This window comes from Paraburkholderia sp. RL18-101-BIB-B (assembly GCF_046026985.1).
GTDB lineage: Bacteria > Pseudomonadota > Gammaproteobacteria > Burkholderiales > Burkholderiaceae > Paraburkholderia.
This window is the reverse complement of the sequence record NZ_JARESV010000019.1, coordinates 57,672-115,342: the sequence shown is the minus strand read 5'-3', so window position 1 is coordinate 115,342 and position 57,671 is coordinate 57,672. Positions and strand designations below refer to the sequence as shown.

Below are 57,671 nucleotides of genomic sequence, written 5' to 3'. Positions count from 1 at the left end.
AAAAGCGGCTTGCCGGCGAATCACGGCTCAAAGTCGGACTGACATGGACGGGCAGCCACGGCCATCAACGCAATCCGTTCCGGCGTGTCGGCTGGGAACGCTATGCGGCTTACTTCGGCGGCATGCAGGACATGGCGTTCTATTCATTGCAACCGGGCGCCGGCGCGGACGTGGTGGCAGCGCGCACGGCCGGCTTGCCGATGACCGACTACACCGCCGAATTCGCCACCTTCGACGACACCGCCGCGTTTGTGGGCGCGCTCGATCTTGTCATTACGGTTTGCACCTCTGCGGCGCATCTTAGCGGTGCAATCGGCCAGCGCACCTGGGTGTTGCTCGACGTCAACCCCCACTGGGTCTGGTTGCTCGACCGCGGCGACAGCCCGTGGTATCCAAGCGCCACGCTGTATCGGCAGCCGCAATTCGGTCGGTGGGAGCCGGCGCTGGAAGCCGTCGCGCGTGATTTGAGCGCGCTTGCGGCCCAGCACCGCCGTGCGGCTTGAGCCAGTGACGCTTTCGTGGCTGGTGGCGCTCGTGGCCGGCGCTTTCATGGCCGGTGGGGCGTCCGCGCGGGTCTAAGGCGCTCGCCAAGCCGGCGATGCTCGCGTAGGCCTATGGCGCTACCGTAAGCCGATGCCGCCCGAGTAGGCCGGCGGAGCCATCGTGACGCCTCCGTAAGCCGGCGGAGTCCCCATAAGCCCCTGATACTGCTCTCAAACAGCGCGGCTTCCGTCGGCCGCAACGCCGATCACGCACCGCGCGGCCGCCCCTGAGCCACCCGCGCAATCTCCGCCGCAAGACACTCCGGACACAGACAGCGCCCGCTCGAATCGAGCCGATCCGCCGGCAACGGCGGCATCTCACGGCACCAGCAGTCAAAGGGTTGCCCATGCATGGCGCAATCGAACGCGTTGCCGCAGCGCGGGCAGCGCGCGCTGCTTTCAGAGCGGGAAACGGACGGTTTCATGACGGGCCGGATACCCTCGCCTCAGCCTGGATCAGGAAATGATGCCACGACTGGCGAACCGTCGTGAGTCGTCCGTTCGGCTAGTTCACGGGTGCCTCCAAAGCGCGGTACGCTTCCTCGTCCGGTTGGTGTCCGTGACATGTCATTGCGCGGCGCGCAAACCCGGTAATGCCCGCCGCCCGCGCAACTATCGAAAACCCTGTTGCAGCGCGCCAGTCCTGTACAATTCGCCCTGTTTTAACTGTCCCGTGCCTGAGCCTGCCGCCATGTCCGAGCTTCCCGACCTTTCGCAGATCGCGCCCACCCTGAAGGCTGAAATCCTGGCCGAGGCGCTTCCCTACATTCGTCAGTATCACGGTAAGACCGTGGTGATCAAATACGGCGGCAACGCCATGACCGAAGAGCGGCTCAAGCAAGGCTTCGCGCGCGACGTGATCCTGCTCAAGCTGGTCGGCATCAATCCGGTCATCGTGCACGGCGGCGGTCCGCAAATCGACCAGGCGCTGAAGAAGATCGGCAAACAGGGCACGTTCATCCAGGGCATGCGCGTCACCGATGAAGAGACGATGGAAGTCGTCGAATGGGTGCTCGGCGGCGAAGTGCAGCAGGACATCGTCACGCTGATCAACCATTTCGGCGGCCACGCGGTCGGCCTGACGGGCAAGGACGGCGGCCTGATCCACGCGCGCAAGATGCTGATGCCGGATCGCGACAATCCGGGCCAGTACGTCGATATCGGCCAGGTGGGCGAGGTCGAGGCGATCAACCCGGCGGTCGTGAAAGCGCTGCAAGACGACGCGTTCATTCCGGTGATCTCGCCGATCGGCTTCGGCGAAGACGGCCTGTCGTACAACATCAACGCGGATCTGGTCGCGGGCAAGCTGGCGGTCGTGCTGAACGCCGAAAAGCTCGTGATGATGACCAACATCCCCGGCGTGATGGATAAGGAAGGCAATCTGCTGACCGATCTGTCGGCGCGCGAAATCGACGGCCTGTTCGCCGACGGCACGATCTCCGGCGGCATGCTGCCGAAAATCTCGTCGGCGCTGGACGCGGCCAAGAGCGGCGTGCGTTCGGTGCACATCATCGACGGCCGTATCGAGCACTCGGTGCTGCTGGAAATTCTCACCGAACAGCCGTTCGGCACGATGATCCGTTCGCATTGATTCCTGCCTCAAACCCGGCACACGCGGCACGTCAACTCGGCGCGCCCTGTGTGCCGTGCCTTTGCGTCGGCCAGTCGTACGGCGCGCACAGCGTCTTCGGCGGCTCACAACGCGCAGCCATGGCGCGCCTACCCGCTCTCCCTCTTTTTTCATCAGCCGCACCGTGAACCGTTCGCGTTCGCCGCGTGAGGCAACTGTCCGCGCCTGAACGGCGCCCTCCATCATGCGCACTCCCACTTCCCGACGCCGCCGACCGCACATCGCAGGAGGCCGTCCGGTCTGGCTGTTCGATCTCGATAACACGCTGCATCACGCATCGCACGCGATCTTTCCGGCAATCAATCAAGGGATGACGCAGTACATCATCGACGCGCTGCAAGTGGACATCGACGAAGCCAACCGGCTGCGCACCGGCTACACGCAACGCTATGGCGCAACGCTGCTGGGCCTGACGCGCCACCATCCGCTCGATGCGAACGACTTCCTGAAGGTCGTGCACACCTTCCCGGATCTCGGCTCGATGATCCGCCATGAACGCGGCATCGCACGCCTCGTGGCTGCCCTGCCGGGTCGCAAGATCGTGCTGACCAACGCGCCCGAAGCCTATGCGCGCGCGGTGCTCGCCGAACTGCGGATCGAGCGTCTGTTCGAACAGGTAATCGCCATCGAGCACATGCGCGATCGCCGCCGCTGGCGCGCCAAGCCCGACCACGCGATGCTGCGCAAGGCCATGCGCGACGCGCACGTTTCGCTGAAGGACGCGATCCTCGTCGAAGACACGCGCTCGCATCTGAAGAACTACCGGCGGCTCGGCATCCGCACCGTGTGGATCACCGGCCATCTGCCGCGCAAGCCGCACGCGGAAGGCGTGCCGACGCGCCTGCCGGGCACCGGCCGGCCGCACTATGTCGACCGGAGCATTCGTTCGTTAAAATCGCTACGACTGAGCACCCGCTCGGTTCGATTGAAGAGACAGCAGACGGGACGACAGCCATGCAGCCGATCGACAAGCCTGACGAAGTCTTAACCGAACACGAACCGAACACCACGCTCGCCGCGCCGCGCGCGCAGCGCCTGAAGCCGGGCGAGCGCCGCGTGCACATCCTCCAGACGCTCGCCGCGATGCTGGAGGCGCCCAAGAGCGAAAAGATCACCACTGCGGCGCTTGCCGCGCGGCTGGGCGTATCGGAAGCCGCGCTGTACCGTCATTTCGCCAGCAAGGCGCAAATGTTCGAAGGGCTCATCGAGTTCATCGAGCAGACTATCTTCGGGCTGATCAACCAGATCGCCGACAAGGAAAGCAACGGCGTGCTGCAGGCGCGCTCGATCGCGCTGATGCTGCTCAACTTCCCCGCGAAGCTACATCATCGGCCGCTGGCACCGCTATGTGCGCAGCGGCTTTGCGCGGCCGCCCGCCGAACACGCCGACGCGCAACTGCTCCTGATTCTTCAGTAGTCCGCGTGGCATGCGCCGCGCCATGCTCTGCGCCCGCGACGTTGCCGCATGAAAATTTCCGCTATACTTTGCGCCTGACTGCGGCACCCCGATGCATGCGGGACCGCTGTCCGCAACACCCTGAACACCTGCTTGAAAACCATATACGCGCCGATTTGCTGACTCGATTGCGGGCGCGCGAACTGCCGGGAACATTTCCGACAGTTCACTATAAATGCGGCTAAAGAGGTCGTCAGCCGCGCACACAGTCGTTCCTCCGTGCTTTTGCCGACGCCGTTTAGCCGCCCTGTTTAGATAAATGGCGGAATGAATGGAATCGATCGGTATCGTCGCTCCCCAAAAAATGCATTTCACCGAGCCGCTGCAGTTGCAGAACGGAAGCTCGCTCGCCGGTTACGACCTGATGGTCGAGACTTACGGCACGCTCAACGCGGCGCATAGCAACGCGGTGCTGGTGTGCCACGCGCTCAACGCCTCGCACCATGTGGCAGGCGTGTACGCCGACAATCCCAATGACATCGGCTGGTGGGACAACATGGTCGGGCCGGGCAAACCGCTCGACACCGACAAGTTCTTCGTGATCGGCGTGAACAACCTGGGATCGTGCTTCGGCTCGACCGGGCCGATGAGTATCGACCCGGCCACCGGCCATCCGTACGGTGCGACGTTCCCCGTCGTGACAGTGGAAGACTGGGTCAACGCCCAGGCGCGCGTCGCCGATCAGTTCGGCATCACGCGCTTCGCCGCGGTGATGGGCGGCAGCCTCGGCGGCATGCAGGCGCTCGCGTGGAGCATGATGTATCCGGAGCGCGTCGGTCATTGCATCGTGGTTGCGTCCACGCCCAAGCTGTCGGCGCAGAATATCGCGTTCAACGAGGTCGCGCGCTCGGCGATCCTGTCGGACCCGGATTTTCACGGCGGCAACTACTACGCGCATAACGTGAAGCCGAAGCGCGGCTTGCGCGTCGCGCGCATGATCGGCCACATCACGTATCTGTCGGACGACGACATGGCCGAGAAATTCGGCCGCTCGCTGCGCCGCGCGGAAGGCGCGCTGGACGCGTACAACTTCAACTTCGACGTCGAGTTCGAGGTGGAGTCATACCTGCGTTACCAGGGCGACAAATTCGCTGACTACTTCGATGCGAACACGTACCTGCTGATCACCCGCGCGCTCGATTACTTCGATCCCGCCAAGGCCTTCGAAGGCGATCTGACGGCCGCGGTCGCGCACACGACGGCGAAATACCTGATCGCCAGCTTCTCGACCGACTGGCGTTTCGCGCCGGCCCGCTCGCGCGAACTGGTGAAGGCGCTGCTCGACCACAAGCGCACGGTCACCTACGCGGAAATCGACGCACCGCACGGCCACGACGCCTTCCTGCTCGACGACGCGCGCTATCACAACCTGATGCGCGCCTACTACGAACGTATTGCAAACGAGGTGAACGCATGAACCAGCGAGCACTCGATTACCTGGCGCTGCGCCCGGACTTCCGCGCGATCGCCCGCTGGGTCGAACCGCGCGCCACGGTGCTGGATCTGGGCTGCGGCGACGGCTCGCTGCTCTCGCTCCTGACCGAGGAACTGGACGTGCAGGGCTACGGCATCGAAATCAACGACGCCGGCGTGCTGGCGTCGACGCAAAACGGCGTCAACGTAATCCAGCAGAATCTGGAAGACGGCCTGCGCCTGTTCGAAGACGCCAGCTTCGATTTCGCGATTCTGTCGCAGACGCTGCAAACCATTCATCAGACGGCCGCGATCCTGCGCGAGACCGTGCGGGTCGGCAAGGAATGCATTGTGTCGTTCCCGAACTTCGGCTACTGGGCGCATCGGCTCTCGGTGCTGCAGGGCCACATGCCGGTGTCGAAGTCGCTGCCTTATCAGTGGCACAACACGCCGAACGTGCGGGTGCTCACGATCGAGGATTTCGAGGCGCTGGCGCCGGAAGTCGGCATCGAGATTCTCGACCGCGTGGTGCTGCACGACGGGCAGGTGGTGCGGTGGGGCGTGAACTGGCGTGGTAGTCTTGCGGTCTATCGCGTCAAGAAAAGCTAACGCAAGTTATCCACATGTCGAACCCGCCGCACGAGGCGCCTGCACTTACCGCTCACGAAGAACATCCCGGCTGGCGCGCGTTCCTGAATACGCGCATGCTGATCTGCGTCTTTCTCGGCTTTACGTCGGGATTGCCGCTGTTCACGCTCGTCTATCTGGTGCAGGCGTGGTTACGCTCCGAAGGCGTCAATCTGAAGGAAATCGGCCTCTTTGCGCTGATCCAGTTCCCGTACACCTGGAAATTCATCTGGGCGCCGCTGATGGACCGCTACGTCCCGCGTTTTCCGGGCTGGCGTCCGGGCAGGCGACGCGGCTGGATGCTGGTCACGCAGATTCTGGTGGCCGGCGCCATCGCCACCTTGGGATTCGTGTCACCTAAAGATTCGATCTGGACGGTGGCGGCATTGACGGCGCTGGTCGCGTTTTTTGGCGCAAGTCAGGACATCGTGATCGACGCCTACCGGCGCGAGCTGCTGAGCGACACGCAGCAAGGGCTCGGCAACGCGGTGCATGTGAACGCGTACAAGATCGCGGCATTGGTGCCGGGCTCGCTCGCGTTGATTCTGTCCGATCATTTGCCGTGGACCACCGTTTTCATCGTGACGGCCGCGTTCATGTTGCCCGGCATGGTGATGACACTGGTGGTGCGCGAACCCGCGGTCCACGGCACGCCGCCCAAGAACCTACGCGATGCGATCGTGCAGCCGTTCAAGGAATTCATTCAGCGCGACGGCTGGCGCGGCGCGCTGTTCGTGCTCGGTTTTATCTTTCTGTACAAGCTCGGCGACACGATGGCGACCACGCTGTCCACCTCGTTCTTTCTCGACATCGGCTTTTCGCGCACGCAGATCGGCGTGATCGCGAAGACCACCGCGTTCGGCGCGAGTCTGGCGGGCGGGATCGTCGGTGGGATCTGGCTGATGAAAATCGGCATCGGCCGCGGGCTGTGGATCTTCGGCGTCCTGCAGATGGTGTCGACGCTCGGCTTCGCGTGGCTCGCGCATCTCGGACCGGCTTCGCCCGGTCTCGTGGCGATCTACGACATCGCCGTCTGGCTGAGCGAGGGCACGACGAAGCTGCTCGCACTGGTGGGCGTCGACTGGGCCGTGCAGCTCGAGCCGCGTTCAGTCGCGCTGGCGCTCGTCTACGGCTTGGAAACCTTTGCCACCGGTCTGACGATGGCGGCGTTCACCGCCTATATCGCGAGCACCACCGATCCGCGCTATACGGCCACTCAGTTCGCACTCTTCACGAGCCTCGCTTCGGTGCCGCGCACGCTGGCTTCGGCGGCGAGCGGCTACGTGGTCGCGCAGATCGGCTGGTTCGATTACTTCATCGTCTGCACCGCGCTGGGGTTGCCCGGCATGTTGCTTCTGCTGCGCATCGCGCCGTGGAGGACGCGGTCGTGAAGGCGCTTCTTTCGAAGGGCGCGCTGCGCTCGACTACATCCCGGCGTCCTGCGCTCAAAGCCAGCCGCGTGGTACCGCACGCAGTATGGGCGCTCGGCTGTGTGGGCCTGGCGTTGGCCACGCCATCGAGCGCCTACGCAGCAGCCGCGCCGGCAGCCGCTACCAGCGCACCCGCAGCGGCTCCGGCGGCCGCGCCGGCCACGACGACCGCGCCGGCCACGCCGGCCACGACGACCGCGCCGACGGCGAAGTCCGCAGCGACTGCCGCGAGCCCGGAAAGCGCGACGTCGGCGGCACAAGGCGCGAATAGCGCCACCAGCGCGCCGGGTGCCGGCAGCGCGCCCGCTGCTGCGACGCCGCCCTCGCCGCCGGCATCGCCCTCGTCACCTCAATCGACGCAGCCGCCGCCGGCCCCGGTCACGGCCAGAACGCCCGCTGCGACATCTTCGCCGCCCGCGGCCGCCAAGGCGCCTGCCCTCCCGTCGATGCCCGCGCCGGCGTCCGCATCGTACAGCCCGAACACGCAGCTACGTTACGGCGGCTACCTGGTGTTCCGCAATCTGATCCCATCGCCGATGCTCGAGGCGCAAGCCGCCGAAGAGTTCGAACAGATCGCCTACGGCGCCGAACACGCGAACCGTCTGTACGGCGACACCGACGCGCACGTCACGCGCGTGCGGTCGACCGTCGACAAGATGATTCCGTACTCGCTGAAATGGAACGAGCGGGCCAAGAACTGGAAGTGGGATGTGGCAGTGGTGCGCTCGCCCGATATCCGCATGTACTGTCTGCCGGGCGGCAAGATCGTCGTCTACGGCGGCCTGCTGGATCGCGCGCGTCTGAACGACAACGAGCTCGGCATGCTGATCGGCCATGAGATCGCGCACGCGCTGCGGGAGCATGCGCGCGAGCGGCTCGGCCAACTGCAGGCGAGCCAGCTCGACTCGTCCGGCACGATCCCGCAGCTGTTCGGGCTCGCCGATCTGGGCGCGGCCCCGCTCGGCATCGGTTCGCGCCTGCTGGAAATGAAGTACGAGAATACCGACGAGACCGAAGCCGACGTGATCGGCAGCGATATTGCGTCGCGCGCCGGCTTCGATCCTCGCGCGGCGGTCACGCTCTGGGACAAGCTGGCGCAGGCCACGCGCAGCAACCGCGATCAGGGCTTCATCTACGTGCATCCCTACACGCCGGCGCGCCGTCAGGACATCATTAAGCGCTTGCCCGACATGCTGCCGCTGTACGCCAAAGCGATTGGCAAAACGGTGGACGCGCTGCCGGACTACGCCGGCATGGGCCTTCCGCGCCGCAAACTGGTCCGCGATTGAATTGCGCGGGCCGAATGCGCCCGCGGCTCTTCTCTGACGAGACAAATTCGGCGTTGATTTCAGCATCGCCTGCCACGCCGCGAGTTGTGCTTATTTCTTGACCTTGTGGTCGTAATCCACCGTCAGCGGCGCGTGGTCGCTGAACTTGATATCGCGGAACACGTCGGTGCGTTTCGCCTTGCTCGCGATACCCGGCGTCGCGATCTGATAATCGATCCGCCACCCGACGTTCTTCGCATACGCCTGACCGCGATTGCTCCACCACGTGTACTGTTCGGGCCGCTGGTCGAGTGTGCGGAACACGTCGACGTAACCCACTTCATCGAACAGTTTGGTGAGCCATGCGCGCTCTTCCGGCAGGCAACCTGAGTTCTTCTGGTTGCTCTTCCAGTTCTTGATGTCGATTTCCTTGTGGACGATGTTGACGTCGCCGCACACGATCACTTCACGCTCCTGAGACAGTTCCGCGAGATGCGGCATGAACTCGTCCATGAAACGGTATTTGGCCTGCTGGCGTTCGTCGCCGCTCGAACCCGACGGCACATACACCGAAATCACCGACAGCTTGCCGAAACGCAGTTCGACATAGCGTCCTTCCGGGTCGAACTCCTCGCTGCCGAAACCGATCACCACTTCGTCCGGCTCGTGACGCGTGTACACGCCCGCGCCGCTATAACCCTTCTTCACGGCGTGCTGGAAATAGCCGGTGAAATTGTGCGGGGCCATGAATTCCGGCGTCATGTCGTCCTGCGAGCATTTGATTTCCTGCACGCACAGCACGTCGGCCTTCTGTTCGCCGAACCAGTCGAAAAAGCCTTTCTTCGCCGCTGAGCGGATGCCGTTCAGGTTCGCGGTAATCACACGCAACATGTCGTTCCTTTTATGTTCGATTCGTTGATGAAGCGAAAGGGCACGGTCACTCGACCTTGATGCCCTTCAGCGATTCTTTGGCAGGCGGATATTCGAGCTTGAGCGCTTCGAACGTGCGCAACAGCAACTCCGCGACCATCACATTGCGATGCGTCTTCGAGTCGGCCGGGATCACATACCACGGCGCGTACTCCGTCGAAGTCGCGGCCAGCGCGTCCTGATATACCGCCTGATATTTGTCCCACTGCTTGCGCGCTTCGAGATCGGCGACGTCGAATTTCCAGTGTTTGCTCGGATCGTCGATGCGCGCCTGCAGCCGCGTACGCTGCTCGTCTTTCGAAATGTGCAGCATGCATTTGACGATGGCCGTGCCGCTATACGCCAGCAACTCTTCGAACTGGCGGATGTGGCAGCAGCGTTGCACGAACGCTTGCGCGTCCAGAGTGCCGAGCACGGTGGGCACCAGCAGATCTTCGTAGTGACTGCGGTTGAAGATCGTCAGTTCGCCGGCGGCCGGCGCTTGCGAATGCACGCGCCAAAGAAAGTCGTGCGCGAGTTCAACGGGCGTCGGCGCCTTGAACGGCACGATGCGCAAGCCGAGCGGATCGACTTCGTGAAACACCGCGCGGATCGTGCCGTCCTTGCCGCTCGTGTCCATACCCTGCAGCACCAGCAATACGCGGCGCGTCTGCTGCGCGTGCAAGCATTCCTGCAAGGTGTCGAGCTTCGCGCCGATCTCCGACAGACGTGCCCTGTCGATGTCTTTCGAACCGCTCGAAAATGGCTTGGCGGCCGGGTCGAAGTCGCTCAGCGAGAATTTGCTTTTTTTCTTGCCGTCGTCGAAATACGGCACGCGGAAATCGTCGAGTTCGGGTTGCTTGGCCATCCACACACTCCGTGATCTGCGTTTAAAAAGACCCGCAAATGAAACGGGCCGTTGCCCCACTTTCGTTTCCGGCAACAGCCCGCGGTGGCTGAAGCGTGACGCCTCAGCCGTGCTTCTCTAGTTCAGCTTCAACTCAGGACAGCTTCTTCTTCAGCAGTTCGTTCACCTGCGCCGGATTGGCCTTGCCCTTGGTCGCTTTCATTGCCTGGCCGATCAGCGCGTTGAACGCCTTTTCCTTGCCGGCGCGGAATTCTTCGACCGACTTCTGGTTCGCGGCAAGCACTTCGTCGATGATCGCTTCGAGCGCGCCGGTATCCGAAATCTGCTTCAGCCCCTTCGCTTCGATGATGCGATCAGCGGCGGCTGCGTCGGTGGCCTTTTCTTCCCAGATCGCGAGGAAAATTTCCTTGGCGATCTTGTTGGAGATCGTGCCGTCAGCGATACGCTGCAGCAGCAACGCGAGTTGCGCGGACGACACCGGGCTCTCAGCGAAGTCGAGACCTTCGCGATTAAGTTGCGACGACACTTCGCCCATCAGCCAGTTAGCCGCGGCCTTGGCGTTGGCCGGCCCGACTTTGCTCACTACCGCTTCGTAGTACGCGGCCATAGCTTTGCTCGATGTCAGCACGTTGGCGTCGTACGGCGTCAAACCGTATTGCGCCACGAAGCGCTGTTGAATCGCCACCGGCAGTTCCGGCATCTCGCTCTTCACGCGCTCGACCCACGCCGCGTCGATCACGAGCGGCATCAGATCGGGATCGGGGAAATAGCGGTAATCGTGCGCGTCTTCCTTGCTGCGCATGGAACGCGTTTCGCGCTTGTCCGGATCGTAAAGACGCGTTTCCTGCACCACCGTGCCGCCATCTTCGATCAGTTCGATCTGACGGCGCACTTCGTACTGGATCGCTTCTTCGAGGAAGCGGAACGAGTTCAGGTTCTTGATCTCGGCGCGCGTGCCGAATTCGGCCTGACCGACCGGACGCACCGACACGTTGGCGTCGCAACGGAACGAGCCTTCTTGCATGTTGCCGTCGCAGATGCCGAGCCACGTCACGAGCGTGTGCAGCGTCTTGGCGTAGGCGACCGCTTCCGCCGCGCTGCGCATTTCCGGCTCGGTGACGATTTCGAGCAACGGCGTGCCGGCGCGATTCAGATCGATGCCGGTCATGCCCGCGAAGTCTTCGTGCAGCGACTTGCCCGCATCTTCTTCGAGGTGAGCGCGCGTGAGGTTGACGACCTTCTCGTACGCTTCCTTGCCCGCCTTTTCATTGGCCGGAACCTGAATCGTCACCTGGCCGCCCTGCACGACGGGAATTTCGTACTGGCTGATCTGATAGCCCTTCGGCAGATCGGGGTAGAAATAATTCTTGCGCGCGAAGATGCTGCGCGGCGCCACCGTCGCACCGATCGCGAGACCGAACTGGATCGCGCGCTCCACAGCGCCGCGGTTCATCACCGGCAAGGTGCCCGGCAAGGCCAGATCGACCGGGCTGGCTTGCGTGTTCGGCGCGGCGCCGAATTGCGTCGCGGTACCGGAAAAAATCTTCGATTGCGTCGACAGTTGCGTGTGGGTCTCCAGACCGATCACGACTTCCCATTGCTTGGCCATGGTGCTCACACTCCTGCCGGTGCTTTGCGGTGCCAGTCGGTCGCACGCTGGAACGCGTCGGCCACCTGCAGCATCCGGGCTTCATTGAAATAGTTGCCGATGATCTGCAAACCCACCGGACGCTGCGCATTCGCGCCCGCGCCGAAACCGCACGGCACGCTCATGCCCGGCAAACCGGCGAGGCTCACCGACAACGTGTAGATGTCGGCCAGATACATCTGCACCGGATCGTCGCCCTTCGCGCCGAGGTCCCACGCAACCGTTGGCGCGACCGGGCCCATGATCACGTCGCACTGCTTGAACGCTTCCTGGAAGTCCTGCGCGATGATGCGGCGGATCTTCTGCGCCTGCAGGTAGTACGCGTCGTAATAGCCGTGCGACAGCACGTACGCGCCGACCAGAATGCGGCGCTTCACTTCCGGACCGAAACCTTCGGCGCGCGACTTCTTGTACATGTCGAGCAGATCGCGATACTCCGCCGCGCGATGACCGAAGCGCACGCCATCGAAACGCGACAGGTTCGACGAAGCCTCAGCCGGCGCAATCACGTAGTACACCGGAATCGACAACTCCGTTTTCGGCAGCGAGACTTCGACCAGCGTGGCGCCGAGCGCTTCGCATTGCTTCAACGCGGCGTCGATCGAGGCGCGCACGTCGTCGGCAAGACCGGCGCCGAAATACTCTTTCGGCAGCCCGATGCGCAAGCCGGCGAGCGGCTTGCCGGCGCTGTCTTCTTTCCACGGCTTGCCGAGGTAGCGCGTGTAGTCTTCGTCGTCGCGCACGAGGCTGGTCGAATCGCGTTCGTCGAAACCGGCCATGGCGTTGAGCAGCGTCGCGCAATCGGCGGCGCTTTGCGCCATCGGACCGCCCTGATCCAGCGACGAGGCGAACGCGATCATGCCGTAACGCGACACGCGGCCGTACGTCGGCTTGATGCCGGTGATGCCGGAGAACGACGCCGGCTGCCGGATCGAGCCGCCGGTATCCGTGCCGGTAGCGGCAGGCGCGAGGCGCGCGGCCACGGCCGCCGCCGACCCGCCCGACGAACCACCCGGCACAGCCTTAACATCCCACGGATTCTGCACGGGACCAAAGTACGAATTCTCGTTGGACGAGCCCATCGCGAACTCGTCCATATTCGTCTTGCCCACGCACACCATGCCCGCCTTCTGCAGACGCGCGACCACGGTCGCGTCGAACGGGCTCTCGTAGTTCGACAGCATTTTCGAGCCGGCGGTGGAGCGCCAGCCCTTGGTGACGAACACGTCCTTATGCGCGATCGGCAGGCCGACCAGCGGGCCGGCGTGGCCGGTATGCAGCAGCGCGTCCGCGGCTTTCGCCTGCGCGAGCGTCAGTTCGGGATCGACCTGGATGAATGCATTCAGGCTGTTGGCCGCGTCGATCCGCTTCAGATAGAGCTGCGCCAGTTCGACTGCGGAGCATTCCTTGGCCGTCAATGCGGCGCGCAGTTCGGTCAGACTTTTTTCATGCATTGCGTTTTATCCTGAAGAGCGCGGCAGCGTAGTCACGCTGCCGTGGAGGCGTTCGGCTGCCCGCCGGCAAGCCGAGCCGAGGAAGCCGGAGACAACGGTCATGCAAGCGCCGGAGCCACGAGGCGAGATGCCGCTGGTGGCACATCGCCGGAAGGCCGGCTCGCGCGCCGCGCCCGGCTCGATGCGCGGGTTTTACTCGATCACCTTCGGCACGAGGTACAAGCCTTCCTGCACAGCCGGCGCCGGGCGCTGGAAAGCTTCGCGTTCGACCGTTTCGGTCACCGCGTCGTCACGTAGACGCAGCGCGACGTCTTCGATCTGCTCGATCGGATGGGCAAGCGGGGCGATGCCGGTGGTATCGACCGCCTGCATCTGCTCGACGAGGCCGAAAAAATCGTTGAGCTGGACAAGCGTGTGCTCAGCGTCGGCGTCGGCCAGTTCGAGCCGCGCAAGATGCGCGATGCGTTTTACATCGGTCAGGGTCAGAGCCATGCAGTCACCGGAAAATGTGGTGGACTGCCGCAGCACGGAAAAACAACGCTGCGACAGCGGGTTACGACGCTGGAGGAAGACCTCGAAAAAGGGGCCAGCGGAGGCAAAAAGTGCCGTCCGTTTCCTTCAAAACATCCAAAATTATAAGGTATCATTACGCGTTCGACCCAAACCCGGACCGACTTACCAAGGCCTTTCTGAACAATTCCCAAAGATAGTTCGGATTTTTCTGACCTGGCTTTGCACCGGCCTCCGGTAGACTCCCTCGCAGCTTCAAGTTCCTGTGGCGCCGCTTCCGCCCGGTTGAAGCTGTTATTTTTTCCGCTGCCGCCCTGCGCAACCATTGCGAGGCCCGGCTTCCAGCGAGACAGGATTTTGAATGTTCGGTTTTTTGCGCAGCTACTTCTCCAACGATCTGGCCATTGACCTCGGTACGGCCAACACGCTCATTTACATGCGTGGCAAGGGCATCGTACTTGATGAACCGTCGGTGGTCTCGATCCGCCAGGAAGGCGGTCCCAACGGTAAGAAAACCATCCAGGCAGTCGGCAAGGAAGCCAAGCAGATGCTCGGCAAGGTGCCGGGCAACATCGAGGCGATCCGCCCCATGAAAGACGGCGTGATCGCCGACTTCACCGTCACCGAGCAGATGATCAAGCAGTTCATCAAAACTGCTCACGAATCGCGCATGTTCTCGCCGTCGCCGCGCATCATCATTTGCGTGCCGTGCGGTTCGACCCAGGTCGAACGCCGCGCCATCAAGGAAGCCGCGCACGGTGCGGGCGCTTCGCAGGTGTACCTCATTGAAGAACCCATGGCCGCTGCGATCGGCGCCGGCCTGCCGGTGTCGGAAGCCACCGGCTCGATGGTCGTCGACATCGGCGGCGGCACGACCGAAGTCGGCGTGATCTCGCTCGGCGGCATCGTGTACAAGGGCTCCGTGCGCGTGGGCGGTGACAAGTTCGACGAAGCCATCGTCAACTACATCCGCCGCAACTACGGCATGCTGATCGGCGAGCAAACCGCCGAAGCCATCAAGAAAGAAATCGGTTCCGCCTTCCCGGGTTCCGAAGTCAAGGAAATGGAAGTGAAGGGCCGCAATCTGTCGGAAGGCATACCGCGCAGCTTCACCATCTCCAGCAACGAAATTCTCGAAGCCCTCACCGATCCGCTGAACCAGATCGTGTCGTCGGTGAAGATCGCGCTTGAACAGACTCCGCCGGAACTGGGTGCGGACATCGCCGAGCGCGGCATGATGCTCACAGGCGGTGGCGCACTGCTGCGCGATCTGGACCGCCTGCTCGCCGAAGAAACCGGCCTGCCGGTGCTCGTCGCCGAAGACCCGCTGACCTGCGTTGTGCGCGGCTCGGGCATGGCGCTCGAACGCATGGACAAGCTGGGCAGCATCTTCTCGTACGAGTAAGCGAGCCCGTCTCCATGTCAGTAGCGCGGATCAGGCAAACGGCCCCTTGCGGGCCGGTTTGCCGTTGGCTGGGCCTACCAGCCTCCGCGTGCTGAACGCGCGTCCCTCGCGCGCCGCCGTCTCACCCAACCGCTCACGCCCCCGGCGCCGACCATGGAATACAGTCCGCCGCCCCTGTTCAAGCAAGGACCGTCCGCCCTCGCACGACTCGTGTTTTTCGTCGTGCTGGCGCTCGCCCTGCTGATCTCCGACGCACGCTTCAAAACGCTCGAAATCGTGCGTGGCGTGCTCGGCGCGGGTCTTTATCCGTTGCAACGCGCGGCGCTCGTGCCGCGCGACATGTTCGTGGGCGCCGCCGACCTGGCCGTGACCAGCGCCACCCTGCGCAGCGAAAACGACAAACTGCGCACCAAAGATCTGCAGCTTTCGCAGCAAGCCAATACGGCCGCCGAACTGGCTGCCGAGAACGCTCATCTGCGTGCGTTGCTGCAGTTGTCGCAACGCTCCACCACGGAATCGCTGCCCGCCGAGATCCAGTACGACACGCGCGATCCGTTTACGCAGAAGGTCGTGATCGGCCGCGGTGCGCAGCAAGGCATCCAGAACGGTTCGCCGGTCGTCAATGAAGACGGCGTGATCGGGCAAGTGACGCGCGTGTTCCCGCTGCAAGCCGAGGTGACGCTGCTCACGGACAAGGATCAGGCGGTGCCTGTACAGATCGTGCGCACCGGCTTGCGCAGCGTGATTTACGGCACGCCGAAGGGCGACACGCTCGATCTGCGCTTCGTGCCGATCAGCGCCGACATTCAAACCGGCGACGAACTCGTCACCAGCGGACTCGACGGCGTGTATCCGCCGGGTCTGCCGGTCGCCAAGGTGGTGCGAGTCGACAAACAAGCCGACACGGCGTTCGCGCGCGTGATCTGCCTGCCGATCGCGCCGGTGCGCGGCGCACGCCAGTTGCTGGTGCTGCATTACGTGAACAATGTGCCGCCGCGTCCGGCCGAAGAGCCCGACGCAGCCACGGCCGCGAAAGACGCCAAAGCGAAAAAGGGCGGCAAACCGGCAGACGGCAAAGCTGCGGCGGACAAGTCTCCGGCAAAAGCAGGTGAAAAACCCGCCGCCGCCGAGAAACCTGCAGCCGCCAAGCCCGTCGAAAAAGCGCCGGCCAAACCGGCCGCCGCGGAGAAAAAGCCCGCCCCCGAAAAGAAACCGGCCGCTGAGAAGAACGCGAAGCCGCCAGCCAAGCCAGGGGCCCAGCCATGAACCGTCCGCAATACATTCTGCAGCCGGTCAATCCCTACTTCATCTCGTTCAGCCTCGCCGCGGCGTTCCTGCTGAACCTGATGCCGTGGGGACGCCTCCTCGGCGTGCCGGACTTCGTCGCGCTCGTGCTGCTGTTCTGGAACGTGCACCAGCCGCGCAAAGTCGGCATGGGCATCGCGTTTTCGCTCGGTTTGCTGATGGACGTGCATAACGCCAGCCTGCTCGGAGAACACGCGCTGGCGTACACGTTGTTGTCGTACGGCGCGATCACGATCCACCGCCGCGTGCTGTGGATGTCGCTCGGCGTGCAGACCTTCGCGGTCATGCCGCTGCTAGTCGTCGCGCAACTGGTGCCGTTCGTGATCCGTCTGTTGACGGGCGCGGCGTTTCCGGGTTGGGGTTATCTGATCGACGGCTTCGTCGAAGCCGCGCTGTGGCCGGTCACCAGCGTGCTGCTGCTGATGCCGCAGCGCCGCCCGGCCGATCCGGACGATACCCGGCCAATTTGATCCCGCATCGAGCCCGCCGGCCGTTCTGATGGAACCCACTTTGCCGGCCCGCTCGACGCGCATCGCTGTTCATGCCTTCCGGTTCCGGCCGGAAAAGGCGCACACTCATGATGGCCGTCACCCGGCCTTTTGCAGAATCGCATGACCGAATTCAAGGACACTCAGCAACAGCTCTCGAAGTTCCGCCTGCGCGTCGCGGCGGCGGGCCTGTTCGTGTTCGTCTGCTTCGGGCTGATCGGCTTCCGCTTCCTGTTCCTGCAGGTCTGGCACTACAGCAAATACTCGCTGCAAGCCGATGAAAACCGCATCTCCGTCGCGCCGATCGTGCCGAACCGCGGCATCATCACCGATCGTAACGGCGTCGTGCTGGCCAAGAACTACTCGGCCTACACGCTTGAACTGACGCCCTCGAAACTGAACGACTCGCTCGAAAACGTAATCGACAACCTGGCCACGGTCGTCTCGATCGACGCGCGCGACCGCCGCCGCTTCAAGAAACTCCAGGAAGACTCGAAGAACTTCGAGAGCCTGCCGATCCGCACCCGCCTGACCGACGACGAAGTCGCGCGTTTCACCGCGCAGCGCTTCCGTTTTCCCGGCGTGGAAGTGCGCGCGCGCCTGTTCCGCCAATATCCGCTCGGCCCGACCGCGGCGCACGTGATCGGCTACATCGGCCGGATTTCGCAGCGCGACCAGGATCGTATCGACGACGCCAGCGACCAGAACGACAGCGATCCGGACCACTACGATCCGCGTCTGGACGCGAACAACTACAAGGGCACCGATTACATCGGCAAGATCGGCGTCGAGCAGAGCTATGAGACCGAGTTGCACGGCCAGACCGGTTTCGAGGAAGTGGAAGTGACCGCCGGCGGCCGTCCGGTTCGCACGTTGTCGCGCACCCAGGCAACGCCTGGCAACAACCTCGTCCTGTCATTGGATATCGGGCTGCAGCAGGTTGCCGAGCAGGCCTTCGCGGGCCGCCGCGGCGCGCTGGTTGCGATCGAACCATCCACGGGCGACGTGCTCGCGTTCGTGTCCGCGCCGAGCTTCGATCCGAATTCGTTCGTCGACGGCATCGACCAGCAGACCTGGGACGATCTCAACAACTCGCCCGATCACCCGCTGCTCAACCGGCCGCTGCACGGCACCTATCCGCCGGGCTCGACCTACAAACCGTTCATGGCGCTCGCCGCGCTCACGCTGCATAAGCGCACGCCGGGCTGGGGCTTTCAGGATCCGGGTTCGTACACCTTCGGCGGCCACACGTTCCGCAACGACGTGCGCTCGGGCCAGGGCTGGGTCGACATGAACCGCGCGATCGTGGTGTCGAACGACACGTATTTCTACATGCTCGCGCACGATCTCGGCGTCAACAATATCGCCAACTTCATGAAGCCGTGGGGCTTCGGCCAGATCACCGGCATCGACATTTCGGGCGAGGCGCGCGGCATCCTGCCTTCCACGGAATGGAAGCGCAAGGCGTACCACAAGCCCGAACAGCAGCGCTGGTATGAAGGCGAAACGATCAGTCTGGGCATCGGCCAGGGCTACAACTCGTTCACCATTCTCCAGCTCGCTCACGCAACGGCCACGCTCGCGAACAACGGCGTCGTGATGAAGCCGCACCTCGTGCGCGACATCGAAAATCCGATTACGAAAGACACCCGGCCGGTCGTGCGCGACCCGAGCGACAAGATCGCTGTGAAGCAATCGGACATCGACATCATCAAGCGCGCGATGGAAGGCGTCGTGACCAACGGCACGGCGTCGAAGCTGTTCATTGGCGCGCAATACCAGGCCGCCGGCAAGACGGGGACGGCGCAGGTCTACTCGCTGCAGGGCGCGAACTACAAAGGCCACGCCATCGCTGAGCATTTGCGCGACCACGCGCTCTTCATCGCGTTCGCACCGGCCGAGCAACCGAAAATCGCGCTCGCGCTGATCGTCGAAAACGGCGGCTGGGGTGCGGAATCGGCGGGCCCGATCGCGCGCAAGGTGCTCGATTACTATCTCGTCGGCAAGAACAAGCCGGGCGCTCAGGCGGCGGCCATCGAGGCAGCGGCGTCGGCGACCGAAGATGCGTCCGCGCCCGAAGTCGGCGGCGCACCGTTGCCGCCGCAAGACGGAGTTCAGCCGGTCAAGGTCGCGGCGGGCTTCACGGCCCTGCCGATTCCCGGCGCGGCTTCGGCGGCAGCAGCGGCCTCCGCTGCGGCGGCCGCGAAAGCTGCATCCGCGGCAGCGCTTGCCTCCGCGCCGGCTGCTGCGTCGGCGCCCGTGGCCGCATCGACGTCCACCGCCGCAAAGAATCCAGCGTCGCGTAAATCCGGCGTCCCGCACAAACCCCGTCCGGCCAGCGCGCCGGCGCCGACTGCCGCCGCTCCGTCGCGCGATGACGGCATTCAGGCCACGTCGCCACGCCAGCCGGTTTCCGGCGGCATCGACGAGTAAGGAGAAAGGCATGCAATTCGACAAGCGCGCCTGGCTCGACCGCATCAAGCGGATGTTCGCGGGCTTCGACCGTCCGCTCGCACTGATCGTGTTCCTGCTGTTGTGCGTCGGCATCGTCACGCTATACAGCGCGAGTCTCGACGTTCCCGGCCGCGTGGAAGACCAGTTGCGCAACATCATGCTGACGTTCGTGCTGATGTGGGCGCTCGCCAATGTGCCACCCACCACGCTGATGCGCTTCGCGGTTCCACTCTATACATTCGGGATCGCGCTGCTGGTCGCGGTGGCGCTATTCGGCCTCACGCGCAAGGGCGCGAAGCGTTGGATCAATGTCGGCGTGGTGATCCAGCCGTCGGAAATCCTGAAGATCGCCACTCCGCTGATGCTCGCGTGGTACTACCAGCGGCGCGAAGGCGTGATGCGCTGGTACGACTTCCTGGTCGGTCTGTTGATCCTCGCCGTGCCGGTCGGCCTGATCGCCAAGCAGCCCGACCTCGGTACCGCCGTGCTGGTGTTCGCGGCCGGCCTCTTCGTGATTTACTTCGCGGGCCTGAGTTTCAAGTTGATCGTGCCGGTGCTGATTGCAGGCGTGATCGCGGTGGCTTCGATCGCGGCGTTTCAGGACAAGATCTGTCAGCCGCAAGTGCAATGGCCGTTGATGCACGACTACCAGAAGCACCGCATCTGCACGCTGCTCGATCCGACCTCCGATCCGCTCGGCAAAGGCTTCCACACGATCCAGGCGGTTATCGCGATCGGCTCCGGTGGTCCGCTTGGCAAAGGCTGGCTGAAGGGCACGCAGGCGCATCTGGAGTTCATCCCCGAGAAGCACACCGACTTCATTTTCGCGGTGTTCTCCGAAGAGTTCGGGCTGGCGGGCGGCATCGTATTGCTCACGCTATACATGCTGCTGATCGCGCGCGGGCTGTATATCGCGGCGAATGGCGCAACGCTGTTTGGACGCTTGCTGGCCGGCTCGTTGACGATGGCGTTCTTCACCTACGCGTTCGTGAATATCGGCATGGTGAGCGGCATCTTGCCGGTGGTCGGCGTGCCGTTGCCGTTCATGAGTTACGGCGGTACTGCGCTGACGACGCTTGGTGTCGCCATCGGCCTGATCATGAGCGTCGCGCGACAGAAGCGGTTGATGCAGAGTTAGCGCCGCGAAGCCGCGCGCACGGCACCGACAACACCACAAGCAAAAGGGGCGCTCTTCACACACGGAGCGCCCCTTTTTGTATTCAGCGGCGTAATCAACCGCCTCGGGTTTACTGCGGCTTCACTTCCTTCTGATCCCGCAACTGCGCGCTGAGTTGCTGATACTTGAGCCGCGCCGCCGGATCGCCCTGCGCCGCCGCGGCCGCGTAATAAGCGCGCGCCACGTTGAGATTCTTCTCCACGCCGTCGCCGCCTCGCTCGTAGAACGAACCCGCTACGTATTGCGCGGTCATGTCGCCGCCCTCCGCCGCTTTCTTGTACCAGACGAACGCCTGTTTGTTGTCGCGCTCGGTGCCACGTCCATCGAGGAACTGATTCGCCAGCGCCAACTCCGCCTGCACGTGCCCTTGCTGCGCCGCCTTCAGGAACCAGCGGTGCGCCTCGACCGGATCGCGCCCGACGAACTCGCCATCGTCGTACATCTTGCCGTACACGTATTGCGCATGCGACATGTTGGCGTCGGCGGCCTTACGCAGCCATTTCTTGCCTTCATCGATATTCGCGGGCGCGCCTTCGCCGTTGAGCAGCATCATCGCGTAGTTGAACTCGGCGAGCCGGCTGCCGCGCTCGGCGGCCTTGCGGAACTCGGCAAGCGCCGCGCCCAGATTGCCGGCGTTGTAGTCGGCGACCGCGGTTTGCGTCTCCGGATCGTTCGACTTCGCAACGCGGCTGTCTTGCGCATAGGCCACCACATTCGCCATCAATGCCGCTGTGACTGCCAGACGCACCACGACGCACTGCACCATCCCCTTCATGACCTCACCTCCTGCAGCGCCTGGCGAGTCGCGCGCAACATCCACATGACGTCCGCGGCCAGAGCGATGAAACGAAAACCGGCATCGCGATGCTGCTTGGCACCCGCGACGTCCATGGCAAAAATACCGGCGGCAATGCCCGCCTTGTCCGCGGCGCTGACGATGCGCGCCATCGCGGCCTGCACGTCGGCGTGCTTCGAATCGCCGAGATGACCGAGGCTCGCGGCGAGGTCGGCCGGTCCGACGAACAGGCAATCGACGCCCGGCGTCGCCGCGATCTTTTCCACCTCCTGCAAGCCGCGCGCCGACTCGATCTGCACGATGGTCGCGATCTGCGCGTTGGCCGTCTGCACGTAGTCGCGCCGCATGCCGTACCCCGCGGCGCGCACCGCGCCGGCGACGCCGCGCTCACCATCGAGCGCTCCGGCGGTCGGATATTGCGTGAGACGCACGGCACGTGCCGCCTCGTCCGCGGATTCGATATTCGGGAACATCAGCGTGCGCGCGCCGGCATCCAGCACGCGCTTGACGAGCCACGCCTCGCTGGACGGCACGCGCACCACCGGCTCGCTCGGCAGATGCGCGGCAGCGATCGCGCGCAATTGCGAGGCGACGTCGCCGCTATCGTTCGGCGAGTGCTCCATGTCGATCAGCAGCCAGTCGTAACCGGCGTGCGCGAGCGCTTCGGCGGCGGCGTCGCTGCCGAGCGAGAGCCATAGCCCGAACAGCGGATCGGTTTCTTTAAGGCGTAACTTGAGGGGATTGGTGAAGGTGCTCATCGCCGCGCTCCGTGACGATGAAGCGGCGCTTCGCCTGAACTGCGGGTAAGCATGCTGGCCTCGTGGGCCAGATGAGCGCGCGGGCCGTGGCGGCCCGGCTGCTTGCTGCGACGCAATGCGGTGACCGGCATGTCTCGCTCCGTGTGGTTGTCGGAGCGATCATACCGTGACAATAACGCGGGGGTTGGCGTTCCCCCGCGGAGTCTTCCTTCGGGGGACGAGGCGCCGCCGGGTTTAGTCGCGGACCACGTCGGCCCAGCAATTCGGCGTCTCGTACAGGCGCAGCATGTGCAGACGCAGATTCACGCCGTAGTGCGCGTCGTAGACATTCGCGAGAATGTCGAACGCGACAGCGGCAAGATTTTCGACGGTAGGAATGCGATCGAGCACGACCGTCTTGTGGCCGGCCATCGTTTCCAGGAAACCGCGCACCTGCGTGTCGCCTTCATAGACGAGAAACGCATGGTCCCACTTGTCGACGAGATGCTCGACGGCGAGCGACTTCACGTCGGCGAAGTCCATCACCATGCCGCGATCGGGCGCGCCTTCGGTGTCGACCAGATCGCCTTGCAGCGTGATTTCGAGCACATAGCGATGACCGTGCAGATTACGGCACTGGCTGCGGTGATCAGGAATGCGGTGACCCGCGTCGAATTCGAGTTTTCGTGTAATCGTCAGCACGGCAAATCAGGGAATGTTCAGATACTTGTGGGTCTGCATCGACAGGCGCCATTGCGGATGGCGTTTGCACCAGTCGATCGCGAGCTTGGTGTTGATGTCGCGCGACGGACCGTCCATGGGCTGGACGAGGAAATACTCGAAGTCGAGCTTCGCATACTCGGACAAACGCTGGTTGTCCTGCGGAATCACGACCTTCAATTCGTTGCCCTTGGTCACGACGAGCGGCGCGTCGGCCTTCGGGCTCACGCAGATCCAGTCGATCGTTTCGAGCACCGGCAGCGAGCCGTTGGTTTCGATGGCGATTTCGAAGCCGGCGGCATGCAGCGCGTCGACCAACGGCGGGTCGATCTGCAGCATCGGCTCGCCGCCCGTGCACACCACGAAACGCTCGCCCTCGCCTGCCGGCCATTGCGACGCGATCATCTGCACCAGATCGTCAGCCGTGCGGTACTTGCCGCCGTTCTCGCCGTCGGTGCCGACGAAATCGGTATCGCAGAAGCGGCACACCGCCTCGGCACGATCTTCTTCGCGGCCCGACCACAGGTTGCAGCCGGCGAACCGGCAGAAGACAGCCGGACGCCCGGCATTCGCGCCCTCGCCCTGCAACGTGTAGAAGATTTCCTTGACCGCGTAAGTCATGCTGCTTTCTGCCCTGTGTTCCTGAAAATTATTGCCTGAGTTGCGCTGCTGCGCCGAGCGTCATCAGACCGGCGCCTCGGTGACCTTCTCACCCGAGAGATACGCTTCGTAGCCGCGCTTGCGCAAGCGGCACGCCGGGCACTCGCCACAACCGAAGCCCCATGCATGCAATTCGGCGCGTTCGCCGACATAGCAAGTATGCGTCTCGACGCGCACCAGCTCGACCAGTTCGTCGCCGCCGAGCTCGTGCGCAAGGCGCCACGTGTCGGCTTTGTCGAGCCACATCAACGGTGTCTCGAGCAGGATGCGCGTGTCCATGCCGAGGTTCAACGCTACCTGCAACGCCTTCATCGTGTCGTCGCGGCAATCTGGATAGCCCGAGAAATCCGTCTCGCACATGCCGCCGACCAGCACCTGCAAACCACGCCGATATGCAATTGCCGCCGCGATGGTCATGAACATCAGATTGCGGCCCGGCACGAACGTATTCGGCAAACCGTTGGCCGTGGCTTCGATCTCGATCTCACGCGTCATGGCGGTATCGCTGATCGCGCCGAGCACCGACAGATCGATCATATGGTCGTCGCCGAGGCGGTCGGCCCACGCGGGGAATGCGCGCGCGACGGCGTTGCGAAACCCCTCGCGGCATTCCAGTTCGACGCGGTGCCGCTGACCGTAATCGAAGCCCAGCGTCTCAACCGTTTCATAACGTTCGAGCGCCCAGGCGAGGCACGTGGCGGAATCCTGGCCGCCGGAAAACAGCACCAGAGCGCTACGTTTAGCGTCGTTGCGGATCACCGTGAAACTCCGTGAATGAAGAGTGCCACGTCGCGCTGCGCGAGGTGCGCCATGCAAGCAACGCGGCGCGACGCGTGCCGGCACTGCTGCCGGCCCAAAGCAGTATAGGCCGCGCCTTCCGCATGCAGAGTCGCTGGGCGCTTATACCGTTAATCGTCGGGCGAAGGGTTCGGTGCTGGTGGCGGCGTTGCCGCGCGGCACTCAGGCGACGCACTCACGTGCAAGTCCTTGAACTGGCGCGATTTTATCACGCGACGCCGAATGCCGCCGAGCGCGCCCTGCCGCATGGCGCGCGAAAACCGAAGCAACGGATGCCCGTCACGCCCGTCACAATAGGGGCACAAAAAGGAAAAGCCCCAGGAATCTTGCGATTTCCTGGGGCTGAATCCTGGTGGCCTGGGACGGAATCGAACCATCGACACGCGGATTTTCAATCCGCTGCTCTACCAACTGAGCTACCGGGCCAACGAAGAACGAAATAATATCAAAGGGTCAGCAGCAGGGCAAGCCCCTCGTCGAAAAAATCTGCGGAAGTGACAACCGCGCGCGGAACGCCGGCTTCACTTCCGCCTGGTACTCACCTTCACTCGCCTTTGTTTTTGCCGAGATCGACGCCGAGCTGCTTGAGCTTGCGATACAAGTGCGTGCGCTCCAACCCGGTCTTCTCCGCCACGCGCGTCATGCTGCCGTTCTCACGCGCGAGGTGATATTCGAAGTACGCGCGCTCGAACGCATCGCGTGCGTCGCGCAGCGGAATGTCGAACGAGATCGAGGCCGTTTGCGCAGCCAGCGCGCCGCTGCCCATGCCATCGGTCGAGAGCATCGGCAAGGCCGCCGCCGAAGCCACGGCCGAAGCACTCACCGGCAACACCGGCTTGGCTGCCGCGCCGCCGGGCGCACCCACCGCAGTTCCGCGCGCGAGCCCCTGCTCGACGGCCTTCAGCAGCTTCTGCAGCGCAATCGGCTTCTCGAGGAAATTGAGTGCGCCGATCTTGGTTGCTTCAACCGCCGTGTCGATGGTTGCATGCCCGGACATCATGATTACCGGCATGGTCAGCTGCCCTTGCGCGGCCCATTCCTTGAGCAAGGTCACGCCGTCGGTGTCGGGCATCCAGATGTCGAGCAGCACCAGGTCAGGCGCCTGGCGCAAACGGAACTCGCGCGCTTCCTGCGCGTTTTCCGCGGCCTCCACGACATGCCCTTCGTCGCTCAGGATCTCCGAGAGCAATTCCCGGATGCCCATTTCATCATCTACCACCAGGATGGTTGCCATTTACGCTGCCTTTGTCTGCACTGTTGCTTTTGTCTTTCCCTGCGACGCACCGCCGTGCGCCGGACGCGGCCCTGTTCCGGGTGCCGCGGCATCGTCTGCCAGTTGAAGGAAGAGAATCGAAATCTGCGCGCCCTCGATGACATCGCCCGCTTTCATACGATTGCGGATGTCGATGCGCGCGCCGTGTTCATCGACGATCTTCTTGACCATCGCAAGACCCAGGCCCGTACCTTTGGCCTTGGTCGTCACGTAAGGCTCGAATGCACGTGTGAGGATACGCGCGGGAAAGCCCGCTCCGTTATCCGACACCGTCAGACGTACCGCGACGTGTACTTTGCCTTCCGCGTCGGGGTCTCCGTATTCTACTGTCCTTGTCTCGAGCAACACATGTGGATGCTCGAGGTCCGCAACCGCATCCTGCGCGTTCTGCAGCAGGTTGTGAATCACCTGACGCAATTGCGTCGCGTCGCCACGGATCGCCGGCAACGCAGCGAGCTCCACTTGAATAGCGCCCTTGCCCTCTTCGATACCGTACAGCGTGAGCACTTCGCTGACCAGATCGTTCAGTTGCAAATGCGCGAGCACCGCTGGCGGCGTACGCGCGTAGTCGCGGAAGTTGTCGACCATCTGCTTCATCGCGGCGACCTGGTTCACGATCGTGGTCGCGCCGCGCTTCAACACGTCGGCATCGGATGGCGACAGCTTGTCGGCGAGCTTCATCTGCAAACGTTCGGCCGAGAGCTGGATCGGCGTGAGCGGATTCTTGATCTCGTGTGCGAGCCGCCGCGCGACTTCACCCCACGCGATTGAACGCTGCGCGGAGATCACGTCCGAGATATCGTCGAACACCACGACGTAGCCGGAGGTCTGCATGTCTTCCGCGTCGCGGTCCGTCGCGGAGACGAGCCGTGCGCCGCGCACGAGCAAGGTGAGCGGCTCGGTTTCGCCCGGCACCTGCACCGAGAACTGCTGCTGCCAGTGGCCGCGATCGTCGTGACCATCGCCGCTCGCGGCTTCGCGATCGGCAAACGCTTTACGGACCATACCGCCGAATTCGCTCAGCACGCCGATCTGATCCAGCGCCGAACCCATCACCGCCTGGAACGGCTGACGGAATATCCGCTCGGCACCGCGATTCGCTGTGGTCAGCCTGAACTGGCGGTCGAACACGAACACGCCGGCGGTCAGGTTCGCGAGAATGCTTTCCAGATACGCCTTCGAATGTTCGAGCGCAATGCGATTGTTCTCGACCGCCGCGCGCGCTTCGGACAACTGCCGCGTCATCGCGTTGAACGACTGCGTGAGAAAGCCCAGTTCGTCGCGCGATTTGATTTCGCGCTTCGGCGTGTAATCGCCTTCGGTGATTTCCTTGGTGCCTTGCGCCAGCAGGAACAACGGCCGCGCGAGCTGGTTGCCGAGCGCAAGCGCCAGCATCATTGCGATGAAGGTGGCGAGGAACAGCGCGAGCGTCAGCGTGCCGATATACATCTTGCGCAGACCCGTGCGGCCGAGCGCCTTCTCCTGGTACTCGCGATAGGCGCGCTGCACCGCGTCGGCATTACGCGCGAGCGTGGGCGACACCGGCTGCGTGAGTTGCAGGAAGCGTTCGGTGGGCTGCAGCAGCGAGGCATTCGCATCGGGGATACGTTGCACCACGCGCAGCCGCAACACGCCCTTGCTGCCATGCGCGTGAGGATCGCCGTCCACTTCGCCTTCGATCGCCGCATAGCCGCGGCCGCGCGCCTGATCGATCATCAACGGCGTGGGCAAATCGTTCGGCACAAGCGTCGCGTAGTTGCCCGATGCCTGCGCGACCACGTGCATTTCGGGCGTCGCACCGGACATGCTGCGCGTGGGTTCGACGATCGTCGCATCCTGCACGCCGAACTGATCGCGCAGACGCAGCAGCGTAAGCGTGGTGCCGGCGGCATCCGCGCTCGCCAACTGTTCCGACATCAACCGGCCCTTGGTCTGCAGATCGGACAGTGACGCGTCGAGCATGCCGCGCCCGAGATTCAAACCGGACGTGAGCGCTGTTTCGACGTTCACATCGAACCACGACTCGATACTGCGCGACACGAACTGATACGACACGACGTAGATGATCCCGCCGGGCACCACGCCGACCAGCGCCATGAAGAACGCAAGTTTGGCCAATAGCCGCGTGCCGAACTTACCCTTCCTCAGCCGCGCGATGATGATGATGACGAGCGTCGCCACCACCAGCAAAAAGATCATCGCGACCACGAGGTTGGCCGCGTAGAGCCACTGGTAATAGCGGTCGAAGAATTCGGTGTTCGCGCTGGCCGCGGCCAGCAGCACGAGCAGCAACACGGCCGTGACGGCGACCGTCGACACCAGCACGCGCACGACGATGCTGCTGACACTGGTAGCGGAGCGCACTTTATTTAGCACGTTCGGTCACCGTGAAGGTAAAGCGCTTCCATTCGGACGCGAGGTTCCAGTCGCGGTTGTTCACCGCGTCGATCTGGAACGGCTTGGGCATCAGCGCGATGTCGAGTTGCATACGCACCGACGCGTTATAAGTCTCGCCGACACGCACTTCACTTCGGTCGATCACGTGCCACGACGTGATGTGCTTGATCACTGCGAGCGCATCCTTGAGCGTAGTGAAGCCGAGCTGCAAACCGCCGGACGACACGCTCGACACGCGATATTCGCGCGTGAGCGGCTGGAACGACAGGCGAATGCTTTGCGACACGCTCACCGGCTGCTCGTCGAACCAGTACCAGCGCGGCCGGCTCAGTTCGAAGTCGGTCGTGAAATAAAGCGGAATGCCTTTATTGACCGCGTCTTCGAGGTTGCTGTTCAGATCGAAGTCGAAACGCGCGTCGAGATTCCAGCCGGTGTTGTCGGATTGCAGCGACGCACGCTGGACCGCGATCGAGTCAGCGTGCGCCACGCCCGGCGCCGCCAGCCATACGGCCAGCGCGATCCAGAGCACGGCAGCGAGCCGAAGCGGGAAGAAGCGTTTGATGGTCACCGTTTCTGAAAGCGCGCGTAGAAAAATCCGTCGTGGTCTGAGTTCGCGCCGGCGCTGTCTTCAGCGGGTTGTCCGGCATGAGAACCGGCCGATGTGTCGGCGGGCGCGCGAGCGACTGAAGGCAACAGTTGCCCCGGCGCGTCCAATCGTACCGCATCCTGATACTTGTTTCCAAACCACTGCGCCTGCAACTCGCCTTCTTCCGGAAAGATCGAACACGTAACGTAGAGCAACTCGCCGCCTGGCTTCACGAGCGGCCACAGGGCGTCGAGAATGCGGCGCTGCTCGGCGACCAGCGCGGGAATGTCCGACGCGCGGCGCAGCCAGCGGATATCCGGATGGCGCCGCACGATGCCCGACGCCGAGCACGGCACGTCGGCCAGAATGCGGTCGAACGGCTGGTCGATGTCGTCGTGCCATTTCGCCGGCGCGCCCGCGTCGCCGATCCGCACTTCCGCTTCGAGCTTGAGGCGCTGCAGATTTTCACCGATACGACGCGCGCGCGACGCATCGCTTTCGAGCGCGACGAGCTGGAGTTTGGCGAGTTCGAGCAGATGGCCCGTCTTGCCGCCGGGCGCCGCGCAGGCGTCGAGCACGCGCATGCCGTCGCGCACGCCGAGCAGTTGTGCGGCGAGTTGCGCGCCGGCGTCCTGCACCGAGACGACGCCGTCGTTGAAACCCGGAATGCGGTCGACCGGCATCGGCGTGACGAGCTTGACGGCGTAGTCGCCGGCCTTGCTCGCGGCAATATGATGGTTTTGCAGCATTTGCAGGTAGCCTTCGACTGTCGAGTGACGCGCGTTCACCCGCAGCGTCAGCGGGCCTTGCGTGTTGCCGGCGGCGAGCACCGACTGCCATGCGTCGGGCCATGCGCGTTTGACCGCGTCGATCCACCATGCCGGGTAGTTCCAGCGCGCCACTTCATCGGCCTGTGCGGCGTTCAATAGCGTTTCGCGCTCGCGCAGAAAATTGCGCAGGACGGCGTTGACGAGGCCCTTCGCAAAGGCGAATTCACGACGTGCGCCGATCGCGTTCACCGCCTGATCGACCACCGTGAACGGCGCGTAGGCAGCGTTTGCTTCGTCGTCGACGAGCAGGGCCAGCGAGCAGGCGAGCACATGGCCGACGTGCGGCGGAGGCGCCTTTTTCACCAGCTTCGCGATCAGCCACTCGGCCGTCGCGAGACGCCGCATGGTGCGGTACGCGATGTCCTGCACCGCGCCACGCGCGGCGGCGGCGCTGCCCTCGGGCGCGGACACGAAGACGGATTGCAGCGCGGCCGGCAAGGCTGCGCCGAGACGCACGGCGCCGACCGCCTGGCCCGCGCAGTCGAGCGCGAAACCGAGCGATTCGGGCGCGAGATGCAGCATCGACAAACGTGATTCGCGCGGACGAGCCGATGAGGAAGCAGTACGCGAAGAAGGCTTTGTGGTCATGAAGAAGGCTAAAGCGGGCCGCGCGGGAGCGCGCGACACAATCAGCACACATTGTAGCGTGGCGCGGCGCGCGGGCCGGCGGGCGGTCCGTGAGCGAGCCGACTGCGGATCTGCGACGAACGGGAAAGTGTGGGGCTGGAGGGCGGGTTCAGCGATTTGGTGCGAACTTGGGATGGCGCGACGCACCGGCCCGCGGGCAGTCCATAAGCGTAGCGATTGCAAATCCACGGCGGGCGGGAAGACCGGCATTTGAAGCGCAGGGTCAAAGATCCGGTGCGGACCTTCAGACGCCGGTGAAGAGAATGATGTTCACGTGATCTGCAGCGCCATCACTAGCTCACGCTCCATCGCGCCGGAATAAAAAAGGCGAGTCAGCCGACTCGCCCTTCCTCACACCGCGCAAAGTGCCGCGCGGCGTTATTCGAAGCGCCCCGTACGCGCCATTTCCATCAAGCGCGCGATGCGCTCTTCGGTGGCCGGGTGCGTGGAGAACAGATTCGCGATGCCGCCGCCCGACAGCGGATTCATGATCATCATTTGCGCGGTGGCCGGATGCTGCTCGGCCGTGGGGAACGGAATCCCGCTCGCGTAACGATGGATCTTGTCGAGCGCCGAAGCGAGCGCCTGCGGGTCGCCGGAAATCTGCGCGCCGGCACGATCCGCTTCGAATTCACGTGCCCGCGAAATCGCCATCTGGATCAACGCACCGGCGATCGGCGCCAGGAGCGCTACGGCGATGCCCGCGATCGGGTTCGTGGAACGGCCGTTTTCGTCGCGGCTGCCGAAGAACATCGCGAAGTTCGCCAGCGCGGAAATGGCGCCGGCCATGGTGGCCGAAACGGTCGAGATCAGAATGTCGCGATGCTTCACGTGCGCGAGTTCGTGCGCCATGACCCCGCGCATTTCGCGCTCGGACAGCACGCGCAGAATGCCGGTGGTCGCAGCGACCGCCGCATGCTCCGGATTGCGGCCGGTGGCGAACGCGTTCGGCGCGTCTTCATTGATCAGGTAGACGCGCGGCATGGGCAGTCCGGCGCGCGTGGAGAGCTCGCGCACCATGCGATAGAACTGCGGCGCACTGGTTTCGTCGACTTCCTGCGCGTTGTACATGCGCAGGACCATCTTGTCCGAGAACCAGTACGAAAAGAAATTCATCCCAAGGGCGATCACGAGCGCGATCGTCATGCCGCGCGACCCGCCGATCATCCCGCCGATCACGATGAAAAGGGCCGTGATCGCGGCCATCAACATCGCGGTTTTGACCCAATTGAACATGTCTGCAACTCCTTGCCCTAACGCGGGGTTCAAATCTGCACCGCGTGATCGCGGCGCTCGATTGTAAGCGAAATGTTAGATATGGGCGCGCAGGGAAAATTCAATCATCTTGATGCGGTGGCGAGCTTGAGGCCCAAGCCGACGAAAGCGCTGCCGACACCCCGACCCAGCCACTTCTTCACCGACGGCTGGCCCGAAAAGCGCCGCGTCACACTGCCCGCGATCCACGCGACAAAACTGTTCCAGAGCATGCTCATCACGACGAACACCGCTCCGAGCGTGAGGAAGGCAAGCGCTTTGTGGTCGCTGCCGGTCGTCACGAACTGCGGGAAGAACGACACGAAAAACAGTACCACCTTGGGGTTCAGCACGTTGGTCCAGAAGCCTTGCAGGAAAAGCTGGCGTAGCGATTTGGGCGAGCCGGCCGCGCGCGCTTCGCCCGCAGCCTGGTCGGCGGCTGGCTTCGCGAAGAGCAGGCGCACGCCGAGATACATCAGATAAATAGCGCCGACGAACTTGATGACCGTGAATGCGGTGGCCGATGCGGCCAGTAGCGCGGTCAAGCCGAACGCGCAGGCGAGCGAGTGAACGCAGCAGCCGGCGGAAATGCCAAGCGCCGACATGAGACCCGCGCCACGGCCTTGAGCGACACTGCGCCCGACGATATAAGCCGTATCGGGACCGGGCGTCACGTTCAGGAGAAAGACCGCGACGACGAAAAACTCGAAATGGGTGATGCCAAACATGGAAATCCTCGAAATCCGGGCTATTGCATGGAGGATTCTAACGCGCGGCAGACCTGTCCAGCGGGGTCTTGAACATCGTCCGAATGGACGATGTTCAGGTCATGCGCGACAGTATTACTTTGCTTCGGGAAGTTGAAAGCGCTGCCCCACAGCCAGCGTCGAGCCGGCCAGGAATTCGCGCACCGGCAGGCGTTTGCCGCCGGGTTTCTGCAATTGCGTGAGACGCAGCGCGCCTTCGCCGCAGGCTACGATCACGCCGTCGGGAGAGATGTCGGTGATCGTGCCGGGTGCGCTCCTGGCTTGCACATCGGTGGGAACCGCAGCCCAGAGCTTGATCGACGTGCCGTCTTCAAGCGTGCCGACACCGCCAGGGAACGGGTCGAACGCGCGCACCTGGCGCGCGAGCACCGCCGCCGGGCGGCGCCAATCGAGCGCGGCTTCGTGCTTGCCGATCTTTTCCGCGTAGGTCACGCCGTCCGCGGGCTGCGGGGTCGCCGCCAGTTTGCCTGTGCGCTCGAGTTCGATCAGCGCCTCGACGATCAGCTTCGCGCCGTCTTGCGCGAGACGGTCGTGCAACGTGGCCGTCGTGTCGTCGACGGAAATCGCGGTGCGCGCTTCGGAGATCATCGCGCCGGTGTCGAGGCCGACATCCATCTGCATCAGCGTAATGCCGGTTTCGGCGTCACCCGCTTCGATCGCGCGATGAATCGGCGCTGCGCCGCGCCAGCGCGGCAACAACGATGCGTGAATGTTGATGCAGCCAAGCGGCGCAATATCGAGCACTTCCTGCGGCAGGATCAGGCCGTAAGCGGCCACCACCATCACGTCGTGCGGCGTGGCGCGCAATTGATCGATCGCGGCGGCGGCTTCGGCTGGATATTTGCCGGCGCGGCGCAGCGAAGGCGGCTGGGCGACGGTCAAGCCATGCTCCTGCGCATAGCGCTTGACCGGACTCGCCTGCAATTTCATTCCGCGTCCGGCGGGCCGATCCGGCTGGGTCAGCACGAGCGGCACCGGGAAACCGGCGCTGTGAATCGCGGCCAGCGCGGCCGCGGCGAACTCCGGCGTACCAGCAAAGATAACGCGCAACGAATGACTCATGAACGGGAGTGGTAGGCGAGGTGAACGCGAATTACATTGCGTGGGCGAGCTTCTTCATCTTGCTCTTGATGCGCGTCTGCTTCAGCGACGACAGGTACTCGACGAACACGCGGCCCATCAGGTGATCCATTTCGTGCTGGATGCACACCGCGAGCAGGCCTTCACAGTCCATCTCGAAGGTTTCGCCCTTCTCGTTGAGCGCCCGCACGCGCACTTTCTCGGCGCGCTCGACATTGTCGTAAATGCCCGGCACCGAGAGACAGCCCTCTTCCGACAGCTTCCTTTCGTCGCTCGACCAGATGATTTCGGGGTTGATGAAGGCGAGCAGTTCGTTGTGGTCGTCCGACACGTCGATCACGATCACGCGCTCGTGCACGTCCACCTGGGTCGCGGCCAGCCCGACGCCGGGCGCGCCGTACATGGTTTCGGCCATGTCCTTGACGAGGCGGCGGATGCGGTCGTTGACCTCCGCGACCGGCTTCGCGATCTTGTGCAGCCGTTTGTCCGGGTAGTTGAGGATATTCAGTAAAGCCATGATCTCGAGTGTGATTTTCGGGCGCCGCTGACCGTGGGAAGGCCCGCGTTGGCCTTTCGGCCAGGTTGTGAGCCCGTCGCGTTACGCAGAGGATAGATGGTGTCGAACCGGTTCGATTCAACGCGCCTCGTGCGCCAAACGACGAGCCCGCGCGGGTGGGCGCGGCGCCGCAGTTATTTCGGATGATGAAAATTTTAGCATGGCGCCCGCCTGCCCGCTGGCCCTGCAGGAGGATCGACACGTAATGCACACCTTGCCCGCAACCGAAATTGAACTCGCCGCATGGCTGCGGCTTGCACTCGCGCCGGGGCTAAAACCGGCTGCGCTGCGCCTACTGCTGGGCGCGTTTGGATTGCCGAAAGCGATTTTCGATCAAACGCCCGAGGCGCTCGCCGAGATTGCTGGTGAAGCCGCGGCACGCGCGGCGCTGGCGCCGACGGGCCCCGGATTCGAGGCCCAGCTGGACGCGGTGATCGCGTGGCGCGAGCAACCCGGTAATCAGGTCGTGACGCTCGACGACCCCGCTTACCCGCCGGCGCTGCTGACCATGCCCGATCCGCCACCGCTGCTATATATAAAGGGCCGGTTGAAACTGTTGCATACGCGAGCAGTCGCCCTCGTGGGAAGCCGCAGCGCTACACCGCAAGGCGTCGAAGACGCGGAGCGGTTCGCGCGCGAACTGTCGGTGGCCGGTGTCACCGTCGTCTCGGGGCTCGCGCTCGGCATCGACGGCGCCGCGCATCGGGGCGGGTTAGAGGGCGTCGGCGGCACCGTCGCCGTGATCGGTACCGGCGCGGACCTCGTGTATCCGGCGGCGCATCACGCGCTGGCGCGCCAGATCGCGGTACAGGGCGCGATTCTCTCCGAATGGCCGCTCGGCACGCCCGCGCGCGCCGCCAATTTCCCGCAGCGTAACCGTCTGATCGCCGGGCTCGTCAGCGGCGTGGTGATCGTCGAAGCGGCGATGCGCTCCGGTTCGCTGATCACGGCGCGGCTCGCCAATGAGATGGGACGCGATATCTTCGCGCTGCCCGGCTCGATTCACGCACCGCTCTCGCGCGGGTGTCATCGAATCATCAAGCAGGGCGCGAAGCTGGTGGAAACGCCGGATGAAGTGCTGGAGGAGCTGGGCTTTGCGCGGCGGGCAGCGCCGCGGGTGGCGTCGGGGTCGGCGCATGCCGTTCTTTGGGGCGGTGTCGATTCACCGAATACATCAGCGGTCAGCGGGACGGTAGCAGGCGAGCCCAAGTCGGCTGGAGCACAGACGGCAGAACCATCTCCGACCGAAGCAGCAGCGGCAGGTTCTGCGACGCCGGTCGCCGCGCCGCCTTGCCCACCGGTCGCCCCGGAAGCACAGCGCCTCCTCGCCGCGCTCGGTCATTCGCCCACCACGCTTGAAATTCTCGCCACCCGCACCGAGATGGAGGACGCGGCACTGCAAACCACCTTGCTGCAACTCGAACTCGCCGGCCAGGTGAGCGTGCTGCCCGGCGGCCGCTTCATGCGGACGAGCCACGGCTGACCTCGCATTGATCAGAGTTGACCACCATTCGGGATCGGCCATGCTACATTCGCGCCAAAGCACCTGACAAAAGTACGCAAGGAACCACCATGCCCGCGCTAAACCTCGACACCGACCAAGACCGGATCGCCGAGCGCGTCAACGAATCCGAGACGCTGTTCGTTGCCTGCCTGTGCGCGGAATGGTGCGGAACCTGCCGGGAGTATCGAGACGCTTTCGACAAGCTGGCCGACCGGCACCCGGAAATCTGTTTCGCATGGATCGATATAGAGACCCATGCGGACCGTTTCGAGGATCTGGATGTGGAGAATTTTCCGACCATCCTGATCGAAGACTCGGTAACGACACGATTCTTCGGCACCGTTTTGCCGCAGGCGGCGATTGTGGAACGGATGTTGTCTGATTTGACGGCCGTGCCCGGCGTCAGCGGCGCGCCGAAACTGCGGCCCGCGCTGGCTGTCGCCTGATTCAGGCTCGCCGGTTTGCGAGCCCAGCGGCCCGGGCGTTGCGAGCGGTGCACAAGGTGTTTGTCGCAGCTTGCCTGATGCCTGAGCACGCAATTATGATTTCGCGCTTTTATCGCACTTGACACGCCGGTCTCGCGCCGTGTGCTATAAAGCGGTCGTTAATGGGTCGCAAAGGTCGCAAACGAGGGTCGCGCTAACAGAAGCGCACTCACGGCCATCAACCCTGATCTACCAACCTCACATCGAGTCATGTCCAAAGCACTGATCATCGCCGAAAAGCCTTCCGTCGCGAACGACATCGCGCGCGCTTTGGGCGGCTTTACCAAGCATGACGAATACTACGAGAGCGACGACTACGTCCTTTCCTCGGCAGTCGGCCATCTGCTGGAAATTGCCGCGCCCGAAGACTATGAAGTCAAACGCGGCAAGTGGAGTTTCGCCAATCTGCCCGTCATTCCGCCGCACTTCGATCTCAACCCGATCGCCAAAAGCGAGTCGCGCCTGAAGGTGCTGACCAAGCTGCTCAAGCGCAAAGATGTCGACCGCCTGATCAACGCATGTGACGCGGGGCGCGAGGGCGAACTGATCTTCCGACTGATCGCGCAGCACGCGAAAGCCAAGCAGCCGGTGCAGCGCCTGTGGCTGCAATCCATGACGGCGGGCGCAATCCGCGACGGCTTCGCCCGTCTGCGCAGCGACGAAGAGATGCAGCCGCTCGCGGATGCGGCGCGCTGCCGCTCGGAAGCGGACTGGCTGGTCGGCATCAACGGCACGCGCGCAATGACCGCGTTCAACAGCAAGGGCGGCGGCTTTTTCCTGACTACGGTCGGGCGGGTGCAAACGCCGACGCTGTCGATCGTGGTCGAGCGCGAAGAGAAGATTCGCCGCTTCGTGCCGCGCGATTATTGGGAAGTGAAAGCGGAGTTCGTCTGCTCGGCCGGCTTCTACGAAGGCCGCTGGTTCGATCCGAAATTCAAGCGCGACGAGTTCGATCCGGAAAAACGCGATTCGCGTCTGTGGGCGCTGCCCGCGGCTGAGACGATCGTCGCCGCCTGCCGTGGCCAGATCGGCACGGTGACCGAGGAATCGAAGCCGTCCACGCAGCTCTCGCCGGCCCTGTTCGACCTGACCAGCTTGCAGCGCGAGGCCAACGGCCGCTTCGGCTTCTCGGCGAAGAACACTTTGGGCCTCGCCCAGGCGCTGTACGAAAAGCACAAGGTGCTGACCTATCCCCGTACCGACGCGCGCGCGCTGCCGGAAGACTATATGGATACGGTCAAAGAGACGCTCGGCATGCTCAAGGAGAGCAACAACTATCTGCCGTTCGCCAAGCAGGTGCTCGACAAGGGCTGGGTGAAGCCGAACAAGCGCATCTTCGATAACTCGAAGATCAGCGACCACTTTGCAATCATCCCGACGCTGCAAGCACCGAAGAATCTGTCCGAACCGGAACAAAAGCTCTACGACCTCGTCGTGAAGCGCTTCCTCGCGGTGTTTTTCCCGGCTGCCGAATTCAAGGTGACGACACGCATCACGGAAGTGGTCGGGCATCACTTCAAGACCGAAGGCAAGGTGCTGGTCGAGCCGGGCTGGTTGCAGGTTTATGGCCGCGAGATCAGCGGCGAAGACGCCAACCTCGTGCCGGTGCAAAAAGACGAGAAGGTCAAGACGGACAAGATCGCCGCCCAGCAACTGGTGACGAAACCGCCCGCACGCTACAACGAAGCCACCTTGCTGTCGGCCATGGAAGGCGCGGGCAAGCTCGTCGAAGACGACGAACTGCGCGAAGCGATGGCGGCCAAGGGGCTCGGCACGCCGGCCACGCGTGCGGCGATCATCGAAGGGTTGCTGGGTGAAAAATATCTGATTCGCGAAGGCCGCGATCTGATTCCGACCGCCAAGGCTTTCCAGCTCATGACGCTCTTGCGCGGCCTCGGTGTGAAGGAACTGACGGCGCCGGAATTGACCGGCGAGTGGGAATATAAGCTGTCGCAAATGGAACGTGGCAACCTGCCACGTGACGCGTTCATGCAGGAAATCGCCCGCATGACGCAGACCATCGTCAAGCGCGCGAAAGAGTACGATTCCGACACGATCCCGGGTGATTACGCGACGTTGCAGACGCCATGTCCGAATTGCGGCGGTCAGGTGAAGGAAAACTACCGGCGCTTCGCCTGCTCGAAATGCGAGTTCTCGATCTCGAAAATTCCGGGTGGACGTCAGTTCGAAATCCCGGAAGTCGAAGAGCTGCTGCAGAACAAGACGATCGGGCCGCTGTCGGGCTTCCGCAGCAAGATGGGCCGACCGTTCTCGGCGATCTTGAAACTCTCGCTCGACGACGAAATTAAGAACTACAAACTCGAATTCGACTTCGGCCAGGATGCGGGCGGCGAAGACGGCGAACCGCCTGACTTCTCCGATCAGCAACCGGTGGGCGCGTGCCCGAAGTGCAAGGGCCGCGTGTTCGAGCACGGCATGAGCTACGTCTGCGAGAACTCGGTCGCCAATCCGAAGACTTGCGATTTCCGCTCTGGCAAGGTGATCCTGCAGCAGGAAATCGCCCGCGAACAGATGGCCAAGCTGCTCGAAGAAGGCCGCACGGATCTGCTGACGAACTTCAAGTCGTCGCGTACCGGCCGTAACTTCAAGGCCTTCCTCGTCAAGCAGAACGACGGCAAGATCGGCTTCGAGTTCGAGAAGAAGGAGCCGTCGGCAAAGACTGCCGCGAAGACCGCGGCGGCCAAGGCGGCGGCCAACGCAGCGTCGGAATCGGAATCCGAGGACGGTGAAACGCCGGTGGCGGTAAAGGCCGCGCCAGCAGCCAAAAAGGCCGCAGCGAAAAAAGCACCGGCGGCCAAGAAAGCCCCCGCCAAGAAGGCGGTGGCGCGTAAAACCGGCTCGTAATTCGAACCGGCTGCCGGAAGAAGATTCTCTTCCGGCTTGCTTCATCTGGACTTGCCATGAAAAAAGGCGCGATCACATAACGTGACCGCGCCTTTTTGTTTGTCCGCCGGCAAGCGCCTAGCGGCGGCTTTCCCGGCTTGATCGATCCAATACTTACAGCGGCGACAAAGCCGTGGGCCGTGTACGAGGCGTCGTCTTGGCCAGCGTCTTCGGCAGCGGCGATAACTCGCTGTCCAGCAGGCGTGAGAGCGGCTCAGCGCCGTCAAATGCTTCCGGCGGCATGGATTCCGCGGAATCGAGCGCCGTCGTCGTGGCGGCCCGGCCGAGGCCGTCCTCCTTGATCCACTGTTCACCCAGCAGGCTGTTCGGCGTCTGGCTGAAATGCTCGACCAGATGGTCGATGAACGTGCGCACTTTCGCCGGCAAGTGACGGCGGCTCGGATACGCGATGTTGATCTCGACCTGCGGCAACCGGTAATCGCCGAGCAGGCGTACGAGCCTGCCGCGCGTCATGTCACGGCCGATCAGATAGCTCGGCAGAATCGCAATGCCCATGCCGAGCAGCGCAAACTGACGCAGCATTTCCGTGTTGTTCGCAACGATCACGTTCGACGGACGCACGCGCACTTCGCCTTCCGGCCCGGTGAACACACGCTCGTCGCCCCAATATTCGGAGGGCAGGCTCAGGCACGGATGCTCGAGCAGATGCTCCGGACGCGTGGGCATGCCGTGCTTTTCCAGATACGCCGGCGTGGCGCACACCGTCATGCAACCCGTGGTGAGACGCCGTGTGACAATGCTCGCGCTGCGCATTTGCCGCGCGATCACCACGCCCACGTCGAAGCCTTCTTCGACGAGATCGACCTGGCGGTCGACCAGCGTGACGTCGGGGATGACTTTCGGATAGCGCTCCGCGTACGTCTGGAGCACGGGTGCCAGATTGTGCAGCCCGAACACGACCGGTGCGACGATTCGCAACGTACCGACGGGCTCGTGATTGCGCGCGACCACCATCTGCTCGACGTCTTCCAGTTCGTCGAGAATCTGGCGCGCGCGCTCGAGATAAACCTGGCCTGATTCGGTCAGAGACAGGCTGCGGGTGGTGCGATTGAGCAGTCGCGTACCTAGACGGCCTTCGAGGTCGGCAACGTGACGGGTGGCAACTGCGTTGGAAATATCCATCGCGCTCGCAGCGCGGGCAAAACTGCCGAGATCCGCCACTCTGACGAAAACTCGCATCGACTGCAAATGATCCATAAGACAACTCCTGCCGTGTTACTGCTTCCTGACAATTAGTGAAAACCAGTGAAGCGAACTTGGAATTCTCCTACGACTCGCGAAATCGTGCAGAAGTTGCCCGCGAAAGCGGAAATATTGTCGATATTTGTGCGACTGTGTTCACCAATGTGGGGCGTGACCATCGATTGTTCCTTGAAGGGAAACAATCTGCTGCAGTGCAGCTTGAACTGTCATTCTTGTTCGAACAGACGCAACGGCCGCTCCGGCATTGCGAAATCAGAAAAAATCGCAGTGCGACGGTGGACCGCAAAGAAAAACCGCCCGAAGGCGGTTTTCGTGCGAAGTGAATACTCACCTGATCACGCGGCAAGTTTCCCTTCGAGCGCGCGTTTGGCCTCCCTTAGCGCCGGCGGCAGGCCTTGCTGCAATGTGTCAAACAGCTCGGCGTGGAGCGCGAGTTCTGCGCGCCAGGCTGCGTCGTCGACGGAAATGACCTGCTCGAACTGCTCGCGGCTGAAATTCAGCCCGCTCCAGTCGATGTCCTCGTAGTGCGGCGACACGCCGAAAGCATGTTCCTCACCTTGAGCCGAGCCTTCGATCCGGCCGACCATCCAGCTCAACACCCGCATGTTCTCGCCGAAGCCCGGCCAGACGAATTTGCCGTCCGCACCCTTGCGGAACCAGTTGACGCAGAAGATTTTCGGCAGCTTCGCGTTCAGTTCCTCCAGACGCTCGCCGGTCTTCAGCCAGTGACCGAAATAGTCGCTCATGTTGTAGCCGCAGAACGGCAGCATCGCGAACGGATCGCGGCGCACCACGCCCTGCTGGCCGGCCGCGGCGGCAGTCGTTTCGGAACCCATGGTCGCCGCCATGTAGACGCCTTCCACCCAGTTGCGCGCCTCGGTGACGAGCGGCACGGTGGTGGAGCGGCGCCCGCCGAAGATGAACGCGTCGATCGCGACGCCCGCCGGATTTTCCCAGTCGGGGTCGATGGACGGGCATTGCGAGGCCGGCGCCGTAAAGCGCGCGTTCGGGTGCGCCGCCTTGCGGCCGCTTTCCTTCGCGCCGGCCGGCGTCCAGTCCTTGCCTTGCCAGTCGATCAGATGCGCGGGCGCTTCGTCGGTCATGCCTTCCCACCAGACGTCGCCGTCGTCGGTGAGCGCGACGTTCGTGAAGATCACGTTTTCCTTCAACGTGGCCATCGCGTTGAAGTTGGTCTTTTCGCTCGTGCCCGGCGCCACGCCGAAGTAGCCGGCTTCCGGGTTGATCGCGTACAGGCGCCCGTCCTTGCCCGGTTTGATCCACGCGATATCGTCGCCGATCGTGGAGATTTTCCAGCCGTTCAGGCCTTCCGGCGGGATCAGCATTGCGAAGTTGGTCTTGCCGCACGCCGACGGAAACGCCGCCGCGACATGATGCTTGCGCCCTTCCGGCGAGGTCACGCCGAGAATCAGCATGTGCTCGGCGAGCCAGCCTTCGTCGCGGCCCATGGTCGACGCGATGCGCAGCGCGAAGCACTTTTTGCCCAGCAGCGCATTGCCGCCGTACCCCGAGCCGTAGCTCCAGATTTCCCGCGATTCAGGGAAGTGGACGATGTATTTGGTTTCGTTGCACGGCCACGGCACGTCTTTCGCGCCGGCCGCGAGCGGCGCGCCGACCGAATGGACGCACGGCACGAACTCGCCGTCTTCGCCGAGCACGTCGTAAACCTTGCGGCCCATGCGCGTCATGATGCGCATGTTGGTGACCACGTACGGGCTGTCGCTCAATTCGACGCCGATATGCGCGATCGGTGAACCGAGCGGGCCCATCGAAAACGGCACCACGTACATGGTGCGGCCGCGCATCGCGCCTTCGAACAGGCCGTCGAGCGTCGAGCGCATTTCGGCCGGAGCGATCCAGTTATTGGTGGGACCCGCGTCTTCGCGGCGCTGCGAGCAGATGAAGGTGCGGTCTTCGACGCGCGCCACATCGGACGGATCGGACCATGCGAGATAAGAATTGGGACGTTTGGCGGGATTGAGTTTCTTGAGCGTGCCGGCTTCGACCATCTGCGCGCAAAGCCGGTCGTATTCCTCCTGCGAACCGTCGCACCAGACGATCCTGTCCGGCTTGGTCTTCGCGGCAACGCGCTGGACCCAGTCGAGCAGCTTTCGGTGTTTGACCCACGCGGGCGCCTCGATAGTGGGCTGTCCTTCGAATGAGGGGTGGTTCATCGACTTGTCTCCGTTTTGAAAAAGCAATAGAAAAACGGTACAAGCCCAGAGACGCTGCATGCGAGAGGCATTCAATTCTTCACGCCAGGTTCCTGCTACCCGACGCACAATTGTGCAGGTCGTTCCGGGCTACACAGCCTGTTGAGCGGAGACGCCAGCCGACGGGCTTCTGCAACCGTCTGTAAAGCGGCTTGCCTCAACACGCAACAAACTGTTAAAAACGATGTCAATCCGCCTTGCCGTGGCGCTGCCATTCTGTGCGGTAGCTACTACGGTAAGGCATTCAGCCAGACCGGCATGTGACCTAGGTCACATGGTGGGACAGTCAGCATAACACTCCGTTCCGCACCGCCAAGGTGCGTCGCAAGACACATACCATGAAGATTGCCATCCTCGACGATTACCAGGACGCCGTTCGCAAGCTCGACTGCTTTCAATTGCTGGCCGACCATGAGGTCAAGGTTTTCAACAACACCGTCCGCGGTCTCGGCCAGTTGGCAAGCCGTCTTTCCGAAGTCGACGCCCTCGTCCTGATTCGCGAACGCACCCGCATCAGCTCACAACTCCTCGATAAATTGCCGCGTTTGCGCATGATCAGCCAGACCGGCAAGGTCTCGAGCCACATCGATCTGAACGCGTGTACCGAGCGTGGCATTGCGGTGCTGGAAGGCACCGGCTCACCGTTCGCGCCTGCCGAGTTGACGTGGGCTCTCATCATGGCGGCCCAACGGCGGATTCCGCAATACGTAGCAAACCTTAAGCAAGGAGCCTGGCAGCAGTCCGGCCTGAAGACATCGGCGCTGCCGCCGAACTTCGGCTTGGGTCAGGTATTGCGTGGCCAGACGCTGGGGATCTGGGGTTACGGCAAGATCGGCCGGCTGGTGGCCGGTTATGGCAAGGCGTTCGGCATGAACGTGCTGATCTGGGGCCGCGAGCATTCGCGCGAAGCCGCTCGCGCTGATGGTTTCGGCGTGGCGGAGAGCCGCGAGGCACTGTTCGAGCAAAGCGACGTGCTGTCGCTGCACTTGCGCATGCACGACGACACGCGCGGCATCGTCAAACAGGAAGACCTGATGCGGATGAAGCCGACCGCGCTGCTCGTGAACACGAGCCGGGCCGAACTGCTCGACGAAAACGCGCTGGTGAATGCGCTGTCGCACAACCGTCCGGGCATGGTCGCGATCGACGTCTACGAAAGCGAGCCGATTCTGCAGGGCTACAGCCTGTTGCGCATGGAAAACGTGATCTGCACGCCGCACATCGGCTATGTGGAACGCGAAAGCTACGAGCAATATTTCACCGCGGCATTCAAGAATATTCTGGCCTTCGACGCTGGCGAAACGGCCAGCGTGGCAAATCCGGAAGCTTTGCAGGGCGGCCGCCGGCGTTAAAAACGCCAGGGCTTCGCGGCGCGAGGAGCGCCGAGCGGATTCATGCGGCGCGGTTGTCGCCGTTTGGATCAGCGCCGCCGCCACTCAACTCATCGCGCTGCTTCGTGCGCACCGGCTTCCAGCAGATCGGGCATGCGTTCCAGGAAAGTCTCACCATCGGCGCGGCCGAGGTTGTACGCGTGCACCATCTGCGAAGGGCTCGTGTAATCCCAACTCGAAATCGGCACTTTGCGCGACGGCTGCACATAGAGCCGTTGCTGTACGCCGTGCGGCACGACGAACATCTGCGGCCGCGGATAGAGGCGCGTGACCATCACCAGCACGTTGCCCGGCGCCTCGGCATCGAGCGCGCCGACCGGCACGTTATCGACCATTCCGCCATCCAGCACCGGCCGGCCGTTGCGCCGCAGAACCGGCGTGAAAGGCGGCGTACTCGATGATTGCAGGATCAGATCCGCCAGATCCTCGACGCTCGCGCAATCCTGCGCGCGCACGAATTCCGGGTGAAAGCCGAGCGTCTGACCGAGCGTCGGATGCAGCGTCTTGCGCACGTATTTTTCGATGTTGTACGCGATCAAGCCAGCGGCAACCGCGCTACGCGCGCCGAGCCAGCGCGGCAGATGCGATACGCCGATGCGGATTTCCGGCGCGTCGGCGAGCGTCGAAAACTTCTCGCCGTAGATGTCGAGCAGCGCCTGACGGTAGATGCGGTAATGCGGAAACACCGACTCGCCGCGCAGCAAATTGCCCCAGTAGGCGTTGCGGGTGTTGTGGCGCAGCGCGTCTTCGTAATAGCGCATGACCCAGTCGGAATCGCGCGTGTAGAGCATGCACGCGGTGGCGGCGCCGGCCGAAATGCCGGTGATGACGCGCGGCCGGATCCGCAATTCCGGCTGGATCACGTCCCAGAAACCCGCCTGCCACCAGCAGCGATTGCCACCGCCGGCGAATACGACCTGATCGAACATCCTGGTTTTCCCTCTAATGCGGCTCTTTGGCCGGTTTTAGTCGAGCAGTGCGTAGGTGGTGGTGGCGTGGACGGCCATGTTGCCGGATTCGTCGAATAATTCGACTTCGCCGAACACCAGATTGCGGCCCATGCGCAACACGCGGGCGGTGATCAGCACGTCGCCCTTGCGCACCGCGCGCATGAAATTGATGTTGAGCGAGACGGTGGTCATCGGTTTGAAACCGCCGAGCGCGGCTGAAATGGCGACGATCATGGCCGTGTCCGCCGCGGCCATGAACACCTGGCCGCAGATCACGCCGCCCGCATGACGCAGTCCGCCCGAGAACGGCAGGCGCAGCGTAGCGCCTTCCTCATCGACCTTGACCGGCGTCAGCGTGAGCGCACGGACCCATGGCGCGAGGATGCGGTCAAGCAGCTCGATAATCTCTTTGTCATCCATGGCAATCCCCGGTCGAAAGCCGCGCGAGGCTTCGTGCGGCAAGGTGTCCGCGACATGATACCGGCACGATGCAGGCAGCGCCTTTTTCACGACAACGCGTCCGTCGAGGAATGCCTCGGGGCCGCGGATGCAAATATTTTTAAGAAATCTGCTAAAGGGACTTGGCAAGCCAAAAAAGTTACTGCATAATTCCGCTTCTGTTGGGGGCGTTAGCTCAGTTGGTAGAGCAGCGGACTCTTAATCCGTAGGTCGAGTGTTCGAGTCACTCACGCCCCACCAAAGATTCAAAGCAAAAAGCCCGGTCCTTGTGACCGGGCTTTTTGCGTTCTGGGCGCCAAGCAGGCACTGTTTAGGCCGCCCCTTACGCAGCCGGCTTCCGATATCGTGTCGGCTGGCATCGCCATCAACTCGATCGGCGCAGCGCTTTGGCTTCTCAAGCAACGATAAAAACATGAACACAACCGACCGTCCTGCCCGCTCCCGCTCACTCTGGCGGCGGGCTTTGTCATGGAATCTCAACGACCCTCGCCTGACAGCCGCCGCGCGCGTGTGGGTGCCGATCCTATTCGGCCTGTGGTCGCTTTTTCTCGGCCAGGACCGCAATTGGGACGGCTTCAACTACCACCAGTACAACGGCTTCGCGTTCCTGAACGACAAGCTGCATACCGACTTCGCGGCGGCCGGTATGCAGACCTACTTCAATCCGATGCTCGATGTCTTCTACTACGCGTTGAATCGGGCTTTTCCCGCGCCGCTGGCGGGCTTCATCATGGGCGCGCTGCACGGCCTCAATTTCGTGCTGCTGTTGTCGATCATCCGACGAACGCTGCCGGAGCTCGCACCCGAAGATGCGAACCGCACGCCTTTGCTGCTTGCCGCAGCGGGCATTCTGACGGCGAATTTTCTCTCCGGTTTGGGCAATTCCATGGGCGACGACACGACCACGCTATTCGTGCTCGCCTCACTGCTGCTCATCCTGCATCTGTGGGACAGGTTGACGGCGTGGTCGGCGGCCACCGCCGCAGCTCTGGTCGGCGGCGGGCTCATCGTCGGGCTGGGCATGGGCCTCAAGCTGACCAATGCGCCGTTTGCTCTCGCCCTGTGCGCAGGGCTGCTGCTGTTGCCGGCAGGTCCGTTCGCACGCGTGCGCGCCGCGTTCCTGTTCGGAGTTGGCGCGCTCGCCGGCTTGCTTGCTGCGAGCGGTTACTGGATGGCCGTAATGTGGCACACGTTCGGCAACCCGTTCTTTCCGCAGTTCAGCTCGATCTTCCCCAATCCGCTCACTCCGCCAGGCGGCGTCGCAGATCAATCGTGGCTGCCGAAAAGCGCGCTCGAATACGTTCTTTGGCCGTTCATATTTGCGCTCGATTCGAAGCGCGTCGGACAAGCGCGCCTGCATCAGATCATCTGGCCGATCGTGTACGTGCTGTTCTGGATGCTTGCCGCTACCCGGTTCGCGGAACTGGTGCGCAGACGGGTCCCATCGCGCCGATTGAATCTGCGAGCGGTCTATGTCATCACCTTCGTGGCGTTGGGCTACTTCCTGTGGATGATCGTTTTCAGCATCTACCGCTACGTCGTTCCGATCGAAACGCTGACTCCGCTCGTCGCGTATCTGCTGCTCAATCGGCTTTTGCCGTATCTGACCGCGCGGCGGGTGGCCGCATGGTTGCTTAGTGTCACGACGTTGGCTGTCGTGGCCGGCGGTGTCGAGACATGGGGGCACGAGCACTGGGCAAGGGCGGGCTACCGTGCCGACGTGCCCGCGCTCGACAGTCCGCAGAACACGACGGCGGTTATCGTCGGCGGGAATCCGCCTTGGGGTTGGATCGTGCAGTTCTTTCCCGCGTCGGTCGCGTTCACGCAGATCGACGGCAGCTTTCCGTTCTCTCCTCAGTTCGATCAGCACATAGCGGACATCGTGCGTTCTCGCGGTGGTCCTACATACGCGATCATCGAAGGCCGCTACAACTGGCGCGTCGACAACGTAGCGAAGATGGATCAGATCGCAGACGCTCTCGGCCTAACGGAAGGCGTGAAGGGCTGCAACGCGATGCAAGCTGCGCTTGATCGCCTGCACCTTCACGCGAGCCTGCGATGGACGCCCAACGCTACCGACAAGCGCGTGTGCCGGCTCGACATCCGGCAGGATGATGTGCGCGATGTGGCCGGCGAGAATGCCCAATTGATCGAACAGGCGCGACCCGCGTTAGAGCGGCATGGTTTCGTCATCGACGCCGGCTCCTGCACCACTTACAGAGCCTATGTCGGCCAAGGCGTCTTCCCTTATCAGTGGTGCCGCATCACCCATCGCTAAGGCGACGAGGCCCGGAATCGCAACGATACGGGCCCGCCATAGCAATTTCCTTCAATACACCACGCCCCTTCGCCCGATACCGTTGACCGTCGCAAATCCTGCGCGCATCCGTATCGAGGCATCCGATGACCGCTTTACTCTCCATGGCCGCCTTTGCGCTGGCCAGCTCGATTTCTCCGGGCCCGGTGAACATCGTCGCGCTCAGCGCCGGCGCCCAGCACGGGCTTGTCGCGAGCATGCGACATGTCACCGGCGCGACCGTCGGTTTCACCGTCCTGCTTCTGCTGATCGGCCTGGGACTGCATGAACTGCTCGCCCACTTCCCCAACCTGATCATCGTCGTCAAATGGGCGGGCGTGGGCTTCCTGCTCTATATGGCCTACAAACTCGCCGTCGACGACGGCCAACTCGGCGCCGACAAACCGGCTCGTGGACCGTCGTTCGCTTATGGCGCGGCGATGCAATGGCTCAATCCGAAAGCCTGGCTCGCGTCGCTGGCCGGCATGGGCGCCTATGCAGCCGACGGCGACGGCAGGCTCGTCTGGCAATTCACCGTCGTGTACTTCGTGATCTGTTACGTGTCGATCGCCAGTTGGGCGTATGCCGGCACGTTCCTGCGCAAATACTTGCAGCAAGCGCGGCGCGTGAGGTTTTTCAATCGTGTGATGGCAGCATTGCTCGCGGCGAGTGCGCTTTATCTGCTTGTAGCGTGAGGACGCCGCGCAGCCCACGGATTCAACTGCGATACTGCCCCGGCGTCGCCGCGACCAGCCGCTTGAAGATCCTCTGCAAATGCGCCTGGTCGGCAAAACCGGCGTCGAGCGCAACATCCGCGATCACGCGCCCGCGCCTGAGTTGCGCGCGGCTGTACTGAATACGCCGGTTGATCAGGTAAGCGTGCGGCGTCATGCCGTAGCGTTGCTTGAAAGCGCGAATCAGATGCGACGCGGACAGATCAGCCGCCTCGCAAATATCCTCCAGCTTCAGCGACCGCGTGCAGTTTTCAGCGATGAATTCGGCTGCGCGCGTGAGCTGGCGGCTCGCGTCGTGATCCGGCAAGACCGCCGGATTCAGCTTGTTTTGTACTTCGGAGAAAAAGGTGATGGCCGCGCTTTGCTTGCGCAATGTGTCGGTGTCATCGTCGACGAGAATCGCATGCAGCCGGTTTAATCCGTCGAACAATTCCGCGTCCGTGGACAGGGTCTGCGAGAACGCGCGAAACGCGTGGTTCTCGCTGAAACCCAACTCGTGTTGCAAGCCCGTGAGCCATGCCACGTCGACATGCATCATGCGATATGACCAGCGCTCGTCAGCGACTGGATTGCACGCGTGCACGTCGTCGGGGTTCATCATGACGACTGCGCCCACGCCGATCCATTCACGCGCGTGGCGATTCAGATACTCGCTGCGTCCACCCGTGACGGCGCCGATTGAAAACGTTTCGTGCGAGTGTTTGGCGTAGCAGACGTCGCGACCGTCTTCAATGGAGCGCACCTCGATAAACGGCAACGCATCATCGCGCCAGAACCGCGGCGCGGAAGCGCTTTTCGCTCGAAGTGCCGCCTCCGTGATCTCGTTCATCCGCGCGTTCTCCGATGGTTGCGTAGACCTCGCCGCAGCAAGGCCTACGTATCGTAGCCGTCAAACGCACCATCAACAAGCAGACTCACGAGCAACCTGGATATCGCGGCGCGTGCGGACACGCGCGACAAATTACTTCGCCGTGACGTCGATATTGCCCAGATATTTCGCGGCCAGCGTCTTCACGGTGCCATCGGCCTGCACCTTCGCAATCGCCGCATTCAGGCGGTCACGCAGCGCCGTATCGCCCTTGCGAATCCCGTATGCAATGCCGCTGCCGAGGATCTTGTCGTCGCGTACCGGTTCACCCACGAAGGCGTAACCACTGCCGCTCGGCTTCGATAGAAAACCTGTCTGGCCGGCCGGCGCCAGCACGAGCGTCGCGTCGAGACGGCCCGCCACGAGATCCGTATAAACCTGGTTCTGGTCCTGATACGGCACGACGCTCACGCCCGCCGATTCCCAATGCGTCTTCGCGAAGGTTTCCTGAATCGACGCCTGCAATACACCCACGCGCTTGCCCTTCAGCGAGGCCGGCGTCGGCAGCAGACCGCTGTCGCGTTTGGCGATCAACTGCGTCGGCACGCGATACACAACGGTGGTGAAATCGATCGCCTGACGGCGTTGTTCGGTCGCGTTCATCGCCGAATTGATCGCGTCGAACTTGCGGCCTTGCAGCGCGGGAATCAGCCCGTCGAACGAGGTCTCGACCCATTTGCACGTCATCTTCGCGGCGACGCAAACCGCGTTGCCGACGTCGATATCCAGACCCTGCAACTCTCCGTTCGGGCCTTTCGATTCGAACGGCGGATATTGCGCTTCGAGGCCGAAACGCAACGTATCGGCAGCGCTTGCACCCGACGACGCCGCGAGCGATGCGAACACACAGGCCAGCGCCAAAAGAGGCTTGAGCAATTTCATAGCAGATCCCTGTCCCTTCGAATTTGTTGTCACGCCGTCCCGCGGCGCGCTGATGCGTGCCCGCGCGACGATCATACTGCGTTCAAAAATGCAGCCGTCGCGTGTTGCCGTTGCCTATCCGATCAGATCTCGCACAGACGCCGCGCGCCTTCGATCAAGGTCGCATCGTCCTTCGAGAAGCTCAGGCGGATCAAGCCGGAGTCCGTACCATCGGTATAAAACGCCGACAGCGGAATGGTCGCAACCCGTGCATCGCGAATCAGCCGCAGCACGAAATCGCTGTCGCTTTCTTCGGAGAAACCACGAAAACGCGCGAGCATGAAGAAGCTGCCTTCGCTCGGCAACAACTCGAAGCGCGAATCGCGCAGTGCCTCGGTGAGCAGATCGCGCTTCTTCTGATAGAACGCGGACAAGCCGAGATAGCTTTCGCGATTGGCCAATGCGTCGACGAACGCGTACTGCATCGGCGTATCGGCGGAAAACACCATGAACTGATGGACTTTGCGAATCTCGTCCATCAACGCTGCGGGCGCGAGGCAATAGCCGACGCGCCAGCCGGTTACGTGATACGACTTGCCGAACGACGAGACGATCACGCTGCGTTCCGCGAGTTCGGAATGACACGCCATGCTTTGATGCTTTGCGCCGTCGAACACCACGTGCTCGTACACCTCATCGGCGAGAATCACGATATCGGTGTTGCGCGTAATGGCCTTCAGGCGCTCGACGTCGGCTTCGCTGAAAACGGTCGCAGTCGGATTGTGCGGGGTGTTGATGATGATCATGCGGGTCTTCGGCGTGATCGCGGCGGCGACCTCGTCCCAGTTCACGCGGAAGTCGCTCAAGGACAGCTTGATGGCAACGGGCGTGGCGCCTTGCAGCCGCACGATCGGACCGTAGCTGTCGAATGAGGGCTCGAAGTAGATCACCTCGTCGCCGGGATGCACCAGTGCGCTGATCGTCGAATACAGCCCTTCGCTCGCGCTGGCGATCACGGTCACTTCGCTGGCCGGGTCATAGCGCACGCCGTACAGCGTGGCGACCTTGTCGGCGAGCGCTTCGCGCAAGGCGGCGATGCCGGCCATCGGCGCGTACTGGTTATGACCGGCGCGCATGGCTTGAGCGACGCCATCGATCAGTTTGGCGTCCGGCGCGAAATTCGGCGCGCCTTGCGACAGATTCAGCGCATCGTGCTGAGCGGCCAGCTGGCCGATCACGGTAAAAATCGTCGTGCCTACGTCAGGCAACTTCGAGCGGGCTTGCGTGGCGCTCTGCATAAGGCTTTCTCCCTTTCTCCATCCGGCAGCGGATTCATGGAACGGCCAGCTGCGCGGCGGTCCCTTCCGGTTTGGTGATTAGGCATCAGCCAAAGAACCGTCACAATCGAAACTTTGTCATGCGCGGCATGCATTTACGTCATGGCTCACGCGAAGGCGCGCCGCCACGGGCAAAGCCGGTCAGATCGGCACTTTCGGGGAAGAAACGAGGTTGCGTAAAGAACGCGGAAAACTGCTGAGGTATGACGTAATGTGATGCGACCGGTCACGAGCGGGCGCTCGTGACCGACCTTGCCGTCTCTCAGGCCTCGTCCATCAGGCGAACTTTGACCTTCTTGCCCTTCACCTTGCCGGCGCTGAGCTTGCGCAACGCTTCACGCGCGACACTGCGCTCCACCGCCACATAAGTGGACATTTCCGTCACGTTGATCTTGCCGATCTGCGAGCCGGCGAAACCCGCCTCGCCGGTCAGCGCGCCGAGCACGTCACCGGGACGGATCTTTTCCTTGCGGCCGCCGAGAATCTGCAGCGTTTCCATGGGCGGCAACAGTCGCTCATTGCTCGCCGCCGTGAGTTCGGACAGCTTGTGCCATTCGACCTCGCGCTTTTGCGCCTGTTCGAGACTGCCGACACGGCCCATCTCGTTCATGCTTGCCAGACTCAGCGCCCAGCCGTCCTGATCGGCGCGGCCCGTGCGGCCGATCCGGTGGACGTGCACTTCCGGATCCGGCGTCACGTCGACGTTGATCACGGCTTCGAGTTGCGCGATGTCGAGACCGCGCGCGGCGACGTCGGTGGCCACCAGCACCGAGCAGCTGCGGTTGGCGAATTGGATCAGCACCTGATCGCGTTCACGCTGGTCGAGTTCGCCATGCAGCGCGAGCGCATGGAAACCCTGTGCGCGCAGCACGTCGAGCAGATCGCGGCATTGCTGCTTGGTGTTGCAGAACGCCAGCGTACTCACCGGACGATAGTGGTTCAGGAGCAGACCGACGGCATGCAGCCGTCCGTCTTCGGTCACTTCATAGAAGCGCTGACGAATCTTGGTGTTGTCGTGCCGCTCGGCGAGCTTCACTTCCTTCGGATTGCGCAGGAACTGCTGGCTCAGTTTGACGATGCCTTCGGGATACGTCGCCGAAAACAGCAGGGTCTGACGTTCTTTCGGGCATTGCTTCACGACGGTGGCGATATCGTCGAAGAAACCCATGTCGAGCATGCGGTCCGCTTCGTCGAGCACCAGCGTGTTGAGCGACTGCAGCGGCAGGCTGCCGCGCTCGAGGTGATCCATGATGCGGCCCGGCGTGCCGACCACGATGTGCGCACCGTGTTCGAGACTCGCAGTTTGCGGACGCATCGGCGTGCCGCCGCACAGCGTCAGCACCTTGATGTTTTCTTCGGCGCGCGCGAGACGGCGGATTTCCTGCGTGACCTGGTCGGCCAGTTCGCGCGTGGGGCAGAGCACCATCGCCTGCACGGCGAAGTTGCGCACGTCGAGGCGCGCCAGCAGCGCCAGCGAAAACGCCGCGGTCTTGCCGCTGCCGGTTTTCGCCTGGGCGATCAGATCGTGGCCGGCGAGCGCGATCGGCAGGCTCGCGGCCTGAATCGGCGTCATCTCGACGTAGCCGAGCTGCGTCAGGTTGGCGAGCGTCGCGGGCGGCAGCGCTAGCTGGCTGAACGGCGCGCCGGCGGTAGTGGGACTGTTCATAAGGGTGATGGCTCGCAATCGGATAAAGCGGCTAAGGCGGCAAAGGCGGCAAAGGGCAAGAGACTTATTCGGCTATGGGGCCGGTGTCAGGACGGCCTTCCATCTGCTCGTACAGCACCGAGCCATCGTCCCCGTCGAAACGCTCGACATAATTGCGCGCGCCGCACATCGGGCAACGGAACAGGAGGCCCTGTCCTTCGTTCTTGATGACGACGTCCGATTGCTCCCACTGCGCCTGGCAGGACTGGTTTCTACAGGTAAACACGTTGATTCTCCAACTGGATTCGATTGCTTATCCGGCGAGCCGCACGAACGGCCCGGCCGTGAATGGGACGGTTGCTGCCAAGCTGGCGACGGCTAGAGCACGTCAACCCAGATGCGTATGCCGCGCACGCGGCGCGCTCACATCCATGTCGGTGAGACCCTGCACGATGCCGCAGTCTTCCACGGCCTGTTCGCCGTGGCATTGCTCGCGCAAGGTGGTCAATTGCGCTTTCAACTGCTTCAGTTCGTCGATGCGCGTGTCGACGTGCGCAATGTGCTCGTCGATCAAGGCATTGATGCCGCCGCAGCCGTCCGCCGGTGCGTCGGTTAGACGCAGCAGCGCACGGATTTCGTCGTGGGTCATGTCGAGCGCGCGGCAATTACGGATGAAACGCAGCCGTTCGACGTGCTTCGCCGTGTAACTGCGATAATTGGCCTCGGTGCGCTCCGCTTCGGGCAACAAGCCCTCTTTCTCGTAGAAACGGATGGTTTCGGTCGTGCAATGGGCGATTTTCGCCAATTCGCCGATTTTCATGGACCCTCCGGATGGCGGCCTTGACCTTGTAGTGGCTTCAGGGTGTTTACTAGACCACAAATCGAACCAGGAAGCCACCATGCCTCAAACCGACCACGCCGATGCCGACCGCCTCGAACGGGTGAAAGTCCATGCGGACGGGCACGAAGGGCATGCCCATGCCCACGACGCGAGCTGCGGTCATAGTCACGATGCGCATGATCACGACCATGCTCATGACGGCCGGGGCCACAGCCACGCGCACGCCCACGGTGATGCAGGCTCGGCGTGCTGCGGAACAGGCACAGCCGCAACCGTAGCTGCGTCGATCCCGCTGGCGCCTTCCGAAGCCATCGGCAGCAACGTGCGCACCGCCATCCGCATCATGCAGATGGATTGCCCGACCGAAGAAGCGCTGATCCGCAAGAAATTCAGCCGCATGCCGCACGTGCGCAGCATGGACTTCAACCTGATGCAGCGCGTCTTGACGATCGTCCACGCGCCGGAGGCGCTCGACTCGATCCTCGCCGCGCTGCGTTCGCTCGACTTCACGCCCGAACTCGCGGACGCCGGCCCGGACGCCGCGCCCACGCCCGTGCCGCACGCGCCGCCCAAGCCGTGGTGGCCGCTGGCGCTCGCCGGTATGGCTGCCGCAGGCTCAGAGGCCGCTGGCTGGCTCGGCGCGCCTGCCTGGCTGCCGGCGGGTCTCGCGATCCTCGCCATCCTCTCCTGCGGCCTCACGACGTACAAGAAGGGCTGGCTCGCCATCCGCAACGGCAATCTGAACATCAACGCGCTGATGAGCATCGCCGTGACCGGCGCGCTGATCCTGCGCCAATGGCCGGAAGCCGCGATGGTGATGGTGCTCTTCACCATCGCCGAACTGATCGAGGCGAAATCGCTCGACCGTGCCCGCAATGCGATCCAGGGTTTGATGCAACTTACGCCCGAACAGGCGAGCGTGCAGCAGCCCGACGGCAGCTGGCGGTCAATGGACCTCAAGGCGATCGCGCTCGGCGCCGTGGTTCGCGTGAAACCGGGCGAGCGGATCGCGCTCGACGGCGAGATCGTAACGGGCCGCTCGAGTGTGGACCAAGCGCCGATCACCGGCGAAAGCCTGCCGGTCGACAAGGCGGTCGGCGACGCGGTATTCGCCGGCACGATCAACCAGACCGGCTCGTTCGACTATCGCGTCACCGCCGCGGCCAGCAACACGACACTCGCGCGCATCATCCACGCAGTCGAGGAAGCGCAGGGCACCAAAGCGCCGACCCAGCGTTTCGTCGATCAGTTCGCGCGCGTGTATACGCCGATCGTGTTCGCCATCGCGCTCGCCGTGGCCGTCGTGCCGCCGCTGCTGTTCGACGGGTCGTGGCAGGCGTGGGTCTACAAGGCGCTGGTGATGCTGGTGATCGCGTGCCCGTGCGCGCTCGTCATCTCGACGCCGGTGACCATCGTCAGCGGTCTTGCCGCGGCGGCCCGCAAAGGCATTCTGATCAAGGGAGGCGCTTATCTCGAGCAGGGCCGCAAACTGACCCGGCTCGCGCTCGACAAAACCGGCACGATCACTCACGGCAAGCCCGTGCAAACCGAGTTCGAAATACTCGCCGAGATCGACGCCGTGCGTTGCCGCACGTTGGCGGCGAGCCTCGCGGGGCGCTCCGATCATCCCGTATCGATGGCACTCGCGGCGGCGGCGAAGGCCGACGGCCTGGCCAACGTCACCGTCGACGCCTTCGAGGCACTCACGGGACGCGGCGTGCGCGGCGAGATCGACGGCGCGCCGTACTGGCTCGGCAATCACCGGCTCGTCGAAGAACTCGGGCGCTGTTCCGCGTCGCTCGAGGTGCGGCTGGACGCGCTCGAAAGCCAGGGCAAGACCGTCGTGATGCTGGTGGACGCCGAACGCGTGCTCGCCCTATTCGCGGTCGCCGATACGGTGAAGGAGACGAGCCGCGCCGCCATCGCCGAATTGCAGCGGCTCGGCGTGAGCACGGCCATGCTCACCGGCGACAACCCGCACACCGCCGCCGCAATTGCGCAGCAGGTCGGTATCGACGAAGCGCGTGGCAATCAGCTGCCGGAAGACAAGCTGAACGCGGTCGCGCAATGGTCGAACGACGGCGCGACGGTCGGCATGGTCGGCGACGGCATCAACGACGCGCCCGCGCTGGCGCGCGCCAACATCGGCTTCGCGATGGGCGCGATGGGCACCGACACGGCAATCGAAACCGCCGACGTCGCGTTGATGGACGACGACCTGCGCAAGATTCCGTCGTTCATTCGCCTGTCAAAGGCGACGCATTCGGTGCTGGTGCAGAACATCACGCTCGCGCTCGGCATCAAGAGCGTCTTCCTCGTGCTGGCCGTGACCGGTCTCGGCACGATGTGGATGGCCGTGTTCGCCGATGTGGGCGCGAGTCTGCTGGTGGTCGCGAACGGGCTGCGGTTGTTGCGCCAGTGACGGCGTGGCAGGTGTTGTGGTTTGACGAAGGGAGACGCGAAGTTCTGCCGGCAGTGCGGAACTGCGACACAGGTTTGAAGCAGCGAAGATGACCCGCGCCTGTGGTTGAGAAAGTCCGGTCAGACTAGTGCGCCAACGCAACGGCGTTAACCGCGCTGCCCATGTCCACGCGAGCGCCGATTGCCGCCTTCAACGTATCCGAAGGCCGCATGCCGAACAGCTTCCGGTAATCGGTTGCGAACTGGCTCAGATGCCAGAAGCCCCACGCCGCCGCAACATCCTGCACCGATCGTGATTCACGCGACGCGTTCGACAGATCGCGCCGCGCCCCATTCAGGCGAATTGCGCGCAGATACGTGGCGGGCGCCATGCCCAGCACGTCCTGAAAGCAGTATTGCAGCGTGCGCCGGCTCACATGCAGTTGCTCGCACAGCTCCGGCACGCTCACCGCCCGCTCGCGATTGGCCAGCACATAGTCGCGCGCTTCCGACACGATCGACTGACGGCGCGGACGCGCCGGCATCGCAACCGGCTCCGAGGCTGGCAACGCGCCGACGTCGAAGAGCAAAGCCAGCACCGACGCCTGCAGATTGTTGCGCGCGACCGAAGACAGCGGCGTGCCGCGCGCCGCGCCATCGTCGAGCAATTGGCGCAGCGTGGCACACAACTGCTGCTTGCGAGCCATGCCGATCGGCACGACTTGCGTGTTTGGCACATGATCGGCCAGACCGACGCGCTCCACTTCCGCCGCGTAACGGCGCAGCACTTCTCCTTTGACCACTACGCCAAAAATCTCATAACCCGCCGACGTCAGCAGTTCAAATTCGATGCCGCCCGGACGAAACGCGAGCGCATCGCCGGCAATCACCTGCGCGTCGATGCGCCCCGAACCCGCCGGGCACGTCGGAATGCCGAACCAGTACGCGTCCTTCTGCACTTCGCAGGTTTGCCGCAACGTGTGGCTGGTCGTTTCGACGAACACCTGCATGTGGTCGAGGCACAACTCCGTCAAGCCGCCGACAAAACTCCCTGCCGTCAGTTGGTCGTAGGTCTGGCTCCAGCCATGGAGATTGCGCGCCTGCTCGTCGGCATCGTGCGCGACGCAGGTCTGCACGCGGAAGCTCGGCTGCGGCGTGAGCGTCGGACTGGACAGGGTGTCGCTGAGAGTGTCAATCGTCATACCGGATCTGCCCAAACGGAATATCGAGGAGGATCGAAGGCAAGGAGAAGGCAATTCCCATGCCGAACGGATCTGATGCCTGCTCACGCCTTTGCATCGGCAGACATCAAACCCTGTGTTCAATTGGTGAACAGCGCTGCACACACTGCTCAGAAACGAAACGCTCAGCTTACGCTGGTTGAACAGCGCGACGCCCCATGCCGTGCGCGAGTGCCTGCTACGCGTGCAAGGGTCACCAGCGCGGTGCATTGGCACACTTCTGGCTCTAGCCTCACGCGGCCAAGCGATATATCGAGCCGAATATAGCCCATTCAAACATGTGAGGAGCACACAGATGAATCACGCAGAGATGCAATTTCTGACCACCGAATTCCCGTACAAGAAGCAGTATGCGAATTTTATCGGCGGCGAATGGGTGAAGCCTGCGGGCGGCGAGTACTTCGATAACGTGTCGCCGATCACCGGCGAAGCGTTTACGTCGATTCCGCGTTCGCGCGAAGCCGACATCGAACTCGCACTCGACGCCGCGCATCGTGCGAAAGCAGCGTGGGGAAAAACCTCCGTCGGCGATCGCGCGAACATCCTGAACCGCATTGCCGACCGGATGGAAGCGAACCTGCAGCGTCTCGCCGTGGCCGAGACGATCGACAACGGCAAGCCGTTGCGCGAAACCA

The 57,671-nt window shown here is 63.2% G+C and carries 51 protein-coding genes, 2 tRNA genes and 1 pseudogene (2 of these 54 cut by a window edge); 23 read left to right on the top strand and 31 right to left on the bottom strand.

The genetic code is table 11. The annotated features are described in order from the left end of the window. A protein-coding gene (locus P0D73_RS25285) for a tetratricopeptide repeat protein (RefSeq protein ID WP_408433220.1) crosses the window boundary here: on the top strand, positions 1–503 show its 3' end. Its footprint begins 1,132 nt before the window's first position; 503 of the gene's 1,635 nt are visible here — the last part of the coding sequence; its start codon lies off the left edge, out of view; the stop codon is at positions 501–503. A gap of 245 nt (positions 504–748) precedes the next feature. Here P0D73_RS25285 and P0D73_RS25280 read toward each other — a convergent pair whose 3' ends face one another. Further along, positions 749–967, bottom strand: a complete 219-nt coding sequence (locus tag P0D73_RS25280) for a cysteine-rich CWC family protein (protein ID WP_408176229.1) — start codon at positions 965–967, stop codon at positions 749–751. A 266-nt stretch (positions 968–1,233) separates the two neighbouring features. Here P0D73_RS25280 and argB point away from each other — a divergent pair, with 266 nt between their 5' ends. The 7 genes and pseudogenes from argB (at position 1,234) to P0D73_RS25245 (ending at position 8,387) form a co-directional block, all read left to right on the top strand. Further along, the gene (gene argB / locus P0D73_RS25275) at positions 1,234–2,133 is read left to right on the top strand and encodes an acetylglutamate kinase (protein ID WP_007179687.1); all 900 of its coding nucleotides are present in this window, start codon (positions 1,234–1,236) and stop codon (positions 2,131–2,133) included. A 223-nt stretch (positions 2,134–2,356) separates the two neighbouring features. Continuing rightward, entirely contained in the window at positions 2,357–3,160 is an 804-nt protein-coding gene (locus P0D73_RS25270) for a pyrimidine 5'-nucleotidase (protein WP_408433218.1), read from the top strand. Further along, positions 3,127–3,589 (top strand): annotated as a pseudogene (gene slmA, locus P0D73_RS25265) (nucleoid occlusion factor SlmA). The gene P0D73_RS25270 and the pseudogene slmA overlap by 34 nt, the downstream one beginning before the upstream one ends. Positions 3,590–3,899: 310 nt before the next feature. Next, the gene (gene metX / locus P0D73_RS25260) at positions 3,900–5,045 is read left to right on the top strand and encodes a homoserine O-succinyltransferase MetX (RefSeq protein ID WP_408176233.1); all 1,146 of its coding nucleotides are present in this window, start codon (positions 3,900–3,902) and stop codon (positions 5,043–5,045) included. After that, positions 5,042–5,650 (top strand): methionine biosynthesis protein MetW, encoded by a 609-nt coding sequence (gene metW, locus P0D73_RS25255; protein ID WP_408176235.1) that lies wholly within the window; start codon positions 5,042–5,044, stop codon positions 5,648–5,650. Before metX ends, metW begins: the two co-directional genes overlap by 4 nt. A gap of 14 nt (positions 5,651–5,664) precedes the next feature. After that, a complete protein-coding gene (locus P0D73_RS25250) occupies positions 5,665–7,059 on the top strand; it encodes an AmpG family muropeptide MFS transporter (protein WP_132376402.1) in 1,395 nt (464 codons plus the stop codon). Then, positions 7,056–8,387, top strand: a complete 1,332-nt coding sequence (locus P0D73_RS25245) for a M48 family metallopeptidase (RefSeq protein WP_408433216.1) — start codon at positions 7,056–7,058, stop codon at positions 8,385–8,387. Before P0D73_RS25250 ends, P0D73_RS25245 begins: the two co-directional genes overlap by 4 nt. A gap of 90 nt (positions 8,388–8,477) precedes the next feature. Here P0D73_RS25245 and P0D73_RS25240 read toward each other — a convergent pair whose 3' ends face one another. The 5 genes from P0D73_RS25240 to gatC all read right to left on the bottom strand — a co-directional run bounded on the left by P0D73_RS25240 (position 8,478) and on the right by gatC (position 13,737). After that, complete coding sequence (locus P0D73_RS25240; RefSeq protein WP_012431400.1) at positions 8,478–9,257, bottom strand: exodeoxyribonuclease III; 780 nt, start codon at positions 9,255–9,257, stop codon at positions 8,478–8,480. A 46-nt stretch (positions 9,258–9,303) separates the two neighbouring features. After that, positions 9,304–10,143, bottom strand: a complete 840-nt coding sequence (locus P0D73_RS25235) for a PPK2 family polyphosphate kinase (RefSeq protein ID WP_408176237.1) — start codon at positions 10,141–10,143, stop codon at positions 9,304–9,306. Between the two features lie 133 nt (positions 10,144–10,276). Then, entirely contained in the window at positions 10,277–11,752 is a 1,476-nt protein-coding gene (gene gatB, locus P0D73_RS25230) for an Asp-tRNA(Asn)/Glu-tRNA(Gln) amidotransferase subunit GatB (RefSeq protein WP_408433214.1), read from the bottom strand. Positions 11,753–11,757: 5 nt separating this feature from the next. Next, on the bottom strand, positions 11,758–13,245 hold the full coding sequence (gene gatA, locus P0D73_RS25225; RefSeq protein ID WP_408433211.1) for an Asp-tRNA(Asn)/Glu-tRNA(Gln) amidotransferase subunit GatA: 1,488 nt from the start codon (positions 13,243–13,245) through the stop codon (positions 11,758–11,760). 192 nt (positions 13,246–13,437) lie between these two features. Next, complete coding sequence (gatC, locus tag P0D73_RS25220) at positions 13,438–13,737, bottom strand: Asp-tRNA(Asn)/Glu-tRNA(Gln) amidotransferase subunit GatC (protein WP_132376407.1); 300 nt, start codon at positions 13,735–13,737, stop codon at positions 13,438–13,440. A gap of 379 nt (positions 13,738–14,116) precedes the next feature. On the opposite strand from gatC, the gene P0D73_RS25215 reads away from it, so the two are divergent. The 5 genes from P0D73_RS25215 to rodA all read left to right on the top strand — a co-directional run bounded on the left by P0D73_RS25215 (position 14,117) and on the right by rodA (position 20,545). Next, on the top strand, positions 14,117–15,160 hold the full coding sequence (locus tag P0D73_RS25215) for a rod shape-determining protein (protein WP_004189550.1): 1,044 nt from the start codon (positions 14,117–14,119) through the stop codon (positions 15,158–15,160). A 153-nt stretch (positions 15,161–15,313) separates the two neighbouring features. Next, complete coding sequence (gene mreC, locus P0D73_RS25210) at positions 15,314–16,426, top strand: rod shape-determining protein MreC (RefSeq protein WP_408176241.1); 1,113 nt, start codon at positions 15,314–15,316, stop codon at positions 16,424–16,426. Beyond that, positions 16,423–16,935 (top strand): rod shape-determining protein MreD, encoded by a 513-nt coding sequence (gene mreD, locus P0D73_RS25205; protein WP_132376409.1) that lies wholly within the window; start codon positions 16,423–16,425, stop codon positions 16,933–16,935. Before mreC ends, mreD begins: the two co-directional genes overlap by 4 nt. Before the next feature lie 141 nt (positions 16,936–17,076). Further along, complete coding sequence (gene mrdA, locus P0D73_RS25200; protein WP_408433209.1) at positions 17,077–19,386, top strand: penicillin-binding protein 2; 2,310 nt, start codon at positions 17,077–17,079, stop codon at positions 19,384–19,386. A 10-nt stretch (positions 19,387–19,396) separates the two neighbouring features. Then, entirely contained in the window at positions 19,397–20,545 is a 1,149-nt protein-coding gene (gene rodA / locus P0D73_RS25195) for a rod shape-determining protein RodA (RefSeq protein ID WP_132376411.1), read from the top strand. Between the two features lie 109 nt (positions 20,546–20,654). Here rodA and P0D73_RS25190 read toward each other — a convergent pair whose 3' ends face one another. From P0D73_RS25190 to def, 14 genes are all read right to left on the bottom strand, one after another. Then, positions 20,655–21,359, bottom strand: a complete 705-nt coding sequence (locus P0D73_RS25190) for a tetratricopeptide repeat protein (RefSeq protein ID WP_408284435.1) — start codon at positions 21,357–21,359, stop codon at positions 20,655–20,657. Beyond that, positions 21,356–22,138, bottom strand: a complete 783-nt coding sequence (locus P0D73_RS25185; RefSeq protein WP_408176242.1) for an HpcH/HpaI aldolase family protein — start codon at positions 22,136–22,138, stop codon at positions 21,356–21,358. The genes P0D73_RS25190 and P0D73_RS25185 overlap by 4 nt, the downstream gene beginning before the upstream one ends. Positions 22,139–22,372: 234 nt before the next feature. Further along, a complete protein-coding gene (gene queD / locus P0D73_RS25180; protein WP_408433241.1) occupies positions 22,373–22,816 on the bottom strand; it encodes a 6-carboxytetrahydropterin synthase QueD in 444 nt (147 codons plus the stop codon). 9 nt (positions 22,817–22,825) lie between these two features. After that, on the bottom strand, positions 22,826–23,458 hold the full coding sequence (gene queE / locus P0D73_RS25175; RefSeq protein WP_132376414.1) for a 7-carboxy-7-deazaguanine synthase: 633 nt from the start codon (positions 23,456–23,458) through the stop codon (positions 22,826–22,828). Between the two features lie 63 nt (positions 23,459–23,521). Next, positions 23,522–24,256 (bottom strand): 7-cyano-7-deazaguanine synthase QueC, encoded by a 735-nt coding sequence (queC, locus tag P0D73_RS25170; protein WP_132376415.1) that lies wholly within the window; start codon positions 24,254–24,256, stop codon positions 23,522–23,524. Positions 24,257–24,645: 389 nt separating this feature from the next. Further along, positions 24,646–24,721 (bottom strand) — tRNA-Phe (locus tag P0D73_RS25165). 118 nt (positions 24,722–24,839) lie between these two features. Further along, the gene (gene esaR / locus P0D73_RS25160) at positions 24,840–25,529 is read right to left on the bottom strand and encodes a response regulator transcription factor EsaR (RefSeq protein WP_132376416.1); all 690 of its coding nucleotides are present in this window, start codon (positions 25,527–25,529) and stop codon (positions 24,840–24,842) included. Next, complete coding sequence (locus tag P0D73_RS25155) at positions 25,530–27,944, bottom strand: sensor histidine kinase (protein WP_408176245.1); 2,415 nt, start codon at positions 27,942–27,944, stop codon at positions 25,530–25,532. It abuts the gene before it with no gap. Beyond that, entirely contained in the window at positions 27,934–28,533 is a 600-nt protein-coding gene (locus tag P0D73_RS25150; RefSeq protein WP_408176246.1) for a DUF4390 domain-containing protein, read from the bottom strand. Before P0D73_RS25150 ends, P0D73_RS25155 begins: the two co-directional genes overlap by 11 nt. Beyond that, positions 28,530–29,969, bottom strand: coding sequence for a 16S rRNA (cytosine(967)-C(5))-methyltransferase RsmB (rsmB, locus tag P0D73_RS25145; protein WP_408176247.1), 1,440 nt, complete (start codon positions 29,967–29,969; stop codon positions 28,530–28,532). The genes P0D73_RS25150 and rsmB overlap by 4 nt, the downstream gene beginning before the upstream one ends. A gap of 417 nt (positions 29,970–30,386) precedes the next feature. Then, positions 30,387–31,244: a zinc metalloprotease HtpX gene (htpX, locus tag P0D73_RS25140; protein WP_132376420.1), complete on the bottom strand. Its 858-nt coding sequence runs from the start codon at positions 31,242–31,244 to the stop codon at positions 30,387–30,389. A 104-nt stretch (positions 31,245–31,348) separates the two neighbouring features. Then, a complete protein-coding gene (locus tag P0D73_RS25135; protein WP_408433206.1) occupies positions 31,349–31,990 on the bottom strand; it encodes a LysE family translocator in 642 nt (213 codons plus the stop codon). A 114-nt stretch (positions 31,991–32,104) separates the two neighbouring features. Further along, complete coding sequence (gene fmt, locus P0D73_RS25130; protein WP_408433204.1) at positions 32,105–33,091, bottom strand: methionyl-tRNA formyltransferase; 987 nt, start codon at positions 33,089–33,091, stop codon at positions 32,105–32,107. A 31-nt stretch (positions 33,092–33,122) separates the two neighbouring features. Beyond that, a complete protein-coding gene (gene def, locus P0D73_RS25125; RefSeq protein ID WP_132376423.1) occupies positions 33,123–33,626 on the bottom strand; it encodes a peptide deformylase in 504 nt (167 codons plus the stop codon). Positions 33,627–33,870: 244 nt separating this feature from the next. Here def and dprA point away from each other — a divergent pair, with 244 nt between their 5' ends. From dprA to P0D73_RS25110, 3 genes are all read left to right on the top strand, one after another. Beyond that, positions 33,871–35,148, top strand: coding sequence for a DNA-processing protein DprA (dprA, locus tag P0D73_RS25120; RefSeq protein ID WP_408312654.1), 1,278 nt, complete (start codon positions 33,871–33,873; stop codon positions 35,146–35,148). Positions 35,149–35,237: 89 nt separating this feature from the next. Beyond that, entirely contained in the window at positions 35,238–35,615 is a 378-nt protein-coding gene (locus P0D73_RS25115; RefSeq protein ID WP_132377009.1) for a thioredoxin family protein, read from the top strand. A 249-nt stretch (positions 35,616–35,864) separates the two neighbouring features. Beyond that, positions 35,865–38,519, top strand: a complete 2,655-nt coding sequence (locus P0D73_RS25110) for a DNA topoisomerase III (RefSeq protein WP_408176253.1) — start codon at positions 35,865–35,867, stop codon at positions 38,517–38,519. A gap of 153 nt (positions 38,520–38,672) precedes the next feature. On the opposite strand, the gene gvmR is transcribed toward P0D73_RS25110, so the two are convergent. After that, complete coding sequence (gvmR, locus tag P0D73_RS25105) at positions 38,673–39,776, bottom strand: transcriptional regulator GvmR (RefSeq protein ID WP_408176254.1); 1,104 nt, start codon at positions 39,774–39,776, stop codon at positions 38,673–38,675. A gap of 38 nt (positions 39,777–39,814) precedes the next feature. On the opposite strand from gvmR, the gene P0D73_RS25100 reads away from it, so the two are divergent. Continuing rightward, a complete protein-coding gene (locus tag P0D73_RS25100; protein WP_408176255.1) occupies positions 39,815–40,105 on the top strand; it encodes a hypothetical protein in 291 nt (96 codons plus the stop codon). Positions 40,106–40,117: 12 nt separating this feature from the next. Here the strand turns inward: P0D73_RS25100 and P0D73_RS25095 are convergent, their stop codons facing one another. Next, entirely contained in the window at positions 40,118–41,974 is a 1,857-nt protein-coding gene (locus tag P0D73_RS25095; protein WP_408176257.1) for a phosphoenolpyruvate carboxykinase (GTP), read from the bottom strand. Positions 41,975–42,351: 377 nt separating this feature from the next. Between P0D73_RS25095 and P0D73_RS25090 the strand changes: the two genes are divergently transcribed. After that, entirely contained in the window at positions 42,352–43,365 is a 1,014-nt protein-coding gene (locus P0D73_RS25090; RefSeq protein ID WP_132376428.1) for a D-2-hydroxyacid dehydrogenase family protein, read from the top strand. Between the two features lie 89 nt (positions 43,366–43,454). On the opposite strand, the gene P0D73_RS25085 is transcribed toward P0D73_RS25090, so the two are convergent. Both P0D73_RS25085 and P0D73_RS25080 read right to left on the bottom strand, forming a co-directional pair. Next, positions 43,455–44,333 carry a patatin-like phospholipase family protein gene (locus tag P0D73_RS25085; RefSeq protein ID WP_408176259.1) on the bottom strand — a complete coding sequence of 293 codons (879 nt, stop codon included), beginning with the start codon at positions 44,331–44,333 and terminating at the stop codon, positions 43,455–43,457. A 36-nt stretch (positions 44,334–44,369) separates the two neighbouring features. After that, entirely contained in the window at positions 44,370–44,774 is a 405-nt protein-coding gene (locus P0D73_RS25080; RefSeq protein WP_310813407.1) for a PaaI family thioesterase, read from the bottom strand. Positions 44,775–44,977: 203 nt separating this feature from the next. Here P0D73_RS25080 and P0D73_RS25075 point away from each other — a divergent pair. The 3 genes from P0D73_RS25075 (at position 44,978) to P0D73_RS25065 (ending at position 47,804) form a co-directional block, all read left to right on the top strand. Further along, positions 44,978–45,053 (top strand) — tRNA-Lys (locus tag P0D73_RS25075). A 172-nt stretch (positions 45,054–45,225) separates the two neighbouring features. After that, positions 45,226–47,091 (top strand): hypothetical protein, encoded by a 1,866-nt coding sequence (locus P0D73_RS25070; protein WP_408433201.1) that lies wholly within the window; start codon positions 45,226–45,228, stop codon positions 47,089–47,091. A 125-nt stretch (positions 47,092–47,216) separates the two neighbouring features. Further along, positions 47,217–47,804 (top strand): LysE family translocator, encoded by a 588-nt coding sequence (locus P0D73_RS25065; RefSeq protein ID WP_408312636.1) that lies wholly within the window; start codon positions 47,217–47,219, stop codon positions 47,802–47,804. 22 nt (positions 47,805–47,826) lie between these two features. Here P0D73_RS25065 and P0D73_RS25060 read toward each other — a convergent pair whose 3' ends face one another. From P0D73_RS25060 to cadR, 6 genes are all read right to left on the bottom strand, one after another. Further along, positions 47,827–48,672 carry an AraC family transcriptional regulator gene (locus P0D73_RS25060; protein ID WP_408433199.1) on the bottom strand — a complete coding sequence of 282 codons (846 nt, stop codon included), beginning with the start codon at positions 48,670–48,672 and terminating at the stop codon, positions 47,827–47,829. 132 nt (positions 48,673–48,804) lie between these two features. Beyond that, positions 48,805–49,593 (bottom strand): ABC transporter substrate-binding protein, encoded by a 789-nt coding sequence (locus P0D73_RS25055; protein ID WP_408433197.1) that lies wholly within the window; start codon positions 49,591–49,593, stop codon positions 48,805–48,807. Positions 49,594–49,715: 122 nt separating this feature from the next. After that, positions 49,716–50,870 carry a pyridoxal phosphate-dependent aminotransferase gene (locus P0D73_RS25050; protein WP_132376435.1) on the bottom strand — a complete coding sequence of 385 codons (1,155 nt, stop codon included), beginning with the start codon at positions 50,868–50,870 and terminating at the stop codon, positions 49,716–49,718. A gap of 301 nt (positions 50,871–51,171) precedes the next feature. After that, on the bottom strand, positions 51,172–52,575 hold the full coding sequence (gene dbpA, locus P0D73_RS25045) for an ATP-dependent RNA helicase DbpA (RefSeq protein WP_132376436.1): 1,404 nt from the start codon (positions 52,573–52,575) through the stop codon (positions 51,172–51,174). A gap of 64 nt (positions 52,576–52,639) precedes the next feature. Next, a complete protein-coding gene (locus tag P0D73_RS25040) occupies positions 52,640–52,840 on the bottom strand; it encodes a hypothetical protein (RefSeq protein WP_132376437.1) in 201 nt (66 codons plus the stop codon). Positions 52,841–52,942: 102 nt separating this feature from the next. Continuing rightward, positions 52,943–53,374, bottom strand: coding sequence for a Cd(II)/Pb(II)-responsive transcriptional regulator (gene cadR, locus P0D73_RS25035; protein WP_132376438.1), 432 nt, complete (start codon positions 53,372–53,374; stop codon positions 52,943–52,945). 79 nt (positions 53,375–53,453) lie between these two features. On the opposite strand from cadR, the gene P0D73_RS25030 reads away from it, so the two are divergent. Further along, positions 53,454–55,817, top strand: coding sequence for a heavy metal translocating P-type ATPase (locus tag P0D73_RS25030; protein WP_408433195.1), 2,364 nt, complete (start codon positions 53,454–53,456; stop codon positions 55,815–55,817). Between the two features lie 124 nt (positions 55,818–55,941). On the opposite strand, the gene P0D73_RS25025 is transcribed toward P0D73_RS25030, so the two are convergent. Further along, positions 55,942–56,997 (bottom strand): helix-turn-helix domain-containing protein, encoded by a 1,056-nt coding sequence (locus P0D73_RS25025; protein ID WP_408176268.1) that lies wholly within the window; start codon positions 56,995–56,997, stop codon positions 55,942–55,944. A gap of 334 nt (positions 56,998–57,331) precedes the next feature. On the opposite strand from P0D73_RS25025, the gene adh reads away from it, so the two are divergent. Next, a protein-coding gene (adh, locus tag P0D73_RS25020; RefSeq protein ID WP_132376439.1) for an aldehyde dehydrogenase crosses the window boundary here: on the top strand, positions 57,332–57,671 show its 5' portion. Its footprint extends 1,181 nt past the window's final position; the window shows 340 of its 1,521 coding nt (coding positions 1–340); its start codon is at positions 57,332–57,334; its stop codon lies off the right edge, out of view.

Bases quoted from the DNA above. Each gene is read 5' to 3' on its own strand.
- P0D73_RS25250 (WP_132376402.1), top strand. From the start codon at position 5,665: ATGTCGAACCCGCCGCACGAGGCGCCTGCACTTACCGCTCACGAAGAA.
- P0D73_RS25240 (WP_012431400.1), bottom strand. From the start codon at position 9,257: ATGTTGCGTGTGATTACCGCGAACCTGAACGGCATCCGCTCAGCGGCG.
- queE (WP_132376414.1), bottom strand. From the start codon at position 23,458: ATGACTTACGCGGTCAAGGAAATCTTCTACACGTTGCAGGGCGAGGGC.
- cadR (WP_132376438.1), bottom strand. From the start codon at position 53,374: ATGAAAATCGGCGAATTGGCGAAAATCGCCCATTGCACGACCGAAACC.
- rodA (WP_132376411.1), top strand. From the start codon at position 19,397: ATGCAATTCGACAAGCGCGCCTGGCTCGACCGCATCAAGCGGATGTTC.
- P0D73_RS25185 (WP_408176242.1), bottom strand. From the start codon at position 22,138: ATGAGCACCTTCACCAATCCCCTCAAGTTACGCCTTAAAGAAACCGAT.
- P0D73_RS25025 (WP_408176268.1), bottom strand. From the start codon at position 56,997: ATGACGATTGACACTCTCAGCGACACCCTGTCCAGTCCGACGCTCACG.
- P0D73_RS25050 (WP_132376435.1), bottom strand. From the start codon at position 50,870: ATGCAGAGCGCCACGCAAGCCCGCTCGAAGTTGCCTGACGTAGGCACG.
- gatB (WP_408433214.1), bottom strand. From the start codon at position 11,752: ATGGCCAAGCAATGGGAAGTCGTGATCGGTCTGGAGACCCACACGCAA.
- fmt (WP_408433204.1), bottom strand. From the start codon at position 33,091: ATGAGTCATTCGTTGCGCGTTATCTTTGCTGGTACGCCGGAGTTCGCC.
- P0D73_RS25055 (WP_408433197.1), bottom strand. From the start codon at position 49,593: ATGAAATTGCTCAAGCCTCTTTTGGCGCTGGCCTGTGTGTTCGCATCG.
- P0D73_RS25235 (WP_408176237.1), bottom strand. From the start codon at position 10,143: ATGGCCAAGCAACCCGAACTCGACGATTTCCGCGTGCCGTATTTCGAC.
- rsmB (WP_408176247.1), bottom strand. From the start codon at position 29,969: ATGACCACAAAGCCTTCTTCGCGTACTGCTTCCTCATCGGCTCGTCCG.
- dprA (WP_408312654.1), top strand. From the start codon at position 33,871: ATGCACACCTTGCCCGCAACCGAAATTGAACTCGCCGCATGGCTGCGG.
- argB (WP_007179687.1), top strand. From the start codon at position 1,234: ATGTCCGAGCTTCCCGACCTTTCGCAGATCGCGCCCACCCTGAAGGCT.
- mrdA (WP_408433209.1), top strand. From the start codon at position 17,077: ATGACCGAATTCAAGGACACTCAGCAACAGCTCTCGAAGTTCCGCCTG.
- def (WP_132376423.1), bottom strand. From the start codon at position 33,626: ATGGCTTTACTGAATATCCTCAACTACCCGGACAAACGGCTGCACAAG.
- dbpA (WP_132376436.1), bottom strand. From the start codon at position 52,575: ATGAACAGTCCCACTACCGCCGGCGCGCCGTTCAGCCAGCTAGCGCTG.
- P0D73_RS25270 (WP_408433218.1), top strand. From the start codon at position 2,357: ATGCGCACTCCCACTTCCCGACGCCGCCGACCGCACATCGCAGGAGGC.
- P0D73_RS25085 (WP_408176259.1), bottom strand. From the start codon at position 44,333: ATGTTCGATCAGGTCGTATTCGCCGGCGGTGGCAATCGCTGCTGGTGG.
- P0D73_RS25215 (WP_004189550.1), top strand. From the start codon at position 14,117: ATGTTCGGTTTTTTGCGCAGCTACTTCTCCAACGATCTGGCCATTGAC.
- htpX (WP_132376420.1), bottom strand. From the start codon at position 31,244: ATGTTCAATTGGGTCAAAACCGCGATGTTGATGGCCGCGATCACGGCC.
- gvmR (WP_408176254.1), bottom strand. From the start codon at position 39,776: ATGGATCATTTGCAGTCGATGCGAGTTTTCGTCAGAGTGGCGGATCTC.
- P0D73_RS25280 (WP_408176229.1), bottom strand. From the start codon at position 967: ATGAAACCGTCCGTTTCCCGCTCTGAAAGCAGCGCGCGCTGCCCGCGC.
- P0D73_RS25080 (WP_310813407.1), bottom strand. From the start codon at position 44,774: ATGGATGACAAAGAGATTATCGAGCTGCTTGACCGCATCCTCGCGCCA.
- gatA (WP_408433211.1), bottom strand. From the start codon at position 13,245: ATGCATGAAAAAAGTCTGACCGAACTGCGCGCCGCATTGACGGCCAAG.
- P0D73_RS25070 (WP_408433201.1), top strand. From the start codon at position 45,226: ATGAACACAACCGACCGTCCTGCCCGCTCCCGCTCACTCTGGCGGCGG.
- mreD (WP_132376409.1), top strand. From the start codon at position 16,423: ATGAACCGTCCGCAATACATTCTGCAGCCGGTCAATCCCTACTTCATC.
- metX (WP_408176233.1), top strand. From the start codon at position 3,900: ATGGAATCGATCGGTATCGTCGCTCCCCAAAAAATGCATTTCACCGAG.
- metW (WP_408176235.1), top strand. From the start codon at position 5,042: ATGAACCAGCGAGCACTCGATTACCTGGCGCTGCGCCCGGACTTCCGC.
- gatC (WP_132376407.1), bottom strand. From the start codon at position 13,737: ATGGCTCTGACCCTGACCGATGTAAAACGCATCGCGCATCTTGCGCGG.
- P0D73_RS25060 (WP_408433199.1), bottom strand. From the start codon at position 48,672: ATGAACGAGATCACGGAGGCGGCACTTCGAGCGAAAAGCGCTTCCGCG.
- mreC (WP_408176241.1), top strand. From the start codon at position 15,314: ATGGAATACAGTCCGCCGCCCCTGTTCAAGCAAGGACCGTCCGCCCTC.
- P0D73_RS25110 (WP_408176253.1), top strand. From the start codon at position 35,865: ATGTCCAAAGCACTGATCATCGCCGAAAAGCCTTCCGTCGCGAACGAC.
- P0D73_RS25115 (WP_132377009.1), top strand. From the start codon at position 35,238: ATGCCCGCGCTAAACCTCGACACCGACCAAGACCGGATCGCCGAGCGC.
- P0D73_RS25030 (WP_408433195.1), top strand. From the start codon at position 53,454: ATGCCTCAAACCGACCACGCCGATGCCGACCGCCTCGAACGGGTGAAA.
- P0D73_RS25190 (WP_408284435.1), bottom strand. From the start codon at position 21,359: ATGAAGGGGATGGTGCAGTGCGTCGTGGTGCGTCTGGCAGTCACAGCG.
- P0D73_RS25135 (WP_408433206.1), bottom strand. From the start codon at position 31,990: ATGTTTGGCATCACCCATTTCGAGTTTTTCGTCGTCGCGGTCTTTCTC.
- P0D73_RS25090 (WP_132376428.1), top strand. From the start codon at position 42,352: ATGAAGATTGCCATCCTCGACGATTACCAGGACGCCGTTCGCAAGCTC.
- esaR (WP_132376416.1), bottom strand. From the start codon at position 25,529: ATGGCAACCATCCTGGTGGTAGATGATGAAATGGGCATCCGGGAATTG.
- P0D73_RS25065 (WP_408312636.1), top strand. From the start codon at position 47,217: ATGACCGCTTTACTCTCCATGGCCGCCTTTGCGCTGGCCAGCTCGATT.
- P0D73_RS25095 (WP_408176257.1), bottom strand. From the start codon at position 41,974: ATGAACCACCCCTCATTCGAAGGACAGCCCACTATCGAGGCGCCCGCG.